A 49,446-nucleotide genomic window follows, 5' to 3' on the forward strand; every position below is an offset into this window, starting at 1 on the left:
GGCGTTGATTTTTGGCACGCTGTTGAGTTCTCAAGGAACGGACGCTTCCTTTGTACTCACCTCAGCACATCGGCTGCGGCTTTCCTCCGGGCTTCTGTTCTTCATTCTTGCTGTTCTGCGTTTCCGACTCTATCAGACTCTTTCGCGTCCGATTCCCGGTCGAAGCGGGTTTCGCTTTCCAGGTTCCCGCTTTCGCGTTTCCCTTTCCGGCGATTGCGACTCTATCAGTGATTTCCACTCCCCTTGACCACTTCCGTTTAGCCGGAAGGCGGCACGGAAATAAAGTCAGCACGGAAAAACCGCACGGAGAGCAGAGTTCAAGAAGAGGAGGCGCCCCGTCCATCAGCCGTTCGCGAGGTGTTCACACGAGGCGTCCTGGCGGGAGTGACGACAGTACAGGCCCCGGGGTGCCCAGGCAAATCGTTTCCGGCGTATGGTCTAGTCCACCGGTCTAGTCCACTAGTCTCCGTGCCGAAGGGCCAGCCCGGATCGGGACCAACATCGGGCGAACCCGAACATCTCGTGACATATCCTTCTCAAGAGTGCGCCGTTCGCGACACGTAGTGACGGCGACCCCCAAAGCCCCACCCCTGGGAGGCCCCCATGACCAGCGTGACGTCCCCACTTGCCGGGCGCGCCATCGGACTCGCGGCAGTGCCCGATCCGGTGTTCTCCGGCGCCATGGTGGGACCGGGCACCGCCATTGATCCCGTACGTGAGCCCTCGGAGGCGGTGGCCCCCGTCGACGGCGTCGTCGTCTCCCTCCACCCGCACGCGTACGTCGTCGTGGACGGCGACGGGCACGGTGTGCTCACGCACCTCGGGATCGACACGGTTCAGCTCAACGGCGAGGGCTTCGAGCTGCTCGTCAACAAGGGCGACACCGTGACCCGCGGCCAGGCCGTCATCCGCTGGAACCCCGCCTCCGTCGAGGCTGCCGGCAAGTCAGCCATCTGCCCGGTCGTGGCGCTGGAGGCTGCTGCCGAGTCCCTCTCCGATCTCGCCGAGAGTGGCGACATGAAGGCCGGGGACCTTCTCTTCAACTGGCAGTGACGCTGTCCGCCCGCACGGGCGGGTCGGACATCCACCGCGGCGGCTGGGCCCGCCGCTCAATCGGAGACGGGTGAAATGCAGACAACGCTGCGAGGCGTCGGCGTGAGCCACGGTGTGGCGATCGGCGAGGTTCGGCACATGGGCACGGCGGTTCTGGAACCGCCGGCCAGGCAGATCACCGCGGATGAGGCGGAGCGCGAACAGGGGCGCGCCCGTCAGGCCGTGGACGCCGTGTCGGCCGACCTGATCGCGCGGGGCCAGTTGGCCGGTGGCGAGGCTCAGCACGTGCTGGAGGCCCAGGCGATGATCGCCACGGACCCCGAGCTGATGGCGGACGTCGACCGGCGGATCGCCGTCGGCAGCACGGCCGAGCGCGGTGTGTACGACGCCTTCGCCGCCTACCGCGTCCTGCTGGCGGGGGCCGGCGAGTACATGGCCGGGCGGGTGGCCGACCTGGACGACGTCCGCAACCGCATCGTGGCGCGCCTGCTGGGCGTGCCGATGCCGGGTGTCCCGGACAGCGACGAGCCGTACGTGCTGATCGCGCGGGACCTGGCACCCGCCGACACCGCTCTGCTCGACCCGGCGCTCGTTCTGGGCTTCGTCACCGAGGAGGGCGGCCCGACCAGTCACAGCGCGATTCTGGCGCGGGCGCTGGGCGTGCCGGCGATCGTGGCGCTGCCCGGTGCCTGTGAGATCGCCGAAGGCACCCTCATCGCCGTGGACGGCAGCACGGGTGACCTGTTCGTCGACCCGACGCCGGAGAAGCGGGCCGAGCTGGAGGCCGCCGCCGCGGAGCGGCGTGCCGCGCTGGCCGCCTCTTCCGGTCCGGGTGCCACCTCCGACGGCCACAAGGTGCCGCTGCTGGCCAACATCGGCGGTCCGGCGGATGTGCCGGCGGCCGTCGAGGCCGGTGCCGAGGGCGTGGGCCTGTTCCGCACCGAGTTCCTCTTCTTGGACGACAGCAAGAAGGCGCCGTCCGAGGAGAAGCAGGTCCAGGCGTACCGCAAGGTGCTGGAAGCCTTCCCCGAGGGTCGTGTCGTGGTGCGCGTGCTGGACGCGGGCGCCGACAAGCCCCTGGACTTCCTGACGCCGGGCGACGAGCCGAACCCGGCTCTGGGCGTCCGCGGGCTGCGCTCGCTGCTGGACCACCCGGAGGTGCTGCGTACCCAGCTCACCGCGCTGGCCAAGGCCGCCGAGGGACTGCCGGTCTACCTGGAGGTCATGGCTCCGATGGTGGCGGACCGGACCGACGCCAAGGCCTTCGCGGACGCGTGCCGCGAGGCCGGTCTGCGGGCGAAGTTCGGCGCGATGGTGGAGATTCCCTCCGCCGCGCTGCGGGCGCGTTCGATCCTGCAGGAGGTCGAATTCCTGTCGCTGGGCACCAATGACCTGGCTCAGTACGCTTTCGCCGCCGACCGTCAGGTCGGGGCGGTGTCGCGGCTGCAGGACCCCTGGCAGCCGGCGCTGCTGGACCTGATCGCGATGTCCGCGGAATCGGCCAGGGCGGAGGGCAAGAGCTGCGGTGTCTGCGGCGAGGCCGCTTCCGACCCGCTGCTGGCCTGTGTGCTGACGGGCCTGGGTGTCACCTCCCTGTCGATGGGTGCCGCTTCGATTCCGTACGTGCGGGCGACGCTCGCCAAGTACACGCTGGCCCAGTGCGAGCGCGCCGCGGCGGCGGCGCGTGCCACGGACAGCGCCGAGGAAGCACGCCTGGCCGCGCAGGCGGTGCTGTCCGGCGAGTAACCGGACCCGCCGCGTGCGGTGTCGATCGAGGGGCCTTCGCCGGTTGCGAGGGCCCCTCGGTCGTCCCTGCCTCCTCGACTGCCGCTCTGCTCAGTGGTGCGGGCCGGGCTCGTCCACCTCGTACCCCGGGCAGTACTCGACGCCCGGTTCGGGGGCGACGGGCTCTCCGGTGTCGGCGTCCGTGCAGTACGCGTTGAACACGGCGGCCGCCGAGAGTGCGGTCAGCCGGCCTCGGTCCAGGCGCCAGCCGTGGACCCGGTCGCGGTCGCCGTCGGTGGTGCTGCGCAGGACCAAGCCGCCGGGTCCGCCGAGGGCGAGTCCGGCGGCCAGGACGGTCACGAAGTCGAGCCCGTCACGGCCGTCGGTCCGCGGTGGCCCGCCGGGCTCGTCGGCCGCTTCGGCGGCGGGCACCGTGGCGTGGAGGACGGCCAGGAGCTGCTGCCCCTCGGTGGGGACGCTGCAGACCAGGTGGTGGTGGCCGGGGCCCGCGCCGGCCAGGAGGCGTTTGAGCGCGTCCGCGGCCCGTTCGAAGGAGGCGTGGCCGATGTCCTCGCCGCAGTCGGCGCAGCGGCCGATTCCGGCGAGGAGGGTGGTGGCGTACTCCCAGGTGGCGAGCCGGACGGCCGCGTCGACGAGGAGCGGGGCCAGCTCCTCGATGGGCTGGCCGGCATAGGGCAGGAGCGGCCCGGCTCCGGCCAGTTCCGCGGTGAAACGGGTGCGGGTTTCGGCGGTGTCCGGATCCAGGCCCTCCTCCGCGCAGTAGTCGGCGTACTCATCCGCGTCGAAGAGGGCGACCGCGGTGTGGATGCCCTGGGCCGTGAGGGACCGGAGCAGGCCGTCGACCTGGCGGAGGTATTCGCCGTGGTCTTCGAAGGCGAAGCTGTCGTAGCGCCGCATGGCCGCGAAGTCCCCGGGGTCGGCGAGGAGGCCGAAGATGCTGGGGGCTTCGCGGCGCAGCCTGCGGCGGCGGTCGGTGGCACTGGTCGCGCCGGTCCCGTTGGTCCCGCTCGTCCCGCTGGACCTACGGGGCTCACTGGACCCGCTGTTGTTGGTGTCGGTGGTCCCGGTGTCGTTCGTCGGTGGCATGGCTCCCCCTGAGTGGCGCGATCACTTGCTCACTCAGCGTAATCATCGCCACTGACAGTGCCCCTCAGCCGTGGGTGCTGGTACGGGTGCGGGCCAGCTCCTCGTAGAAGTGGAGGAGTTCGACCTTGTCCACGGAGCCCGGGTTGACCGCCTTGGCCAGGGGCGCGCCCTGGAGGAGGCGCTTGACCGGGACCTCGATGCGCTTGCCGGTGAGGGTGTGCGGGATGCCGGGGACCTCGATGATCTCGTCGGGGACGTGGCGCGGGGACAGTTCCGCGCGGATCGTCCCCTTGATGCGGTCGCGCAGGTCGTCGTCCAGGGTGGCGCCGGGGGCGAGGTGGACGAAGAGGGGCATCCAGTAGCCGCCGTTCGGCTCTTCCAGGCCGATGACCAGCGACTCCTTGATCTCGGGAAGCCGTTCGACGGCCTCGTAGATGTCGGCGGAGCCCATCCGGACGCCCTGGCGGTTGAGGGTGGAGTCCGAGCGGCCGTGGATGGTCACGGAGCCGTGCTCGCTGATCGTGATCCAGTCTCCGTGGCGCCAGACGCCCGGGAACATCTCGAAGTAGCTGTCGCGGTAGCGGCTGCCGTCGGGGTCGTTCCAGAAGCGGATCGGCATGGAGGGCATGGGGTTGGTGACGACGAGCTCGCCCACCTCTCCGATGACCGGCTTGCCGCAGGGGTCCCAGGCCTGGAGGTCCGTGCCGAGGCAGGCGGCCTGGAGTTCGCCGATGTGGACGGGGAGCGTGGGGACGGCGCCGGCGAAGCAGCTGCACACGTCGGTGCCGCCGCTGACGGAGGCGATCCACAGGTCTTCGGCCACCTCGTCGTGGAGCCAGCGGAAGCCGTCCGGCGGAAGCGGGGAGCCCGTCGTGGCCACACACTTCACGTGGGAGAGGTCGAAGTCCCGGGCCGGGTGGACGCCTGCCTTGCGGCAGGCCATGACGTAGGCGGCGGAGGTGCCGTAGAGGGTGGCCTTCGTGCGCTCGGCGATGCGCCACTGGGCGCCGGTGTCGGGGTAGCCGGGGCTGCCGTCGTACAGGACGACCGTGGTACCGGTGAGCAGGCCGGAGACCAGGAAGTTCCACATCATCCAGCCGGTGGAGGTGTACCAGAAGAACCGGTCCTCCGGGCCGAGGTCGCAGTGCAGGCCGAGCTGCTTGAGGTGTTCCAGGAGGATGCCGCCCTGGGACTGGACGATGGCCTTGGGGAGGCCCGTCGTACCGGAGGAGTAGAGGACCCACAGGGGGTGGTCGAAGGGGACCGCCTCGAAGACCGGCTCGGCGTCGCCCGCGGTGACGGCCGACCAGTCGAGGGCGCCCGCGGGGGCCGGCGTACCGAGCAGGGGGATGTGGACGACGGCGCGCAGCGAGGGCAGCTCCGCGCGGAGCTCGGCGACGGTGTCGCGGCGGTCGTGCTCCTTGCCGCCGTAGCGGTAGCCGTCGACGGCGAAGAGGAGGACCGGCTCGACCTGCTGGAAGCGGTCCAGGACGCTGCGGGCGCCGAAGTCGGGCGCGCAGGAGGTCCACACGCCCCCGACGGCGGCGGTGGCCAGGAGGGCGACGGCGGCCTCGGGGATGTTGGGGAGGTAGCCGCTGACGCGGTCGCCGGGGCGTACGCCGAGGGCGCGCAGCTCGGCGGCGAGCGAGCCGACCTGGCGGCGGAGCTCGGCCCAGGTGACGGGGGTGGCCTCGTGGCTCTCGTCCACGTACAGCAGGGCGGGGTCCTCGGCGCGGGCCGGGTCCTCGGCGGCGCGCAGGGCGTGCTCGGCGTAGTTGAGGGTGGCTCCGGTGAACCAGCGGGCGCCGGGCATGGACCGGTCGGCGAGGACTGACTCGTACGGGGTGGTGAAGCGGACCTCGAACCACTCGGCCACGGCCTGCCAGAAGGTGTCGAGCTCGTCGACGGACCAGCTGTGCAGGGCCGAGTAGCCGCCGTCGGCGGGAGCGCCGTGGTGTTCCGCGGCCCAGGCCTGGAAGGCGGTGATCTTGGCCGCTGCGATCCGGTCGGGGCCGGGGGTCCAGAGGGGTTCCGGCTGGATGGCTGAGGTCATGGGTCGGCTCCCGGTCAAGTCTGCGGCTCACGCTGGTGTGCGTACGGTGCCATCGCGCGGAGGGTGTGCGTGCGGCGGCTCACTGGGACGATGCCATGTGATCGACATACGCACCAGAGCTGTCCCGGGCGCGCGGATGATCCACCTCCGGAGTCGTGCCGGGCCAGGTATCTCGTGTGGGTGCGGAAGGAGCGGTCGGGGCCTCGCGCAGGCGCGGCCGGGTCGCTCACGGGTGAACGGCAGTTGAACCCCGCGCCTTCGCCCGTGGCCCGGTGGCAGGGTGAGCGGTATGGACGGTCGGGATCTGGTGCGTGCGGTGAAGGACATCGGTACGGAAAGCGGACGGCGCGCTTGGCGCTCGGCCTGGCGGAACTGGCGCGCGGACGCGGACGCGGTGGAGCTCGCGCGCCGGGGTGGCGAGCGGGCGCGTGTCCCCGGGCTGCTGAGCGGCACCGAACCGCTGCCGGGCGGGGGCGTGCTGCGGTTCGAGCGTTCGGAGCTGCTGGTACGGGTCACCGCGGGCGGTGCGGTGTTCTGGGGCTGGGACGGGGCGGGGCCGACGCCCTCCTACGCGGTGGTGGGCAGCGGGCCGGAGCCGGATCCGCGGGCCGTGCTGGAGCCGGATACCGGGGGCGGCTGGCGGGTGGTGTCGGAGCGGGTGACGGTGGCGGTGTCCCGGCACGGGGCGGTGGAGGTGCGGACGCCGGGCGGCACGGTGCTGCGGCGGGAGCTGCCGCCGCGGTGGTGGGAGCCGGCGGACGCGGGGCGGGCCGGAAGCGGAAGGGGCCGCACAGCCGAGGCCGCGGCAGCAGAGGACAGGGCAGCAGAGGGCAGGGCAGCAACGGGCGCGGGAGCAGAAGGCGGGGCTGCCGGGGGGCGGGGGCCCGGGGACGGGGCAGCCCAGGAGGGCGGAGGGGAGGACGGGGCTGCCGGGGGGCGGGGGCCCGGGCGCGGGGTGGGTGAGGCGCGGTGGTCGCAGCGGAGCGAGGTGGCGCCCGACGCGCGGTTCTTCGGGCTGGGCGGGCGCGCGGCGGGGCCCCGGCTGCGGGACGGGGTCTACCGGCTGTGGAACACGGACCCGAAGGGAGGCTTCAAGCCGGGCGATGATCCGCTGTACCTCACCATGCCGGTGCAGCTGGTGGTCGCCGACGCGGGGACGCACCTGCTGTTCCACGACAACTCCTGGGACGGGCGCGTGGTCCTGCGCGAGGGTGAGGAGGGCGCGGGCTCGGGGGCGGACCTGCCCGGGTCGAGCGAGCTGCGCATGGAGGGCGGTCCGTTGCGCTGCTGGGTGCTGGTGGGGACGCCCGCGCGGGTGCTCCAGGGCTGGTCGGCGCTGACGGGCGCCGCCGCTGTGCCGCCGGAGTGGGCGCTGGGGTACCAGCACGCGCGGTGGGGTTTCGGCAGCGCGGCGGAGGTGCGGCGCGTGGTGGCGGGGTACGCGGAGCGGGGGCTGGCGCTGTCGGCCGTCCATCTGGACATCGATCACTACGACGGGCACCGCGTCTTCACGGTGGACCAGGAGCGGTTCCCGGATCTGCCGGGGCTGGCGCGGGAGTTGCGGGAGCAGGGCGTACGGCTGGTGTCGATCGTCGATCCGGCGGTGAAGACGGGCGACGCGGTGCACGTGTCGGGGCGCGCGGTGGGACCGGGCGGGGCCTTCGTAAGGGACGCGCGGGGCCGGGAGGTCCGCGGGGAGGTGTGGCCGGGTGAGTGCGCGTACCCGGACTTCACCGATCCGGCGGTGCGGGAGTGGTGGGGCGGCCTGTACGAGGAGCGGCTCGCGCAGGGCTTCGCCGGCTTCTGGCACGACATGAACGAGCCGGTGTCCTTCGCCCCGTTCGGGGACCGCACGCTGCCGCGGTCGGCCCGGCACGCGATGGACGGCGCGGGCGGGGACCACCGGGCCGGGCACAACGTCTACGGGCTCGGGATGGCGCGGGCGGGCTGGGAGGGGCTGGTCCGGCTGCGGCCCGGTGAACGGCCGTTCCTGTTCTCCCGGTCGGGATGGGCGGGGATGCAGAGGTACGGGGGCACGTGGTCCGGTGACGTGGAGACGAGCTGGGAGGGGCTGCGGGCGTCCCTCGCGCTGGTCCTGGGGCTGGGCCTGTGCGGGGTGCCGTACTCGGGGCCGGACGTCGGCGGCTTCGGCGGGTTCCCTTCGCCCGAGCTGTACCTGCGGTGGCTGCAGCTGGGGGCGTACCTGCCGCTGTTCCGGACGCACTCGGCGATGTGGGCCGGGCCGCGGGAGCCGTGGGAGTTCGGGGCGGAGGTGGCGGAGCACGCCCGGGCGGTGATGGCTGAGCGGGATCGGCTGCGGCCGTACTTGGTGACGCTGGCCCATCTGGCCCGGCGGACGGGCGCTCCCTACGTGCGGCCGGTGTGGTGGGGGGCGCCGCAGGAGCGGGCGCTGCGGGACTGCGAGGACGCCTTCCTGCTGGGGGACGCGTTGCTGGTCGCCCCGGTGCTGGAGTGCGGTGCGGACCGGCGGGCGGTGCGGCTGCCGCGGGGGCGGTGGTACGACACCGCCTCGGGCACGGCGCACGAAGGTCCCGGGCAGGTCCTGCTGGACGCGCCCCGGGGCCGGATTCCGGTGCTGGCGCGGGCGGGCTCGGTGCTGCCGGTGCGCTCCGGTGACGGCGGGGTGACCCTGGAGGCCTGGGCTCCGGCGCGGGGGCGCACGGGCGGCGGGATCGTGATCCGGGACCCGGGGCCGGGCTTCGAACCGGGGGTGGTCGAGCGGTACACGGTGCGGTGGGCCGGGGACGCGGTGGTGGTGGAGGATGAGGCGGGGGATGCGGTGGAGGGCGTCGCCCTGCGGGGTCTGTAGTCACGGGAGGGCGCGCCCGCCGCGACCCCGCCCCCGTACGGACCCGGCCCGGACCCGGACCCGGAGCGCGGCCCGTCGGGGCTCCCTCAGGCGTAGCGGCCCGCGAACCACGAGGCAGCCACCTGGGTGTGGAGCGGGAAGGCGAGTTCCGCCGGGCCGCGCAGGATGTGATAGCCCGTCGTCTCCTCCGTCGGCGCCGAAGCGGGGAGGGTTGCGGCCGGGCGCAGGGGGAGGAGCCCGAAGAGGAGGAGGTGGCCCGCCGGGGAGCTGAGGGCGTCGGCCAGGGTGACCTCCGAGGCGGGGGCCTTGATGCCGGTCTCCTCGTGGAGCTCGCGGACGACCGACCGGCGCCAGTCCTCGCCGAAGTCGATGAAGCCGCCGGGCAGGGCGACGCCGCCGAGGGCCGGTTCGATGGTGCGGGTGATGACGACCAGGCCCGTGCCGCGCTCGTCCTCGACGGGGAGGAGGGCGACGGCCACGGGGAGCGGGTTGCGGTAGGCGGTGGCGCCGCAGCCGGCGCAGGTGCGGGGCCAGGTGGCCGACCCGTACCGCGTTCCGCAGGTGGAGCAGTGCGAGTCCTTCAGCTGTGCGGGCATCCCGCGATGGTATGCCAAGGGCTATGCCGATGAGGGTGGTTGCGGTCGCGGTGGCGGTGCTGGCCGGTGTGGCGGCGGGGTGCGGGGCTCCGGTGGGGAGCGCGGCCGGCGACAGCCGGCCCCAGCGGGCGGACGGTGCGGCTCCGCCCGGCTTCGTGGCGCTGCGCGAGGTGGATCCGAGCATCGGCCAGGACATCCGCTACGCCGGGGAGCGGAATTTCACCAGCGGTGTCGTGGAAGGGTACGAGGAGCCGGTCTGCCTGCTCGCCCGCCCCGCCGCCGAGGCGTTGCGCCGGGCGCAGCGGGGGCTGTTGCGGCGCGGCTACTCGCTCACGGTCTACGACTGCTACCGGCCCCAGCGGGCGGTCGACCGGTTCGTGCGGTGGGCCCGGCAGGCGGACGGCCCGGGTGACGCGGCGGTGAAGGCCGAGTTCTATCCGTCCGTGGATCGTGGCCGGCTGATTCCGGAGGGGTACATCGCCGAGAAGTCCGGGCACAGCCGCGGGAGCACCGTCGATGTGTCGCTGGAACGGCTTCCGGGCCGCGCCGTGGACATGGGCACGCCCTTCGACTTCTTCGATCCCCTGTCCCACACGGATGACCCACGGATCACCGGTACGGCCCGCGCCCACCGGCAGTTGCTCAAGCGGGTGCTGGCGGAGCAGGGTTTCGTCAATCTTCCCGAGGAGTGGTGGCACTTCACCCACGAGCCGGAGGCGTTCCCCGGCGTCTTCTTCGACTTCCCCGTGTCCGCCGCGGCGGTGCGGCCGCGGCTCACGGAGAACCGGTGACCCGGTGACCCGGTCCGCCCAGCCGTGACAGACTTCTGACGAAGCGTCAGTTCTCTGGTACGGAGGGGTCGTCTTGGCACGCACACGCACACCCGTCGTCCGCGGGTGGTTCACCGAGACCGGACCGGACGGCGGCTTCCGGCTGCTCGGCACCCGGTGTTCCGCCTGCGCCGCGGTGTTCTTCCCCCGCGAGGACGCGTACTGCCGCAATCCGCACTGCCCCGGCGGCGGGGAGCTCGCCGAGGTGCCGTTGTCCGCGCGCGGGCGGGTCTGGTCCTACACCGACGGGCGCTACCGGCCCCCCGCGCCGTACGTGTCCGACCCGGACGCGCCCTGGGAGCCGTACACCCTGGTGGCGGTGGAGCTGGCGGCCGAGGGGATGGTCGTGCTGGGGCAGGCGGAGCCCGGGGTGACCGTGGCCGATCTGGCGGTCGGGATGGAGGTCGAGGTGGTGGGCGGCGTGCTGGATGAGGACGCGGGGACGGCCTGGACCACCTGGCGGTTCAGGCCCGTCGCCGGGGCGGGGGAACCGGCGTGAGCGGGCAGGTCGCCGTGCTGGGGGCCGGCATGCACCCCTGGGGCAAGTGGGGCCGCAGCTTCGTGGAGTACGGGCGGACCGCCGCGCGCGCGGCGCTCGCCGACGCCGGACTGGACTGGAGGGACGTGGGGTCCGTCGTCGGCGCCGACACCGTGCGCTCCGGATACCCGGGCTACGTGGCCGGCGCGACCTTCGCCCGGGCCCTCGGCTGGCAGGGCGCGCGGGTGACCAGCGTGTACGCGGCCTGCGCCTCCGGCGCGCAGGCGATCGGGGCGGCCCGGGCCCAGATCCTGGCCGGACTGGCCGATGTGGTGCTGGTGGTGGGCGCGGACGCGGCGCCGAAGGGTTTCTTCGCACCGGCGGGAGGCGACCGGCCGGACGATCCGGACTGGCTGCGGTTCCGCGTGCTGGGGGCCACCAACCCGGCGTACTTCGCGTTGTACGCCAGGCGCCGGATGGCCGTGTACGGGGACACCCCCGAGGACTTCGCCCAGGTCAAGGTGAAGAACGCGGTGGCCGGCGCGCTCAATCCGCGCGCCCGCTACCGCAGGACGGTGACCGCCGAAGAGGTCGCGGCCTCGGCCGTCGTCGCCGATCCACTGCGGCTGCTCGACATCTGCGCCACCTCCGACGGGGGCGCGGCCCTGGTGCTCACCAGCATGGATTTCGCGCGCTCGCGCGGGGTCGTCGACCCGGTGCGGATCCGGGCCGTGTCGACGGTGACGCCCACCTATCCCCGTACCGTCCTGGACCTCCCCGACATCGCCACCGATGCGACGACGGCCGTACGCCCCGCGCCGGGCAGCTTCCGGTCCTCGATCGCCCGCGCCGCCTACGAGGAGGCGGGGCTCGGACCCGAGGACCTCTCGCTCGCCGAGGTGTACGACCTGTCCACCGCCCTTGAGCTGGAGTGGTACGAGGACATCGGCCTCTGCGGGGAGGGCGAGGGGGCGAAGCTCGTACGGGAGGGGGCGACGGCCCTCGGCGGGCGGATTCCCGTCAACACCAGCGGGGGGCTCGCCTCCTTCGGGGAGGCGGTGCCGGCGCAGGCCATCGCCCAGGTGTGCGAGCTGACGTGGCAGTTGCGCGGCACGGCCGGGGACCGGCAGGTGCCCGGTGCTCGGGTGGGGATCACCGCCAACCAGGGGCTGTTCGGGCACGGGTCGGCCGTGGTCGCCGTGCGCTGAACCGCCGGTGGTGTCCGGATACTTGACGGTCCCCGGTGGCGGGTTCACACTCGCTGCACAGTCCCGTACGGCTGACGGGGCACCCCCGAATCCCCCCATGAGAGCTGCGGTCCGTACCCCAGTCGGCGGGGGTACGGGCCGCCTCCGTGTCCGGCGTGGTCATCGGGCCGGCCGGCGCCACCGCGCCCACGTCGCCGGACACCGCGTCTTCGCGCCCCGCGTCTTCGGGCGCCTCGCGTCAGGTGCCCGTCGGCAGGCTCTGGCGGCGGGCCCGGGCCAGCGACATGGCGTGCTCCACGACCCCCACCAGGACGTCCTTCACGGACTCCCGGTCCCGTGCGTCGCACAGCAGCACCGGCACCCCGGGATCGAGGTCGAGCGCTTCGCGTACGGTCACCACGGGGTGCCGGTCGGCGCCGTCGAAGCAGTTGACCGCGACCAGGAACGGGATCTCGCGCCGCTCGAAGTAGTCGATCGCGGCGAAGCAGTCGGCGAGGCGGCGGGTGTCGGCGAGGACCACCGCGCCGAGCGAGCCCTGGGCCAGCTCGTCCCAGAGGAACCAGAACCGGTCCTGCCCCGGTGTGCCGAACAGGTACAGCACCAGGTCCTCGCGCAGGGTGATGCGCCCGAAGTCCATGGCCACGGTCGTCGTGGTCTTGCCCTCCACTCCCCCGGTGTCGTCGATACCGATGCCCGGCTCCGAGAGCTGTTCCTCGGTGCGCAGCGGCCTGATCTCACTTACCGCACTGACCAGGGTGGTCTTGCCCACCCCGAAGCCGCCCGCGACCAGGATCTTCAAGGTCAGCGGTTCGACCGGCGACACGGCATGCATGGCGCCGGTGCGGCTAGAGCGCCCGAAGGCCATCGATCACCTCACGCAGAATGGATTCGTCGGGCAGTTCGGCCGGAGGTACCGGCCTGGTCACGTGGACCAGTTGGTCGTCGGCCAGGTCACCGATCAGGACCCGGACGACGCCGATGGGGAGATCGAGCTCCGCCGCGAGTTCGGCGACCGACTGCGGGCGCTCGCGGCACAGCCCGAGGATGTGGGCGTGTTCCGGGGACAGGGTCAGGTCCCAGACCGGATCGTCGGCGGCCGTTTCGGCGACGACGAGCGCGATGAGGTCCAGCCGGTGCTGGCCCGCGTGGCTGGTCCGGCCGCGGGTCATCGCGTACGGACGCACCACGGGTCCCGCCTCGTCGTCGAACCAGTGCGCGTGGCCGGGGGCGGGCGCCTCCCCGGCGCCGTGGGCGGGGTGGTCGCCGGCGCTGCCCGCGCGGGTGCGGGCGGGGTGGTCCTCGGCGCTGCCCGCGCGGGTGCGGGCGGGGTGGTCGCCGGCGCTGCCCGCGGGGGTGCCGCCGGGGTGGTCCTGGCCTGGATCGCTCATGCCCTACGACTCACCCTCCGGCTGGCAGCCCGGTGCGCGGGGCGGTCGCCAGGTGGTCGCCCACTCGCTTGACCATCAGCGTCATCTCGTACGCGACCTGCCCCACGTCGGAGTCGGCGTCGGACAGCACCGCCAGGCAGCTGCCGTCGCCGGCCGCCATCACGAAGAGGAAGGCATCGTCCAGTTCCACCACGGTCTGGCGGACCTTGCCCGATTCGAAGTGGCGGCCCACTCCCTTGGCCAGGCTGTGGAATCCGGAGGCCACCGCCGCCAGGTGCTCGCTGTCCTCGCGCGTCAGGTCCTGGGAGCTGCCGGTGGGCAGGCCGTCGCCGGAGAGGACGACCGCCTTGCGGATGCTGCCGACCCGGTCGACGAGCTCGTCGAGCAGCCAGTTGAGCGGGCCGGAGCCACGGCCCCTGGTGTCGTTGCCGGTCTGCGGTGCGGTCATCGACCGTCCCCTTCGTTCTCGTTCGCGGGACCTGTGGCGGCGGAGGTGCCGGCCTCGGTCTCCGACTGCTGCTGTGCGTGCTGCTTGCGGCCCGCGGTCCAGCCGCGCTGGAGTGCGGACATGCGCGTACGCACCTCCTCCGCGTCCCGTTCTTCCACCGGCTCGGCGGCGGAGTCGGCCGGACCGGGGGCCGGGGCGTTCTTCAGCTGCGGCGCCAGGTTGGCCTGGCGGACCCGGCGGGGCAGCGCCGAGGTGTCCAGGCCGGGCTTGGCCCCGGTTTCGCCGGGGGCGCGGGCGGATGCGGGCTTGGGGACCGCGGAGACGGTTCGGGGCTCCACGCGGCGGCCGTGCTCGGCGACGAGGGTGGGGGTCGGGCGGCGGCGCGGCAGCGGTATGGAGCCCGAGGCGCGGGGACCGTCCGCGCGAACGGTGTCCCCGTGCGGGCTCTCCAGCCGGACGGGACCGGTGGGGGCGAACGGTCTGCGGTCGCGCTCGCGCTCGCCGTCCCGGCGCCGGTCGGAGACCCGCTCGGCGCGGCGGTCGCCGTCGCGGTCACGGAATCCGTCGCGGTCCCGCAGGCCGTCGCGGTCACGGTCACGGAAACCTTCGCGGGAACCGTCCCGGTCGCGCAGGCGGTCACGGTCCCGCAGACCCTCGTGGTCCCGGTCCCGGTCGCGTGAGCTGTCGCGGAAACCGTCGCGGAAGCCGTCCCGGTCGTTCCGGCGGGGGCCGCCCAGCTCCGCGTGCCGGTCGGTGTGCGGCCGGCCCGGCGGGCGCAGGCCGAGCAGGGCGCTGCGCGGGGTGCCGTTCGGCGGGGTCTCGTCGTCCAGCGTCGCCATGGCGGGGCCGGTGAGACCGGTGAGGCCCGGGCTGGCGGGGGCGACCTCGTCCAGGACCGCGGGGTCGTCGAGGCCGTCCAGCCCGGGCACCCCGAGGGGCGCCTCCAGCTCGACCGGGCCGCGCAGGTCGGCGGCGGGCAGCGGGCGGCCGGAGGGGGCACGTTCCACGGCGGCCCTGGGCGCGGGCCGGGCCGGCTGTATGCGGGCGTTCCCTGCCGCCCGCGCATTCCCGGCCGCCCTGACGGGCCTGGCCGGCCGGCCGCCCCTGGCCCCGTCCAGCCGGTGGCCCGTGCCGTTGGTGTCGGGAGCCTCCGTCAGCAGTGCGATCGGGAGGAACACCACCGCGGTGGTGCCTCCGTACGGACTGGGCTGGAGGACCACCTTGACGCTGTGCCGCTGCGCGAGGCGGCTGACGACGAAGAGGCCGAGGCGGTCGGTGTCGGAGAGCTCGAAGTCGGGCGTCTCGGCGAGCCGGAGGTTGGCGTCGAGGAGCGCCTCGGGGTGCATGCCGAGGCCGCGGTCGTGGATCTCCAGGGTGAAGCCGTTGGCCACGCGCTCGCCGTGTACGTGGACGGCGGTGTGCGGCGGCGAGAAGACGGTGGCGTTTTCGAGCAGTTCGGCGAGGAGGTGGGTGATGTCGGCGACGGCGGGGCCGGCGATGCCGAGGCGCGGCAGCCGGCGTACCTCGATGCGCTCGTAGTCCTCGACTTCGGCGACCGCGGCCCGTACGACGTCCATCAGCTGGACGGGGTTGCGCCACTGGCGGGAGGGGGCGGCGCCGGAGAGGATGACCAGGCCTTCGGCGTGGCGGCGCATGCGTGTGGTCATGTGGTCGAGGCGGAAGAGGTCGGCCAGCTCCTCGGTGTCCTCCGTACGGCGTTCCATGGTGTCGAGGAGGGTCAGCTGGCGGTGCAGCAGCACTTGGTTGCGGCGGGCCAGGTTGACGAATACCTCGGACACGCCGCGACGCAGCTCCGCCTGTTTGACGGCGGCCTCGACGGCGGCGCGCTGGAGGGTGTTGAGCGCCTGGCCGACCTGGCCGACCTCGTCCTTCTCGTACTCAAGGCGGGGCGACTCGGTCTCGATGTCCACGTGTTCACCGGCGGCGAGGCGGCGCATCACGCTCGGCAGCCGGACGCCGGAGGATTCGTGGGCCTCCTTGCGCAGGCGGGACAGATCCCGGATCAGGTCGCGGCCGATGCGTACGGACAGGACCAGGGACACGCTCAGGGCGATGAAGCCAAGGATGCCGGCGACGGCGGCCTGGACCATGACGTCCATGGCGACGGGCTCGACGCGCTGCTGGTAGCGGTCGCCGGCCTCGGTGCCCATCACGGCGAGCTCGTCGAGGACCTTGGTCGCGGCCTCGTCCCACTGGGCGGCCGTGACGCCGCGCGGGTTCTTGACCGCGCCGCCGGAGATGAACCGCTCCTCGGCTTCGCGCAGCGCCTTGGTGCCGGGGCTGTTCCAGTACTGCTGGAAGCGCTCGCGGTCGGCGGCGGGCAGGACCGCTAGGTTGAGCTCGTAGAGCAGTGTGCGCTGGGCGGCGAAGTCCGAGACGTGCCGGATGTCGGTGGCGCTGACGCTGCGGGCGGCCAGCGCGGAGGCGACGACGGCGTCCTCGCGCGAGAGCGTCTCGCGGGCGCGGGTGATCCCGACGAGGGCGCGGCCCTGCTTGTCCATCTCCACGTCTTCGAGGGCGTGGAGGTTCATGAGGAAGTCGTAGCAGGGGTCCACGAGGCGGCTGTACAGCTCCAGGGCCTGGCCGGGGTCGATGGCGTTCTGGTCGACGGAGCTGCGCAGTGCGCCGATGCCCTGGAAGGCGGCCAGGATGGAGCGCATCCGGTGGGCGTTCTGGGGGCTCAGCTCGTCGAGGACCTCGGGGTCGCGGCCGTTCCCGCTGAATTCCTCGACGGCTTCGTCGGTGGCCGTGCGGCGCTTGGTGAGTTCGGCCGTGGCGGTGGCGGCGCGGGGGTCGCCGAGGACGACGAGGGTCTGGCGGCGTTCCTTCTGGATGACGCGGACGACGTCCTCGATGGGGTAGCCGACCTTTTCGATCACGTAGGCGACGTCGAGGAGCTGGACGGCTTGACGGCCGGTGATGACGGTCGCGAAGCCCCAGAGGGCGGTCAGGGAGACGAGCGGCACAAGGAGCAACGCCACGATCTTCCGGCGGATGGACTTCCCGCGAAAGCGCATGGCCTCCCCAGCCTCCCCCAGCTCAACCCCCTTGCAGGGGATCGGTGTTCCGACATTTAAACGGCGTGAGCCTACTACTGCGCGGGAGCGGCATCGAAGACGTGTCCGGACGTTTTCGGCCGGACCCCCGGACGAAGATCATGAGTTGTCGGACAGTTCCGGTCAGGAGCGGACCGATATGCGCTACATGACACTTGATGGGCGGTCGGTTCCCGTAACTGGATGGATGGCTGGAATTTTTTGTTCCGTGAAGGTCCACTACCGGTGGAAGCGTCCACGATGCGGGAATCTTGTGCCACCGCCGGACGTCTGTCTGTTGGGGAGGGCACGTCGGGGTAGACGGGGTAGACGTGTGAGGGGCGAAGTCGGTGGAGCGGGACAGCGGTACGGACCGCGCGGTGGGGAGTGAGCGGTGGGAAGTGAGCGGGCCATGAACGGATATGCGGGCAGGGACAAGGAAGACGGCGGTGTTTCAGCGCCGGCCGTTGTGCCGGTGCGGCGGGCGCTGTGGGTGGAGGAGCCGGCTCGGCGGCGCCGGATGCCGGATCCGGTGCGGACGGCCGCGGTACGGGCGGTGCTGATCGTGGCCGTGACCCTGATCGGGGCGACGATCAGTTTCTTCCTCACGCTCACCGGTTCCTGGCTGGCCTTCCCGATGGCGCTCGGCGCGATCGCGGGGACGATCGTGGCCACGTGGGCCGTCCTGGACGTGTGGGTCACCCGGCAGGCGTGGAACCAGCGGTACGGGGTCCTCTCGGAGCCGAGCAGCACGGCGCGGGCCCGCCGCCGCGAAGCCCGGCGCGAAGCCCGCCACGTGGCGCGGCAGCCGCGGCCGGCCCGAATACCGCGCCACCACGGCCAGTTCGCGGCTCCCGGGCGGCGGTAGCCGCACATCCGGGGCCGCGACCGCCCGGCCGCCGCTCCGGGCCGCTGGGGAGCCGTGGCGACCGCGAGGGAGGGGAATCAGGTGGCGCTGCGGCGGAACATGCGGGTGGCCGTGATCTCGCCGTGGATGGTCTCCTCCTCCGGGGACTGCTGCGGCAGGCCCGGGCGCAGGTGTTCCTCGACGCTAATGTACTTCAGCCCCGCCCGCAGGTCCGCGTCATTGCGCAGCCTGATGACCAGCGGGAATTCGGCGAGCGCCGTCGTGTCGAAGAGCCCCGTCGTGTAGAGGAGCTGCACGCCGAGCGCGTCCGAGACGGCCCGCTGGAGTTCCAGCAGGTAGGTGGCGTTCGCGCGTCCGATCGGGTTGTCGAGGAAGAGCGTGCCCGCGTGGCGGTGCTTGTCGCGCCCGCGGTCGTTGCTGCGCAGCGCCGCCATCGTGCAGTACAGCGCGATCGCCGCGGTCAGCAGCTGCCCGCCCGAGAACACGTCGCCCATCTGCCCGACGGGGACCCGCTCGGCGCGCAGCACCGCGTCCGGCTTCAGGATCTCGACGGAGATGCCCTTGGGTTCCAGCGCCGCCTGGACCCCGCGCAGCAGCAGCGACATGCCGTCGCGCCGGCCCTCGCCGAAGGAGGCGGTGCTGTTCTTCTTCACCGCCGCGCGGGTGGCCTCGTCGATGACCTCGCCGAGCCGCTCGGTGAGCGTGGCCTGGTCGGGTTCCTCGAAGCGGATCCGCAGGAACTCCTGTCCAGACCATTCACCGAGCCCCTCCGGGAGCTGGGAGAGCCGCTGCGCGGAGCGCAGGGTGGCCAGGGCCGATTCGACGAGCCCGCGCAGGCGGTCGACGATGCTGTCGCGGTTGCGCTCCAGCTGCTCCAGTTCGTCGGTGAGGACGCGCAGCCGCGGGGCGAAGGCCGTGGCCCAGGCAGCGGCGTGCTCGGGGAGGGCGGAGGCGGGCAGTTCGCGGATCTGCTGGCGCGCGGGGGTGCGTACCTGCTCGTAGCGGGTGGCGTTGGCGTGCCGGACCAGGATGTCGCTCGCCTCGCGGACGGCGGACTCGGCGGCCGAGAGGTCGGCGGCGCAGGCGCGCAGCGAGCGGCGGGCCTCGGTGGCGGACTGCCGGGCCTCTTCGAGCGTGCCCGCGTGGGGCGCCGGCTCCTGCTCCTCCTCCTGCTGCGCTTGGCTCCGCTTCGCTCCGCCCCGGCCGCCGTCGGCGTCCTCGGAGGCCGAGCCGCGCAGCATGTCCCGCAGCAGCGCCGCGGTCTCCTCGAAGCCGCCGGCGCCGTCCTCGGCGGTGCGGTGGGCGTGCAGCAGGTCCGCGTGCGCGGCCCGGGCGCTCTCCACGGCGGCGCTGTGCGCGGCGAGCTGGGCCGTGGCCGTACGGAGCAGGGCCTGGGCCTGGTCGACGTCGCGGGGGACCAGTTCCTCGGGCAGCTCGGTGTGCGCCTCGCCCTCGGCGGGGGCGCGGCGTTCTGCCTCGCCGCGCAGTCGGCCGAGCTGCTCGCTGGCAGCGGAGGCGCGGGTCTCCAGCATCTGTACGAGGGACTCGGCGCGGGCGGCGGCCGCCTGGCGGGAGGGTCCGTCGGAGCCGTCGGTGCCTTCGAGGAGCTGGGCGGCGCGGGTGCGCACCTTGTTGGTGAGGCGGTCGAGTTCCGCGAGCGCGGCGCTCTCGTCGCTCTCGGCGCGGGCCTGTTCGGCGCGCAGGTCGGCGCCGACTCCGACCTTCTCGTACAGCTGGGAGGCGGCCCGGTAGGCCTCGCGGAGGTCGGGGAGCGGCGCCTTGGCGCTGCCGTCGTCCTCCGGCAGCGGGTCCGGGGCGCCGGCGATCTCGGCGCGCTCGGCCCGCAGGGCGCGGGCGGTGCGGCGGGCGTCGTCGGCGGCGCGCTGGGCGGCGCGGCGGTCCTCGTCGGCGGCGCGGGCCCGGTCCAGGCAGGCTTCGGCGCGGGCCTCGGACTCGGCGGCCTCGTCGGCGAGTTCGCGCAGCCTCGCCTGCCAGCCGGCGCGTTCGCGCAGGCGGAAGGCGAGACCGGCGAGGGCGTCGGCGGCGCGGCGGGCGCGCTGGGCCGTGTCCTGGCGTTCGTCGCGGACACGGACGGCGTCGGCCGCGGCCTCGTCCGCCTCGGCGCGTACGGTACGGGCCTCCGCGAGCTCGGCGTCGGCCTCCTCGGCGAACGCGCGGGCCGCCTCGGCCTGCCGCGCCAGTTCGGCGAGGCGGCCGGGCGGGCAGCCGGTGCGCCAGGAGGCGATGCGGGCGGCGAGCTCGCGGTCTCCGGCGAGGCGGGCGGCCAGGTCGCGGATCTCGGTGTCGCGGGCGGTGGCGCGGGCGCGCAGTGCCTGGCGCTCCTCGTCGGCGGCGTGCTCGTCGTGCATGGCCGGGTTCGGGGGCACGAGGAACACGCCGGCGGCGCTGCCGTCGCCGTCCGGGCCGGCCGGGGGCACGGGGGCGAGCAGGGCGGCGGCGGTGCCGACGGCCACGGTGGAGCGGGGCAGCAGGGCCGCGCCGGTGAGGACCTCGCGGGCGCGGGCGTGCGTGTCGGGGTCGGTGATGACGACGCCGTCGACGAGTTCCGGGCGGGCGGCGAGGACGGCGGCGTGGTCGGCGGGGTCCACGGACTGGGCGAGGTAGCGCCAGCCGGGCAGGGCCGGGATGCCGTGTTCGCCGAGGTACTCGACGGTGGCGAGGACGTCGGGACCGGGGGGCAGCAGACCGCCGTCGCCGAGCGCGCCGAGGATGCGGGCGTCGTCGGCGGCGGCGGTGCGCAGCTCGAACAGCTGGCGTTCGGCCGCCGTGACTCCGTCGGTCAGCAGGTGGTGGAGGTCCTCGGCGCTCCGGTCGAGGTCCTCGGCGGTGAGCCGGCCGGCGGTGGCGGGGTCCTCGTGGGCTGCGCCCCGCGCGGAGCCCAGGCGCGCGGCGACGGCCGGTCGGCCGCCGGAGCGCCCGCCCTCGGCGGAGCCGGGAGCGCCCGGAGTGCCGCCGGGTCCGCTGTGGGCCGTACCGGACCCGGGGGAACCCGTGTGGCCGGCGGAGCCGAGGTCCCCGGCTGCCGCGCGGCCCCCCGTACCTGACCCGGCGGAGCCGGACGCGCCCGCGCCTGTCCCCGTGCGCGGGGACGGGACCGAGGCGCCGGGGGCAGACGGGAGGCCCAGCAGGGCGGCCAGGCGGGGGGACCGGGCGAGGGAGGCGGCGGCGCGCTGTTCGGCGTCGTGGGCCGCTTCGGCGGCGTCGGCCGCGTCGGCGGCGCGCGCGGCGGTGAGTTCGGCGCGGGATTCCGCGGCGGCGGCTTCGCGGGCCGCTTCGGAGGCGGCTCGGGCGGCTTCGCGGGCTTCGTCCCAGGCGGCCACGGCCGTCTTCTCCGCGTCGGTGGCCGCGAGGGCGGCGCGGGCCGGGTCGGCGTCGGGTGCGGTGTCGTCGAGCCAGCCCGCGCGGACGGCCTCGGCGGTCTCCTGCTGGACTTCGCCGAGGCGCGAGCGGAGGTGTTCGGCCTCGCTGCGGGCCCGCTGGGCGGCGGTGGCGGCGGCGGTGGCGTCGCGGTGGGCGGTCTCGCCGGCGGCCTGGAGCTCCGCGGAGCGCTCCTCCTCCTCATTGGCGAGGCGTTCGCCGTGCTCGGCGGCGGTGTGCAGGGCGCGTACGAGGTCGGCGGCGGCGGTGGCCCGCGCGGCGAGGGCGGGGGCGGCGTCCCGCTCCGCTTCCCGGATCGCGGCAGCGACCCGGGCGGAGCGGTCGGCGGCCGCGCGGTGGCGCAGTACGTTCTCGGCGGCCTGCCAGGCGGCGTGCAGGGTGCGGGCTTCGAGGAGTTCTCGGCGCTGGGCGGCGGCGGCCTTGTCGGCGACGGTCAGGGCCAGCGAGGCGTGCCGGTAGGCGAGTTCGGCGGAGATCGCGGCGCTGCGGGCGCGGGCGGATTCGGCGGCGGTGACCTCGTGGGCGGCGCCGGTGACCCGCTGGGCGAGGTCGGCGGCCCGGCCGCGTTCCACGGTGGCGCGCGCGGACAGCCGCCGGGCGAGGGTGCGGGTACGGCGTTCCGCGCCCGCGTGGACGTCGCGCAGCCGGGAGCGCGTCGCGGCGGCCTCGACGATGCGGTTGAGCAGGTCCACCGAGCCGGCGGTGAACTCCCGTTCGGCCATCAGCTCGGCGCGGCGGCCGAGTTTGTTGCCGAAGCCGTGGACGAGGTCGGCGAGGCCGTCGGTGTCGCGGGTGTCGGTGACGGCGCGCAGCAGGAGGTCGGTGAAGTCGGAGTCCTTCTTGACCGCGAAGAGGCCGGCGGCCTCGCCCTCGTCGGCGTTCATCTCGCGCTGGTAGCGGAAGAGTTCGGGGTCGAGGCCGACTTCGGTGAGGTGCTCGTTCCAGCGGTCGTGGATCTCCTCCCAGTACACCTCCAGGTGCGGGTACGCCTTGCCCGCGTCGGTGAGGGCGTCGCGGAAGCCCTTCATGGTGCGGCGCCGGCCCTGGGCGCCGGAGACCCCCTCGACGGGCGGGCGTACGGAGGTGGCCTCGGCGACGGGGAGGCTGTCGAGGCTCAGCCCCGGGCCGGGGCGGAAGGAGTACCAGGCCTCGGCGAACTTGCGGGGGTCGTTGGACACCTGGCGGCCGCGCCATTCGCTGACCTTGCCGACGACGACGCACTCACCGGTCTGGGTGTGCTGCCACTCCAGGGCGACGTGCCCGCAGTCGTCGGCGAGGAGGAACTTGCGCAGGACGCCGGAGCTGGCGCCGCCGAGGGTGTTGCGGTGGCCGGGGAGCATCACGGAGAAGATCAGCTTGAGGAGGACGGACTTGCCGCCGCCGTTCTCCAGGAAGAGCACGCCGGCGGGCGCGGGGCGGCGCGGCGGGCCGGTGGGCTCGTCCTCGAAGAACTCCGCCTGTGCGGGCGCCGGGTGGGGCACCGGCTCGCCCACTCCGCGCAGGTCGAGCACGGTGTCGGCGTAGCGCGCACCGGCGGGCCCGATGGAGTAGAGGCGGATCCGGGACAGCTCGTACATGGCGGCGGACTCTCGTGGTGTCTCGTGGGTCGTACGGAGGGCGGGTGGCGGTGGCGGGTGGCTGGGGGCGGCGGCGCGGGGCTCAGGCGTGGAAGGGCAGCCCGGCGTCGGCGGCGAGCTCCAGGTCGTCGCCCTCGGGCGGCGGCAGGAGGGTCGCGGAGCCGTCGCTGACGGGGACCACGCCCAGTTCCAGCAGTTCGGCCATGGCCGAACTGCCCGCCATGTCGCGGACCTGGAGCTGGTAGCGGGGGGTGGTGCGGTAGGTGCCGCCGGCGTCGTCGCCGGTGCGCTGGAGGAAGCCGGATTCGGTGAGGAAGGCGGCGGCCTTGCCGACGATGCCGGTGGTCGAGCCGGCGAGGCGGCGGGCGTCCTTGGTGGCGCCGGTGGAGCTGCGGCGGGCGTAGACCCGCCAGGCGGCCTCCAGGCCGGGGGCGTCGGTGGCCGGGTCGGTGTTCTCGCCGAGCTCCTCGGCGCGTTCCTCCAGGCGGTGGCAGGCCTGACGGACGAAGGCGTCCACCCCGTTGACGGTGACGCGGCCGATGTAGCCGTCGTCGGCGAGGTCCTCGGGGCGGGGGAAGGCGAGGGCGGCGACGGCGAGGTGGGCCAGGCCGTGCAGGAAGCGGTCGGCGGAGTCGGCGGCGGTGCGGCGGGCGTAGTCGCCCATGCGGACGGCGAAGACGGAGGCCTCGTCGGCGGCCACGGCCATGCCGGCGCGCGGCGACACCTCCAGGACGACGAGGCCGAGGCCGGTGGCGACGGCGTCGGCGAGGCGGCCGAAGGCGGGCTCCTCGCGGTAGCGGCGCAGCAGTTCGGCGTACTCGGCGTCCCGGGCGGGGAGCAGCTTCGGCTGGAGCCCGAAGGCGACGAGCCGGGCCGCGTCGGCGGCGTCGGCGGGGGTCAGGGCCCCGGCGGGGGCCGGCCCGGGCGAAGCCGACGGCGCGTCGGGCTCGCTCCACGCGGGGTGCTCGGCGTGGTGGTCGCTCACGGGTGCGTCTCCTTGGCGGTGGCTGCGGTCTGCGGTGGGGTGGCTCCGGCTCCGGCGGGCGGTGGCAGGCCCCGCTCGCCGGAGCCGGTACGGCCCGCCGGGCCGGGCTGCGGCGACGTGGCCGGGTGCCGCCGCGCGAGGACGGCGGCATACCGGCCGCTCACCGCCACCCGCGCCCCGGCTGCATACCGCCGCCCAGCCGCCGGCGAAACCGCCGCCACCGGCCACCGGCCAGAGCCGCCCCCGGCAGGCGGCGCAGTCGCCACGGCCCCGGTCACCCGGGTACCCGCACGCCGGGCCGCGGGCACAACACGGAACCCCCGGCCGGAACAACCCTCGGCAAGCGGCGCCACAGGCACGCCCACCCGGACACCCGCACCCCATGCCGCGGGCATGGCGATGGGCCGGCGGGCTGGCGGCGGCGCGGCCGGCTGCGTGCGGGGGCCGGTGTCCCGACGTGCGGGCGGCAGGACGGGGGCGGGCAGGGCCCGGGGCGGGGTCATGCCGCCTCCGCGCGGTCCGCCGCCATGCCCGCGGCGTCCAGGAGGGCCGTGCCGACGATCAGGTCCGCGCCGCCGAATTCGGGGTCTTCGAGCTGCGTGCCGTCATCCACCGCGAAGAGCAGCCGCTCCTCGCCCTGGCGGTACGCCGTGCCCACGGCCGGGCTCGCCGCGTGGACGGCCAGCAGGGCCACCAGGTACGGCAGTTCCGGGTCGCTGCGCCGGGCCTCCGCGAGGAGCCCGGACAGGCGGCGCGGGGCGTCGTGCGGCAGGTCCAGGAGCCGCATCGCGCAGGCGAGCTGCTCCTCGCTGAAGCGGCTGTCGTCCGGGGTGGCGATGAGGTCCGGCTCCGGCATCTCCGCGCCGAGGTGCTCGCGCTCGACCGGCGGGGTGAGCAGGATCTCGACCAGGTCGGCGACCCGGACGGAGACGGGCGTGCGCAGTCCCGCCCCGGAGGCGAAGAAGGCGTCCGTCACCCGGCGTGCCTGCTCCACGGGGAGCGGCAGGAGCGGGGCGATCAGCTGGCCGTACAGGTCGATGCCGGACCGCGGCGCGGGCGCGGCGAAGGCCTGGCGGTCCTGCTCGGCGCGGAAGAGCGGGCCGGCGTCCAGGAGCCGGGACTGGAGCTGGGTGTGGCGGCGGATGCAGTCCTTGACGATGTCGACGAGTTCGGCGGCGCGCCGTTTGTTCTCGGGCTCCTCCGCCTCGTCGCGCGCCTTGCGGATGTTGGTCAGGATCGCGTTCTCGTGGCGGTAGCGGTCGGCGACGTGGTCGAGGGCTTCGGCGATCATGTCGGGGACGGCCTGGAGCCAGTCCACCGCCCGGACGTTGCGCCGCGTCGCGTCCAGCGTCCGACGCAGGGTCTCCGCGTACTGGACGGTGCGGTAGCGGGCCTGCTCGGCGGCGAGTTGGGCGTCCGCCAGCCGGCCGCGGCTGATCAGGACCTCCAGCTTCACCTCGGCGGCGATCTGGGCGCTGGTGACGTCCGTGTCCAGCGCGCCGACCAGGACGTTGACCGCCTCGTCCGTGGTGCGCAGGTAGACCGCGCCGCCGTGGCCGGGGACCTCTTCGATCAGCTTGAAATCGTAGTCCCGGCGGACGTAGACGCCGTCCGGGCCGAAGGTGCCGTAGATGGCGCGGAAGCCGCGGTCCACGCTGCCGACGTTGATCAGGTTCTCCAGCACCCAGCGGGCCACCCGCTCGTGCTCGGCGGCCGGGCGGGCCGGGGCCTGGGCAGCGACGCGGGGCAGCAGCCTGGCCACTATCTGCTCGTGGTCGGCGCCGGTGTCGAAGTCCATGTTGAGCGTGACCAGGTCGATCGCGGCCAGCGCGACCTCCGCCATCGCGTAGACCCCGTACTCGCCGGCCAGATTGGCCTTGCGTACGTCGAGGTCGTGCAGCGGGGCGGTGCAGGCGAGGGCGCGCAGCCGCCGGGCCAGGCCCTCGTCGGCGGCCGGGCCCGGCGCCGGGGAGGGAAGGGTCTTCGCCGGGGCGGGGAGAGTCACGGGCAAAGACTAGGCGCTCACCCTGACAACAACCCAAACGGCATGGTTCGGCCGGATCGTCCCCGGCTGCACCGAGGTCGGCGCTGAGGTCGGCACCGAGCTCGGCGTTGAGACCGGCACCAAGCTCGGCGCTGAGGCCGGCACCGAGCTCGGCGCCGAGTGCCACGCCGCGCCGCTGTTCCGCCCCCATCGCTGTTCTACGCTCACCGCATGGCTTCCATGATCACACCTCCGGCGGCGGCGATCGACCTCAACGCCGACCTCGGCGAGGGCTTCGGCCGCTGGACGCTCACCGACGACGAGGCCCTGCTCTCCGTCGTCACGAGCGCCAATGTGGCCTGCGGCTTCCACGCCGGTGACCCGTCCATCATGCGCCGGGTCTGCGAGCTGGCCGCGGAACGGGGCGTACGGATCGGCGCGCAGGTCTCCTACCGCGACCTGGCCGGCTTCGGGCGGCGCGCCATGGACGTGCCGCCCGACGAACTGGCGGACGAGGTGGCCTACCAGATCGGGGCGCTGGAGGTGTTCGCGCGGGCGGCCGGCTCCCGGGTGTCGTACGTGAAACCGCACGGCGCGCTCTACAACCGCACCGTGTACGACGCCGGCCAGGCCGCGGCCGTCGTCTCCGGGATCGTGACGGCGGGCGGCGCGCTGCCCGTGCTGGGCCTGCCCGGCTCGCTGCTCCTCGCGGCCGCCGGGGAAGCGGGCCTGGCCCCCGTTCCGGAGGCCTTCGCCGACCGGGCCTACACCCCGGCCGGGACCCTGGTGCCGCGCGCCGAGCCGGGGGCGGTGCTGCACGACCCGGATGCCGTGGTGGCACAGGCGGTCCGGGTCGCCGCCGAGGGCGCGGTGACGGCGTCGGATGGGTCGCGGGTGGCGGTGGCCGCGCGCTCCCTGTGCCTGCACGGGGACACGCCGGGGGCCGCGGGTCTCGCCCGGCGGGTCCGGGAGGCGCTGGGCGCGGCCGGGGTCCGCGTGGAGGCGTTCGCGTGAGGATGCGGGCCTTGCCGGCGGGGGCCGAGGGGCTGCTGATCGAGCTGGAGTCGGCGGCGGACGTGGCGGCCCTGCACGCGGAGCTGCTGCGGCGGCGCGATGCGGGCGAGCTGGGCGCCGTACGGGACATCGTGCCGGCGGCTCGGACCGTCCTGCTGGACGGCGTATGCGAGCCGCGCGCGCTGGCCGACCGGATCGCGGCGTGGGAGGTGCCGCCGCTCGCGCCGACGCGGGGGCCGCTGGTCACCGTCCCGGTGCGGTACGACGGACCGGACCTGGCGGAGGTGGCCCGGCTGTGGGGGGTGGCGCCGCGGGAGGTCCCCGCCATCGTGGGCGGCGCCGCCTTCCGGGTGGCCTTCTGCGGCTTCGCGCCCGGTTTCGGCTACCTGACCGGGCTTCCGGAACGCTTCCACCTCCCCCGGCGCGCCACTCCCCGTACGGCGGTCCCGGCGGGTTCGCTGGCGCTGGCGGGCGAGTACGCGGGCGTCTACCCGCGCTCCTCCCCCGGCGGCTGGCAGCTGATCGGCTCCACGGACGCGGTGCTCTGGGATCCCGGGCGCGAACCGGCGGCGCTGTTCGCGCCCGGGGTACGGGTGCGGTTCTCGGAGGTTTCCGGATGAGCGGGCTGCTGGTGGTACGGGCCGGGGCGCTGACCACGGTCCAGGACCTCGGGCGGCCGGGGTACGCGCACCTGGGGGTGCCCCGCTCGGGGGCGCTGGACACGGCGGCGTACGCGCTGGCCAACCGCCTGCTCGGCAACCAGCCGGGCTCGGCGGCGCTGGAGACGACCCTGGACGGGGTGGCGCTGCGGGCGCTGGCCGCGACGACCGTGGCGGTCACGGGCGCGCCCTGTGCGGTACGGGTGTCCGGGCGCCCGGTGGCCTGGGGAGCTCCGGTACGGCTGCTGGCCGGGGCGGAGCTGGAGGTGAGCCGGGCGGAGTCGGGGCTGCGCGGCTACGTCGCGGTCCGGGGAGGGCTGAGCGTCCCGCCGGTCCTGGGCAGTCGCTCGACGGACCTGCTGTCGGGGCTGGGGCCGCCCGTCCTGGCGGAGGGGATGGAGCTGCCGGTGGGCCCGCCCGGCCGAGAGCCGTCCCCGGGGGCGGATGTGTGGCGGCTGCCGGGGGCGCCTTCGGAACTGCTGCTCCCGCTGCTGCCGGGGCCGCGGGCGGACTGGTTCACGCCGGATTCGCTCGCGGGGCTGTGGCGTTCGGTCTTCCGGGTGTCCCCCAGATCCAACCGCATCGGCCTGCGCACGGAGGCGGGGACACCCCTGGTCCGCGGCCGGGCCGGTGAACTGCCCAGCGAGGGCATGGTCCTGGGCGCCGTCCAGGTCCCGCCGGACGGCCTGCCGGTGGTGTTCCTGGCCGATCACCCGGTGACGGGCGGCTACCCGGTGGTGGGCGTGGTCCCGCCGGGCCCGGCCCTGGACGCGGCGGCGCAGGCCCGCCCCGGCATCCCCGTCCGCTTCCTGCCCGCCCGGCCCGGCGTGGTAGAGCGGTAACCGCGCGTTCCTCGGCCCGGCCGCTCCGGCCGGGCCGAGGTGCGCCAGGGCCGAGGTGCGCCAGGGCCGAGGTGCGCCAGGGCCACCGGCCAGTCAGCGGCGGCACCGGCCCACGCACACCGGGGAGCTACATCGCCGACTCCGGGGTGATGCGGCTGCGGACCGCAGACTGGACGTCCTCTTCCTCCGCCGGGTCCGCCGCCAGACGGCGCAGGCGGGGCGCGACCCGGGCGTCGGCCGTCTCCGCGTGCCGGGCCGCGACCTCGCGGGTGGTCTCCTCGCAGTCCCAGAGGCATTCGACCGCGAAGCCCGCCGCGAAGGAGGGGTCGGTGGCGGCCAGGGCGCGGGCGGCGCGCCCCCGCAGGTGGGAGGAGGCCGTCTCGCGGTAGATGTGCCGCAGTACGGGGACCGCGCAGCTGATCGCGAGCCGGCCCGCCCCGTCCACCAGGGCGAAGAGCCGCCGGGCGTCGGGTCCCGAGCCGCGGACCGTGGAGCGCAGGGCGCCCAGCACGAGGTCGGCGTCCTCGGCTCCGCCGCGGCAGGCGAGGGTGGCCGCGGCGGCCGCGCCGAGGGCGTCGGGGCGGTGGATCCAGCGCCGGGCCCGTTCGACGGCGGCCGGGCCGCACATGCGCTCGTACGCGGCCACGGCGGGCTCGTCGGCGGCGGCTTCGATGAGGTCCAGTACGGCCGGGTTCTCCGGTTCGGCGAGGACCAGGTGGTGCAGCGCGGTGGCGCGGGCGGCCTCGCCGTGGCCGCCGGCGGCCGCCGCGAGGACGGCGGGGCGGTCCTCGGGTGCGGCCACGGCGGCGAGGCAGCGGGCGGCGGGCACGTGCAGCGGTGTGCCGCGGCGCAGCCCGTCGGCGGCCCAGTCGAAGACGGCCTGGACGCCCCAGCCGGGGCGGGGTCCGCTCGGGGTCAGCTGGCGCTGCCAGCGGTCGAAGGACCCCCGCTCACGGGCGGCGCGCAGGCGCTCCCCGTACCGCGGTGACTCCTCCCACAGGCACCAGGGCCTGGGCTCGTACGCGTCGCGGACCGCGGCGGCCAGCCGTGCGTCACCCTCCGCGGTGGCGGGGAAGCGGGCGAGGACGGGTGCGGCGATGCCGCGCAGTCCCTCGTCGTCGTCGCGCAGGGCGAGCTCGTCGAGGGCCCAGGCCCAGTTCGCGCCGGAGGCGGCGTACCGGCGCAGCAGCATGAGCGCGTCGTCGCGGCCGTAGGAGGCCAGGTGGCCCAGTACGGACAGGGCGAGGCCGGTGCGGTGGTCCTCCTCGCCGACGAGGTCGTCGGCGCAGAACAGGTGGGTCTCGATCTCGCCGAGGGGGCCGTCGAGATCCAGGTACAGCCGGGCGTAGTACAAGGAGCGGTTCTCGACCTGCCAGTCCTGGCGCGGGTCGCGGAGCACGCACTGGTCGAGCGCCGCGAGGGCCTCCGCCCGGGGCGCCGCGAGGGCGTGCAGCGTGCCGTCGCCGCGGCCGCGCTGGAGGAGCCCGAGCAGGGTGCCGCTGGGCGCTATGACTGGTTCGAACATGGGAAATGGCCTCAAATCAAGCTGGGGACGCAACCGGGAATCGCGGGATTCACAGGGCCGCGTAACAGCATGTGAGGACGTCCGCCGTCATGTTCCGCTCGATGTAGACCATTGCCTTCTCACTCTCGTCGGTGCTCCGGGACCAGGGCGGGCGGCCGGGGCCCGGACACCTGCTGTGTCCTGGCCGTTCCTGCCCGTCCGCCGTGTTCGCGAATCGAATCCGACGCCATGATGACCCAGCCGGTTTGTGCACCGCGACCACATTTACGGCCGCTGTGATCAATCTGTGAGGTCTGTACCGGCCAGGGCCCGGCAGAAACGGACTACTTGGCTCCGAAGCGTTCGAGCAACTCGGTCTTGGCGAACATGCGGGCCGTGTCGACGGCGGACGGGGTTCCCGCGTTCGGGTCGGCACCTCCGGCGAGCAGCGCGCCGATGACCGCTTCCTCGCCCTTGAAGACGGCGCCGGCGAGGGGGGTCTGGCCGCGGTCGTTGGCGCGGTCGGCTTCGGCGCCGCGGGCCAGCAGGGCCGTGACGGTGTCGGCGTGGCCGTGGTAGGCGGCGAGCATGATCAGGGTGTCGCCGCGGTCATTGGTGAGGTTCGCCGGGACTCCGGCGTCGACGTACGCGGCGAGCGTCGCGGTCTCGCCCTGGCGGGCGAGGTCGAAGATCTTGGTGGCCAGCTCGATGACGTCCTCGTCGGGGACGTCCTGGGAACCGGAGCCGGAGCCGCCGTCGGTGTGCTCGCTCATGGTTCGTACCGCCTTTCAGTCGCTGCTCGGGTGGACCCGCCGGGCGGCTCGTCCCCGGACCGGGCGGGCAGGGGGGCGCACGGCACTGCATCCGTACGGGTGAATCGCCAGAGTAGCGCCCGGACCTGCACATGCCGGGACGGGGCCGAGGCCTGGATCCCCTTGGGCGCGCTCGCGGAAGCTCCCGGCCCGCCGCGCGCCGGACGCGCCAGCCGGACTGAGCCGGTCAAGTGAAAAAAGCCCGCGTTCACCCGTATGCACCTTTTGTAGCATTGATACTTGCTGTGAGCCTGGAAGAACTGATGGTGACTGTCCCCACTACCAGGAGAGCTCCTCATGGTCCTGTCCATCTCAGGTGTCGTCCTGCTCGGCATCATCTGCTTCCTGTTCTTCAAGAAGGACGGGATGAAGCTGTCGCACGCGTTCGTGTGCTCGCTGTTCGGCTTCTTCCTCGCCGGATCCGCCATCGCCCCCAGCATCACCGCGAGCACCGCGAGCCTCGCGAGCCTCCTCGGCGGGATCAAGCTATAGGGCGTGTCTTTCGGCGACACCAGCCATCCCGACCGCACCCGAGACACCCGCCATGCCCACAACTCCAGGAGACGCCCGTGGCCCGGCGCCCACTTCCCCGCATCCTCAGCAGCGGCACCGTGTCGCTGGCCCGGGGCCGCGACTTCGCTCGCACGGCCGCCGACAGTGCCACGGACGTCCTCCATCCGCTCCTCGTCATCGGCCGCGGCCTGCGCGTCCTGGCCGCGGTCGGGCGGCGCAAATGGTCCGGGACTCCCAAGGACAAGCGCGGTCCCGCGCTCTTCCTGGGAGCGGCCTGCGTCCTCGTGGTCGCACTCGTGCCCTACGGTCCCGCCCTCGCCCTGATCACCCTCATGGCGGCGGCGGCCTGGCACGGACGCGACCGCACCCCGGCGAAGACCGGGCCCGGCGATGCCGAGACCGAACGGCTCGCCACCCTCTACGAAGCCCTCGTGCCGTACTTCTCCATTCCGGAGGATCCCAGTCCGCTCTTCGCCCACGGCGGCGCGTGGGACAAGGCCTTCAGCGGCTACGAGTTCGACGAGGCGGGCCGCGTCACCAAGCTGACCATCCGCTACCCGGCCTACTTCACCGATGGCGAGGCGGCCGCACGGGCCCGGATCGAGGCGTTGCTGCACGCCAAGGCCGGGCGCGGACGGGAGTACCTCTTCGACTGGGACGAGGAGGGCAACCAGCTCGACCTGAGCGTGCTGGCGGCGCTGCCGACGGGCATCGCCGCCCAGCCGTTCGTCACCTCCCCCGGCGAGACCGTCCTCGGCTTCACCGACGCCGGCGGCGTCCAGCGCACCCTGCCCGTCATGGAGGGCGATGAGCCCCGCGACGTGCCGCCGGTGATCTGGCGCACCGGTCCCCGAGCCACCGAACCGCATTTGCTGGCCGTCGGCCAGCCCGGCAGCGGAACGTCCACCCTGCTGCGCTCGATCGCCCTGCAGGCCCTGCGCCACGGGGGCGACGTACTGATCGTCGAGGGCGGCGGCAGCGGCGAGTACTCCTGCCTGGCCGGCCGCGGCGGAGTCCTGGCCGTGGAGAGCGGTCCCACCGGGGCGCTGGCCACGCTGGAGTGGGCCGCCCAGGAGACCGAGCGGCGGCTCGTCGCCACCCACCGGGCCCGCGAGTCCGGCCGGCCCGCCCCCGAGGACACCCGGCGCCCGCTGTGGATCCTGCTCGACCGGCCGAGCGTGCTGGCCCACCTCGCGGCCGCCGACGGCCGCCCCGATCCGCTCGCCCGGCTCCAGGTGCCGCTGCGGCACGGCCGGGCCGCGCACATCACCGTGGTGGTGGCCGAGCAGTTCGACCAGCTGGAGCTGCTCGACGACGCCGTCCGGCAGCACACCCGGGCCCGTGTCGTCCTCGGTTCGGCCCCGGTCCGGCAGATCGCCGAGGTGCTGGGGCTGCCGCCGCACACCACCCCGACCGCCCAGGTGCCGCCGGGGCGCGGATACGCCCGGCTAGGAGCGGGCCCGGTGCACCGGCTCCAGGTGCCCGCCACCCCGGACCCGTACGACGAGGCCGCCCACCCGGCGCACCGCCAGGCCGTGCTGGAGCTGCTGCCCGAGCGCGGGCGCGGCGGCGGCGCCCCGGTCGTCCCGGACCCGGCCACGCCGGACCGGCCCCTCCACACCCCGGCCGAGGCGCCGTAGCCGCGGGTGGGCACGGGCCCCGGGCGCGGGCCGTGGTTACGCGACGAAGGTGCGCGGCGGCTCGGCGCCGCTGCCGCCCGCGCCGGTGCCGACCAGGCGGGCCGCCGCCGCCAGCCGGGCGGCGGCCTCCTCCGCCACCGGCCCGCCCACGGTGAACGGCAGCCGGACATAGCCCTCGAAGGCCCCGTCCACGCCGAACCGCGGCCCCGAGGGGACCCGTACGCCGACCCGCTCCCCCACCTCGGCCAGCCGGGAGCCGGAGAGTCCGCCGGCCCGGGCCCACAGGGTCAGCCCGCCCCGCGGGACCTCGAACTCCCAGTCCGGCAGCTCCCGGCGCACCGCCGCGACCAGGGCGTCCCGGTTCTCCCGGGCCTGGGCGCGGCGGATGCCGACGGCCTCCTGCCAGCCGCCGGTGCGCATCAGCCAGTGCACCGCCAGCTGTTCGAGCACCGGGGTGCCCAGATCGGCGTAGGCCCGGGCGGCGACCAGGCTCCGGATGACGTCGGGGGCGGCGCGGACCCAGCCGATCCGCATGCCGGCCCAGAAGGCCTTGCTGGCGGAGCCGACGGTGATCACCGTGCTGCCGCCGGGGTCGAAGGAGCAGACCGGGCGCGGCATGACCAGATCCGGCTCCAGCTGCAGTTCGACCATGGTCTCGTCGACGACGAGTACGGTGCCGGCCGACCGCGCGGCCTGGACCATCGCCCGGCGCTGGTCCTCGGAGGCCAGGGCGCCGGTGGGGTTGTGGAAGTCGGCGACGACATAGGCCAGGCGGGGGGCGGCGTCGCGCAGCACCTGCCGCCAGACGGACATGTCCCAGCCGCCGAGCCCGTCGGCCATGGCCACGGGCACGAGCCGGACCCCGGCGGCGCGCATCAGCTGGAGGATGTTGGCGTAGGACGGGGATTCGACGGCGATGCGCTCCCCCTGCCCGGCGAAGAGGCTGCAGATGGCGTCGATGGCCCCCATCGCGCCGGTGGTGACCATGATCTGCTCGGGCATCGTGGGAATGCCCTGCTCGGTGTACCGGTCGGCGAGCATCCGGCGCAGCGCGGGCAGGCCCGCCGGGTAGTCCCCGTGGGTGTGGGCGTACGGAGGCAGTTCCTCCAGGGCTCCCTGGACGGCCTTGGTGAGCCACGGCTCGGGCGCGGGGAGGGCGGCGCAGCCGAGGTCGATCATCGAGCCGAGGGACTCGGGCGGCAGCGGTTCCAGGCCGCGGGCGGGCAGCGGATTCCCGGCGGGTGCGCAGGTCCAGCTGCCGGCGCCGCGGCGGGACTCCAGGAACCCCTCCCCGCGCAGGGCCTCGTAGGCGGCGGCGACGGTCGTGCGGCTGAGGGAGAGGGCGACGGCCAGCTCCCGCTCGGCGGGGAGCCGGGCGGCGACCGGTACCCGGCCTTCGAGGACGAGGAGCCGGATGCCGTCGGCGAGGGTGCGGTAGGCGGGCTGCTTGCGGGCGCCCGGCCCGGCGCTCTGCCCCTGCTGGGAGGTGATGAGGCGGGCGAGCTGCGCGGCACCGACCGCCGAGGTCCATTCGGCCATTGCGTCCGGTCCACCTTCGTCGAATTGGCCTCGCCGGAGGGCATCCGGGGCCGGGATTGGATTCATGCCGTCGGGACAGCCTGTCACGTGGCAGTCCACTTGCACCAGGGTCCCCCCGGCCGGGCGGCTGCCGCACGCCCCGGCCACCCGACGCGGCCGGGCCGTTCCGGGGAACGAGGGCGAGGAGGACGCAGGTTCTCCGGTGCGGCCCGCGGCGGGGGATACTGCCGCCGTGACGCACGTACGCCTTCGCCACCCGTATCTGGACCACCCGGCTCCGATCCCCTTCGCGCACCGGGGAGGCGCCTCGGACGGGCTGGAGAACACCGCCGCCGCCTTCCGCCGGGCCGCCGACGCGGGCTACCGGTACTTCGAGACCGATGTGCACGCCACCGCCGACGGGAAGCTGGTCGCCTTCCACGACTCCACCCTGGACCGGGTCACCGACCGCCGGGGGCGGATCGCCGAGCTGCCCTGGCGCCGGGTCCGCGAGGCCCGGGTGGCGGGCAGCGAGCCGCTGGCCCTCTTCGAGGACCTGCTGGAGCAGTTCCCGGGCGCCCGGTGGAACGTCGACGTCAAATCCGAGTCGGCGCTGCACCCGCTGGTCAATCTGATCGCGCGCACCCGCGCTTGGGACCGGGTCTGCGTGGGTTCCTTCTCGGAGAGCCGGGTGGCCCGGGCGCAGCGGATCGCGGGACCCCGGCTGGCCACCTCGTACGGCTTGCGCGGAGTGCTCGGGCTGCGGCTGCGTTCGTACGCCATCCCGGCGGCGCTGCGCGCCGGGGCGGTGGCCGCGCAGGTTCCGGGCTTCCAGTCGGGCATCCGCGTGGTCGACCGGCGCTTCGTCCGCACCGCGCACGAGCGGGGTCTGCAGGTGCACGTGTGGACGGTGAACGAACCGGAACGCATGGAGTCTCTGCTCGACCTGGGTGTCGATGGCATCATGACCGACCGGATCGACATCTTGCGCACGGTGCTGGACCGGCGCGGCGCCTGGGCCTGACGTGCCCCGGACGGCCGCGCCGCATGCGGTGGCCGCTGCGGTACGGGGACCAGCGAGGGGGGCACCATGGGTGCGCGGACGACGGACGAGGCGGAACCCGGGGCGGACGACGGCAGACCGGCCGGCACGATGACCGGCGACGGCGAGGGCGCCGTGGCGGCGGCGCGCAAGCGCGAACAGCACGGCTGGTACTTCTACGACTTCGCGTGCTCGGTCTATTCGACGAGCGTCCTCACGGTGTTCCTCGGCCCGTACCTCACCGCGGTGGCCAAGGCCGCCGCGGACGCCGAGGGGTACGTCCGTCCGCTGGGCATTCCGGTGCGGGCGGGCTCCTTCTTCGCGTACTCGGTGTCGGCCTCCGTGCTCCTGGCCATCCTGATCATGCCGCTGGCCGGCGCGGTCGCGGACCGCAGCGGACGCAAGAAGCCGCTCCTCGCGGTGGCCGCGTACACCGGCGCCGCGGCGACGACGGGGATGTTCTTCCTCGACGGCGACCGCTACCTGCTGGGCGGGCTGCTGCTGATCGTGGCGAATGCCGCCCTGGCCGTGTCGATGGTCCTCTACAACGCCTTCCTGCCGCAGATCGCCACCCCGGACGAGCGGGACACCGTCTCCTCCCGCGGCTGGGCCTTCGGCTACACCTCCGGCGCGCTGGTGCTCCTGCTGAACCTGGTCCTCTACCAGGGCCACGACTCCTTCGGCCTCTCGGAGAGCGCGGCGGTACGGATCTGCCTGGCCTCCGCGGGCGTGTGGTGGGGCGCCTTCGCGCTGATCCCGCTGCGCAGGCTCCGGGACCGGGCGGTGGTCCGGGAGGCCGGCGCGGGGGCGGGGGCGGCCATCAGCGGCTGGAGGCAGCTGGTCGCCACCCTGAAGGACATGCGGCGCTACCCGCTGACCCTGTCCTTCCTGCTCGCCTACCTCATCTACAACGACGGCGTGCAGACGGTGATCTCCCAGGCCTCGGTCTACGGCTCGGAGGAACTTCAGCTGGACCAGTCCACCCTGATCGTGGCGGTACTGCTGGTGCAGATCCTGGCGGTGGCCGGAGCGCTGGGCATGGGGCGGCTCGCCCGCCGCTACGGGGCCAAGCGGACCATCCTCGGCTCGCTGGCCGCTTGGGGCGTGACGCTGGCGGCCGGCTACTTCCTGCCCGCCCGGACTCCGGTGTGGTTCTTCGCCATGGCGGCGATGATCGGGCTGGTGCTGGGCGGCAGCCAGGCGCTGTCGAGGTCGCTGTTCTCGCACCTGGTGCCGGCGGGCAAGGAGGCCGAGTACTTCTCCGCATACGAGATGAGCGACCGCGGGCTGAGCTGGGTCGGGCCGCTGGTCTTCGGGCTGACGTACCAGGTCACGGGCAGCTACCGGACCGCGATCATCTCGTTGGTGGTCTTCTTCGCACTGGGTTTCGTGCTGCTCGCGCGAGTGCCGGTGCGGCGCGCGGTCGAGGCGGCGGGGAATCCTGTACCGGAGCGGCTCTGAGGCCGGTTCCGCGGGTGCGCCCGGCCCGGATTCACGAACGAATTCCGAACGAATTTAGACGTTGAAGCAAAGGGCCGGTAGTGTACGCCTTTGGCCTGCCAGGCGGACCGTTACTGCGCGCTTAAGAACTGAAGTCGCTGGGTGACATCTGCTGCCAGATGTGACAAAACGGGCATTGGTGGGTACAACAAGGGGCGGCACGACGGGCGACGCGTGACCCGGAGCGGGAATCTATACCGCCGACCGGACGTTGACCGGATGACGACGACAGCGACACCTGTCCTGTGGGCGACAAGCCCGGGAGGCACGATTCATGAGTGAGCGAGCTCTCCGCGGTACGCGCCTCGTGGTTACCAGCTACGAGACGGACCGCGGCATCGATCTGGCCCCGCGCCAGGCGGTGGAGTACGCATGCCAGAACGGACATCGATTTGAGATGCCGTTCTCGGTTGAGGCAGAAATTCCGCCGGAGTGGGAGTGCAAGGCGTGCGGCGCCATGGCACTCCTGGTGGACGGGGACGGGCCCGAAGAGAAGAAGGGCAAGCCTGCGCGAACGCACTGGGACATGCTCATGGAGCGACGCACCCGCGAGGAGCTGGAGGAAGTGCTTGCCGAGAGGCTCGCGGTCCTTCGTTCCGGCGCCATGAACATTGCCGTGCATCCGCGGGACAGCCGCAAGTCCGCCTGACAGCCGGACGCACCACCATCACAAGCCGAGGGGCCCCGCCACACCATGTGGCGGGGCCCCTCGGCTTTCGCGTTTCTCCCCACGGCCCGCTTCCCGGCCCGAGCCGTTCTGCGGGGCCACCGGGCTAAGGGGTTACAGGGTTACGGGGTGAGCGGTGGACGGTACGCCGTGTCCGGGCCCCGCTCCTCGCCGGGCCGGCCCGGCCGGTCCTCGCGGATCACCTCGCCCTGGACGACCTTGCCGTCGGGGTGGTGGATGCGAACCTGCTGGAAGGCGTCGCCGAAGCCGCCCGCCGGGGCCGAGGCCATCCTGCGCTCCAGCGAGCGGGCGGCCCTGCGGCCGATCCAGGCGCGGACGGGCGGGAGCAGGCAGAGCAGGCCGGCCACATCGGAGACCAGGCCGGGCATCATCAGCAGCAGGCCCGCCAGCATGGTCAGACCGTTGCTGTGCCCGGGCCGTTGCGGGGTGGGCCGCTGCCCCTGCTGAGCCTGCTGGAAGGTGTCCGTCAGATTCTTGAAGGCCCGCCGCCCGGCCCGCTTGATGACCACCGCGCCGAGCACGATCCCGCCCAGCAGGAGCGCGGCGACGGCCAGTGCGCCGGCCTCGCCGGCGACCAGGCTGAGCAGCCAGACCTCCACGATCAGCCAGGCGGCGACCGCCAGGGGCAGGAGGGTACGGGCGGGCGAGCGCCGCCGGGGGGCCGTCGAACTGGGAACGCCGGTCGTCATACCACCAGTGTGCCCGGACCGGCGTAAGAGCCGCCTCAGCCGTAGGTGCCGGACGTCCCCTAGGGGCCGGGATCGGCGCGGGGGTCAGGCCTTCCCGCCGGCCTCGCCGGTGCCCTTGTCCGTGCCCTTGTCCGCGCCCTTGGCCGCGCCCGTGCTTTCGTCCGTCGCCTCGGCCTTGTGGTGTCCCTTGCCGATCAGCTTGGCCGCCTGGGCCTTGATGCCCCACTGGGTGACCCGCCACAGGGCCTCCACCACGATGTCCTTGCTCATCTTGCTGTCGCCGAACTCCCGCTCGACGAAGGTGATGGGCACCTCCACCACCCGGAAGCCCTTCTCGACCGCCCTGCGGGCCAGGTCGACCTGGAAGCAGTACCCCGCGGAGGCCACCTGGTCCAGGCCCAGCCCCTCCAGGGTCTCGCGGCGAAAGGCCCGGTAGCCGCCGGTCACGTCGCGGATGGGCACGTTCAGCATCAGCCGGGAGTACGTCGAACCACCGCGCGAGAGCATTTCGCGGCTCTTGGGCCAGTTGACGACCCGGCCGCCCGGCACCCAGCGCGAGCCCAGGACCAGATCGGCCCCGCTCAGCGCCGTGAGCAGGCGGGGCAGTTCCTCCGGCTGGTGGGAGCCGTCGGCGTCCATCTCCACGATGACGCCGTAGCCGGCCTCCAGCGCCCAGACGAAGCCCGCCAGGTAGGCGGCGCCGAGCCCCTCCTTGCCCTTGCGGTGCAGGACGTGCACGTGGTCGTCGCCGACCGCCAGCTCGTCGGCGAGCTTTCCGGTGCCGTCGGGGCTGTTGTCGTCCGCGACGAGGATGTGGGCCTCGGGCACCGCCGCGCGGACGCGTCCGACGATCAGCCCGATGTTCTCCGCCTCGTTGTAGGTCGGAATGATCACCAGGGCCGTACCGAGCGGTCCGTAGGTCCGCTGTCCGCCGTCGCTCACTGAGTCCCCTTTTGTGCTCTTGCACGTCCTGTACGTCTTGTCGCAGAGGATGACTTTAGAACAGTGGTCGGGGCCCGCGGTCCTTCGGGCCGGTCGGACTCCCGCTGGATGCGGGTCGTCGTGACCGTTGTCTACTGGACCGCCGGGCCCCGACCCGGGGCCACCCGCCGCCCGGCGAAACCTTCCCTCGCCCCCGAGGCGCGGGCGCGCTGAGCGGACGGATCCATCCGGCACGGACGTCCTGTGGTGGACCCGGCCGAACCTATCCGGGTCGGCCCGCCCGCACCGAACCGAGGCCGACCGGATCACCCCTGTGGCCGTACGAATACCTCCCGCCCGCCGACGACGGTCGCCAGGCACACCGGCAGGCCGGCGCCGGGGCTGAGGTCGGGCAGGCCCGGGGTCCCGGAGCGCGGGTCGGTGGACCAGCGGGCGACCCGGTCGTCGGGGGCATGGACGACCAGTTCCGAGGTCTCCCAGACGGCGTAGTCGGCCGGGGCACCGGGGACGAGCACGCCCGCGTCGTCGCGGCCCAGCGCCCGCCAGCCGCCCCGGGTATGGGCGGTGAAGGCGGCCCGCACCGAGATGCGGTGGGCGGGGGTGCGGTGGAAGGCGGCCGCGCGGACGGCGCCCCAGGGGTCGAGCGGGGTGACCGGCGCGTCGGAGCCGAAGGCCAGCGGGACTCCGGCCTTGAGCATGGCCGCGTACGGGTTGAGCGTACGGGCGCGCTCGGCGCCGAGCCGGTCGGCGTACATGCCGTCCTCACCGCCCCAGGCGGCGTCGAAGGCGGGCTGCACGGAAGCGGTCAGGCCGAACTCCGCGAAGGCGGCGATGGTCTCGGGGGTCATCATCTCGGCGTGCTCGACGCGGTGCCGGGCGGCGCGGACCCGGGCCGCGCCGACCTTCTCGGCGGCCGCGCGGACGCCCTCCACGACCGCGGTGATCGCGGCGTCCCCGATGGCGTGGAAACCGGCCTGGAGGCCCGCCTCGGTGCAGGCGGCCACGTGCTCGGCGACGGCGTACGCGTCGAGATAGCCGCTGCCGGTGTGGGAGGCGTCGGCGTACGGGTCGTGCAGGCAGGCGGTGTGGGAGCCGAGGGCGCCGTCGACGAAGAGGTCTCCGGCCGCGCCGACGGCCCCGAGCGCTCTGGCCTGGTCGAGGTCGCGGTCGGCCCAGTACCCGAAGACGCGCGGCCCGGGGCGCTCGGCGGCCAGCGTGAGCAGGGCGGTGAAGTCCTCGGCGGAGGAGATGCCCGGGCCGCCGCACTCGTGCACGGAGCCGATACCGAGGGAGGCGGCCCGGTCGAGGGCGGCCCGCTGGGCTTCGGTCCGCTGGGCGGGGGTGACGGCGGCGAGGGCCGCGGCGCGGACGGCGTGGTGGGCGTCGCGGGTGAGCGGCTCGTCACCCCGGACGGCCACCCCGGGTACGAGGTCGAGCAGGGCGGTGGTGACCACGGCCGAGTGCACGTCGATGCGGCTGAGGTAGAGGGGGCGGCCGCCGGCGGCCCGGTCGAGCTCCTCGCGCCGCGGGGCGCGCCGCTCGGGCCAGCGGGCGGCGTCCCAGCCGTGCCCGAGGAGCACCCGGTCGGCGGGGCGGCTCGCGGCGTACGCCCGTACGAGCTCCAGCGCGGCGGGCAGGGAGCGGGCGCCGGAGAGGTCCAGGCCGGTGAGGGCGAGGCCGGCGGAGGTGGTGTGGACGTGGGCGTCGGTGAAGGCGGGGGTGACGAGCGCCCCGCCGAGGTCGACGGTCTCGTCCACGCCCTGGGCGAAGGCGTCGGCCGCGCCTTCGGAGCCGACCCATGCGATGTGGCCGCGCTCGACCACCATGGCGGTGGCGAAGGGGTCGGCGGGGCTGTGGACCTCGCCCCCGCGCAGGAGGACCGTCCGGTGGGGCGGCGGGGGCGTGGCGGCGTCGGCGGTGCGGTCAGTCATGGCAACCAGTCTCGCGGGTGCGCGGGCCCGGCTTCGACCGGGGGCGGGCCCCTCAGGAAGGTGCCGGAGGGTTCACACGCGGGGCGGGCGGGCCTCGTACGGGGTGGAGAGGACCACCGTCGTGCGGGTCGAGACGTGCGCGAGGGCGCGCAGGCGGCCGAGGAGGTCTTCCAGTTCCAGCGGGGTCCCGACGCGGACCTTGAGGATGTAGTTCTCGTCGCCCGCGACGCTGTGGCAGGCCTCGATCTCGGGTACGCCCGCCAGCCGGTCGGCGATGTCGTCCGGAGCGCTCGGGTCGAAGGGTTTGACCGAGATGAAGGCCGTCAGCGGCAGCCCGACGGCCTCGGGATCGACGACGGCCGCATAGCCGCGGATCACCCCGCGCTGCTCCAGCCGGCGTACTCGCTGATGGACCGCCGACGTGGACAGTCCGGTGGCCTTGCCCAGGTCCGTGTAGCTCATCCGCCCGTCCCGCACGAGCAGATCCACGATCTGGCGGTCCAGCTCCTCCATTGCGCTCATAGCCGCTCAACCTAAGGCCCAAGGGCGCTCCAGGCCCAGTGCTGTCCGCCCACTGGAGGCATCTGCACCAGGCATGTGACCAAGGCCACAGCCCTGCGCGCGCGTGCGCGCGTCGGTTGTGGTTACGCGCGCCGCGCGACGGGAAGTGCTTGATGTGGCCGAGGCTGTGGAAACTGCCCGCCCGGCCCACCCAAGGGGGAGTACATCCATGCTGAACACCAAGCGCGCCGGTCGCACCGAACCGGAGCCCCTGGAACCACTCGATTCCGAGGACGGCGAATACCTCGATTACCCCGAGGACGCCGAGGGTTTCGAGATCCACCACGGGATCTGCCCCGACTGCGGGCAGGCGATCGCCCTGGTCGCCGGTGAGGAGTACCTGCCGCAGCACGCGCTCTGCCTGACCCCGTGGAACCCCTTCGGGCTGACGGTGTGCGCGGGCACCGGCCGGCCCGCCGCCGACGCGCTGCCCAGCGCCGGTGTCATCGAGCCGGCGGGGAGCCGGGAGCTGGAGCCCGTCGTCCACCTGACCCTGCCCCAGGGCCTGGACTGGCGGACGCAGCCCTTCTCGCACGTCGGCGGTCCGGGCTCGCGTCCCGTCCGCGTGGTGAGCCCGGCCCTGCCGCAGATGCGCCAGCACGCGCAGGCCGCCTGACGCCCTCGCCGTACGGGTCTACCAGTACGTGCCCCGCATCATGGCCGCCAGAGCCGCGTGGTGCAGGATCAGCCGGTCCGGATCGGCCGGGATCTCGACCTCTCCGAAGTACGCCTGCCGGTAGGCGATGCGCAGCATCACGATCCCGTGCCGAAGGGCGGCGTAGAGGGTGTGGAACTCCATGTCCGGCGGGGTGTGCCCGGTGAGTTCGGCGTACCGGCGCTCCAGGTCCTCGCGGCGCAGGAAGTCCGGCAGGCCGGGCTGGCCGAAGCCGACGGTGAGGTCCTGGAAGAAGCGGTGGAGGTAGACGGTCCAGCCGAGGTCGACCTCGCGCGGGGCGTACGCGGCCATCTCCCAGTCCAGGACGGCCGCCGGGGTGAAGCCGTCGTAGATCACATTGCCGATGCGGGCGTCGCCCCAGTTGAGGACCGCCTCGCCCTCCTCGGCGGGCCACAGCTCCTCCAGCCGGGCGAAGGCGTCCTCGATGAGCGGTGACGGAGCGAGCCCGGCCACCACCCATTCATAGTAGGCGCGTTGGCCTTCCACATGGCGGCGCAGCGGGCTGCCCTCGCCTTCGGGCAGGAGGAACTCGGCTTCCTGGGCGGGGAACTGGTCGTGCAGGCGCGCGAGGAGCGCGATGGTCTGCTCCTGGAGCGCCGCGCGCTCGGCGTCGGTCGCGGCGTGCAGCCAGTTGCCCTCGTAGGTGTAGGGCATGACATCGGGCGGAACCCGCCCCTCGGCGCGGGCCATCACGAAGAACGGCGCTCCGAGCGGGGCCGGGTCCTCCTCCAGCCACAGCACGCGCGGGACGGGCAGGTCGGTGTGCTCGGCGACCAGGCTCATCACACGGTGCTGGCGCGGCATGTCGTACGCCGGAAAGACGGTGTAGGCCTCCGGGTCGGCGGCGAGGCGCAACGCGCAGGAGCGCAGCGGGGTCTCGGGGTGCTCGATGTCGAAGAGCAGGGTCTCGCTGGACATCCCGTTCGATCCGGGGACGCGGACGCCGGTGACCCGCGCGCCGGGGAGCCGTGCGTCGAGCCAGGCGGCGAGGCGCCGGCCGAGCTCCTCGGGCTCGCGGGTGGAGGTGCGGGGACGTGGAGCGGCTGCCATGGCTGAGCCCCTTCTCTGGCTGTCTCTACGGGGACCGGTTCCTACTGGGCGACGGTCCCTACTGGGCCACGGAGGAGTAGTCGGCGAAGCCGCTCGGGTCGTGGCGGCCGAAGCTGCCGTGTTCGAAGATGCCGTGGCCGACCTGCCCGTCGAGGGTGAAGCGGGCGGAGTGATCGGTGACCCCGACGGCGGCCGCCGGGTGGGCGGCGGGGTCGGAGAGGTCGTAGACGCGGCGGTCGGTCCAGCCACGGCCCTGCCAGGTGCCGTGCTGCCAGTCGGCCGCGGGCGGGTACCCGGCTCCGACGGCGAGCGAGGAGGAGGCCAGGATCTCCACGCCCATGCCGAGGGGCTTGCGGGCCGGGTCGGTGAGGTGGACGACGGCGCTCTCCGGGTGGCGGCTGCCGGGGCGGTAGTGGATCTCGGTGTGCGGCCAGCCGAGTTGCACGTCGTGGCGGCCGCTGTCCTCGGCGAAGACCTGCACGGCTTCGCTGAGGGTGCGGTGGCCGTCGGCGTCCTCCTGGGCGATGACCATGACGAACCGGTCCTCGAAGCGGACGGGGATCCAGAGCCAGTGAAAGCCCTCGGGGCGGTGCTCCTCGCCGGCCCGCCCGCCGTCCTCGCCGGGGATCGGCCGCACCCCCCAGCTGCGGTCGCGCGTACCGGTCCACTCCCCCGGCGCGAGGGCGAACTCCTCGCCCCTGGCCCGGATGACGCCGGTGACCTGGCCCGCCTGGACGAAGCGGCGGCCTTCCAGCATCAGGCGGTCGCCGCGCCGCTGGACGTGGTGGGGCTCCCAGAGGGCGGGAAAGGCGGCGGTCCAGGTGATCTCGTACGAGAGCCCCCGCGGGTCCGCCGGGTCGGCGGCGCAGCGCAGGGTCATCCGCTTCAGCGGAACGTCGACGGTGAGCCGAAGAGGTCCCACGGAGAGGTCCATGCGGTCGTCGGTGAGGGCGTCGGAGGCCCGGACCGCGAGCAGCTCGTCGCCGATGCGGAGGGTGGCGTAGGCGTCGATGACCCCGGCATTGGGATAGACGCCGAGGCCGAGGACGAGGAGGGCCCGGCCGGCGTGGTCGAAGACGTGGAAGATGCAGCGGTCGTAGGCGTTGCGGTCGCCGCTGACGACGTGCTTCATCGACAACGGTGCCTGATGGATCGGGTATTCGTCGAGGGCGACGGGCCGGTCGGCGGGCATGGCGGACCTCCGGGGCGGGCGGGCGGCTCAGGTAGTTGACGGTACGTCAGATACCGTGTGGCCGACCAGACCCGGGACGCTCGGTTACCTCACGCAGTCGGCCGTCCGGGCGCGGAGGCGGCGCAGCATGCGCGGGTCCTCGAAACCGACGGAGCGGGCGGCGGCGTCGATCGTCGCGCCGTGGCTGATGAAGTGCTGGGCGCGTTCGAGGCGGAGGGTCTGCTGGTAGCGCAGTGGGGTCAGCCCGGTGGCTCGGCTGAAGAGGCGGGTGAGGGTCCGTTCGCTCACGCCGACGGCCGCCGCCAGGGTGGGCAGGGGAAGTGGCTGGTCGAAGCGGGCGTCGATGAGGTCCTGGGCGCGGTGCACGGTGTCGTCGAGGTGGGACCGGTGCCGGAGCATCGCGCTGGACTGCGGTTCATGGCCGTTGCGGCGGGCGTAGACGACCATCTCCCGGGCCACTTGGGCGGCGACGGCCGGGCCGTGCCGGGTTGCGACCAGGTGCAGGGCCAGGTCGATCCCGCTGGCGATACCGGCGGAGGTGATCACCCGGTCATCCGCGGTGAACAGGACGTCGCGAACGACCACCGCCCTGGGGTGGCGCAGGGCCAGCTCTTCCTGCGCGGCGTGGTGGGTGGTGCAGTGGCGGCCGTCGAGCAGGCCGGCCCGGCCGAGCGCCTCGGCTCCGGCGCAGACACTGGCCACCGTCCCGCCCCCGGCGTGGTGGTCCCGGAGGACCTGGAGGGAGGCGGTGCCGATGGCGGGGCCTCCCTCCACGGTGCCCGTCCGCCAGCCGGGCACGACGATCAGATCCTCCGGCCCGAGCTGGGGCCAGTCGAGCCCGGCCACCAGCGGCAGCCCCTGGGCGGTGGAGACCTGCGGCTGCTCGGCGATGTAGTCGAGCGTGTACGGGTGCCCGAAGTCGGCGGCCGTGGAGAAGACCTGCGCGGGGCCGGCCACGTCCAGCAAATGGACTCCGGGCACCAGGAAGAAGACGATGTGGCTCACGATTCGGTCATCATGCACGAAGTCCGGCCGCGGCCTCCAGCTGGTCGATCGTCGCGATGGTGGCGAAGCGTCCGGCGAGGGCGTACTCGGTGCGCCTGATGACCTCTTCGGCAGGCAGCGTACGGGGGTCGGCCAGTAGATCGGCGACGCTCTGGTCGGCGGGAGCGTCGCGGTGGGGGATGGGATTGGTCGCGGTCGCGTCGATGACGAGGGTGACCGGGTAGCCGAGGTCGCTGGCGACGCGGGTGGTCGTCTCCACGCACTGCTCGGTGCGGATGCCGCAGACGGTGAGCTCGCGGATACCGCGCGCGGTGAGGAGTTGGTGCAGGTTGGTGGTGGTGAAGGCGTTGTGCGAGGTCTTGTGGATCAGCGGCTCCCCATCCGCTCGCTCCAGCTCCTCCATCAGCCGGACATGGCCGAGGGCCGGGTCGAAGACGTCACCGGTGCCGGGCTCGGAGTGCAGTACCCACACCACCAGGTCCCCCGCCTCGCGGGAGAGCCGGACCAGGCGGTTCACCTGGTCGGCGATCTTCAGGTCGGAGGTGGTCTCCCACAGGGGACGGGCGCGGAAGGACTCCTGGACATCAATGACGATCAGTGCTCGGTTCATGTCCGCAATCCTGTCCCGCGCGGGTGGGTCGGCGACAGGCCGCATCGGGTCCGGCAGCGGACCGAACCGGTCATCAGCAGGTCAGGCGGTTGTGTGCGAGATCGCCGGGCGCACGGGGAAAGTGAGTGCACGAAGGGCAGCGACCCCGCTCGCCACCAACCGATTTCGCCCGAGCCCCCACCCCCGCCCCCCCGGGGAGGCGTCGAACGGATAGCCGGGACGGGGAGGCGGTTACCCGGGGCTCGCGTGCCGCGTTGCCCCTGCATGACCACGGTTGAGACTTCCACGCCGACGACGGGCCGTCGGCGGCGGCCGACGCCGGCCGGTTACGAAGAATCGGTTCAGCAGCCCCTCCGGCAGTCCCCTGGACAGCCCCTTCAGCACCGCCACCCCGACCCCCCGATCTACAGCGCACTGATCGCCCGCTGGACCGAGGAAGAACGCACCCTGCCGGGCCGGCGGGACCCGGAGTGGTCCCGGATCAGCTCGTCCCCGATCTGGCCGAACGGTCCGCTCTTCGGGAACTGACCCAGAGCGCGAGCCGCCCCGCCCCGCCCCCGGACGGAAGCCGCGCCGGGTACGAGACGGGACGCCCAGCCCTGCGACCCCGCACACCGGACGCCCCGGGGCAGGTCCTCCGGTGCCGGAGCCGCGGTGCGGACACGCGCCCCGGCCGCGTCACCAACCCTGCGGGTCAGTACACCTCGGTCCTGTCCTGGCGGTCTTCGTGGATCAGGCCCGCGTCGTCTGGTGCGGTGCATCGCAAGGCGGAGGGGCGCAGCTCGTACTCGGCCGTACTCGCGCGCTCCGACAACGCAGGGAGGCGCCGTGCCAGGCAGCGCGGGCCCGCGGAGATCGCCGGGACAGGGCCTAGCGGCTTTCGGGCCCCGCGAGGTGGCGGGCGATCACCATGCGCTGGATCTGGTTCGTGCCCTCCACGATCTGGAGGACCTTCGCCTCGCGCATCAGCCGCTCGACCGGGAAGTCCGCGGTGTAGCCGTAGCCGCCGAGGACCTGGACCGCGTCCGTGGTGACGGCCATCGCCGCGTCCGTGCAGAACAGCTTGGCCATCGCCGCCTGCCGGGAGAAGGGCTTGCCGGCGTCCCGCAGCCGCGCCGCCGCCAGGTACAGCGCCCGACCTGCCTCGATCTTGGTGGCCATGTCGGCCAGCATGAAGCGCAGCCCCTGGAAGTCCGCGATCGGGTGCCCGAACTGCTTGCGGTCCAGTGCGTACGCCAGTGCCTCGTCCAGCGCCGCCTGGGCGACGCCGATGGCGCAGGCGGCGATGCCCAGGCGGCCGGCGTCCAGCGCGGCCAGGGCGATGGTGAAGCCCTGGCCTTCCTGGCCGATGCGCCGCTCGTCGGGCACCCGTACGCCGTCGAAGTGCAGCTGGGCGGTGGGCGAGCCCTTCATGCCCATTTTCTTCTCGGGCGCGGCCGCCGTCAGGCCGGGCGCGTCCCCGGGGACCAGGAAGGCCGTGATGCCCTTGGCTCCCTCGCCGCCGGTGCGCGCCAGGACGGTGTAGAAGTCGGCGACGCCGCCGTGGGTGATCCAGGCCTTGGTGCCGGTGATGATCCAGTCGTCGCCGTCGCGCACCGCCTTGGTGGTCAGGGAGGCGGCGTCGGACCCGGAGGCCGGCTCGGAGAGGCAGTAGGCGCCGAGGAGGCCGCCGCCGAGCATCGCGGGCAGGTGGGCGCTCTGCTGCTCCTTGGTGCCGTACCCGGCGAGGCCGTGGCAGGACAGGGAGTGCACGCTGACGCCGAGCCCGACGGTCAGGCGGGCCGCGGCCAGCTCCTCCAGGACCTGGAGGTAGACCTCGTACGGCTGCTCGCCGCCGCCGAAATCGCCGTCGTAGGGGAGGCCGAGCAGGCCGGCCTCCGAAAGAAGGGTGAAGACCTCGCGCGGGAAGCGCCCGGAGTCCTCCTCCTCGGCGGCCCGGGGGCGGATCTCCCGCTGGGCGATCTCTCGTACGAGTGCGAGGAGGTCCCGGGACTCCTCGGTGGGCAGCTGACGGTCCACCGGCTGCGGGGCGCGGTCGTTCATGGCGGCGCTCTCCTCCCTCGTCGGGCACGGCGGCGACGCGCGAGGTGTGGGGCGCGCCGCCGGGTCTCGGTGCTCTTACAGCCGATGCTGCCCCTCCCGGATCACGGAAGGGGCTGTTCAGCGGCTGCGGCGGGTTGAGTATGCCCGATCAGGCGCGTCCCGTCACCGGTGCAAGATCGTTCCGCTTGAGGGGGGCTTCATCGGCAGCGGGCGGAGCGGGACACTCCGGGGCGAACTCCTCGATGACCGTGAGGGTCGCGCGCAGCTGGCGCACCAGGAGGGCGCCGATTTCGGCCCGGTCGAGCCGCGCGCCCGCGCCCGCCACCGGGTCCGTGGCCGCCACCGCCGCCGGGTCCGTGGCCGCATCCGGGACTGCGTCCGGGGCGGCATCCGCTTTCCCGCCCCCGGCCGCGCTTCCGGTTCCGCTTCCACTTCCGCTTCCGGCCCTGTCCGCGCCGGCGAGGCCGCCGATCCACTCCAGGGTGATGCCCTCGACCGCAGAGAGCCAGCCCACGAGAGCGAGGCGGGCGATCGCCGGGACGGCGCGGCGCCCGTACGCGCCCTCGGCGATCGTCGCGACCAGTTCCTCGCGCACGGCGTCGCGGATGGCCAGCACCTCCGCGTCGAAGCCGACGCCACCGGTGACGATGGTCCGGTAGGCGGCGTGGTGGTGCTCGGCGTAGTGGAGGTAGCCGTCGACGGTGCGCCGGACGCGCTCGGCCGCCGGGAGGTCGGTCTCCCCGCCGGCGCGCGCGACCAGTTCGGCCACGGAGTTCTCGACGATGGCGAGGTAGTAACCGCGCTTGCTCTGGAAGTAGTAGTAGATCAGCCCTTTGGCGACGCCGGCGTGCTTGGCGATGTCATCCACGGAGAGGGCGTCGTACGAGGTATCGGCGAACAACTTGCGGCCGATGGCTATGAGTTCGGCTCGACGGACCTGTGAACGCCCGGTCGCTCCACGCGGTTGGCTATGATTCAAAACCAGCCCTAGCCTCGCACTGCCACGAAGATTTTCCGCAGTATGGCAGACCAGTGCGCCGTGCTGGCAGCGGCGCCGGGCGATCGACGGAGATCTTCCGGACCTCGGCCGACGGAGGGCCGGTCCGGGTGGGACGACAGGACCTAGAGCCAGCCGACCTGGGTGACGAACATGGCGACGACCACCACGAGCGTCCAGCCGAGCACGTGCTCCAGCCAGGAGGAGTCCTCGTCCGGGCCACCCGTGCGGACGAGGTCACGGGCGCGGGCGGTCAGGGTGGCATCGGTGGCGGCGGCGGCAGTCATGATGTCCAATGTGCCAGCGTTCGCGGCCTTCGCGGTAGAGACGAGCGGCAGTCGTGGCGGACGTCACGCCGCCGGGCCCCGACCGTGCTGCGCGCCGCGGTAGTAGAGGATGAAGGACTGGTGTGTCAGTGCGCCGGCACCGCACC

The 49,446-nt window shown here is 73.9% G+C and carries 41 protein-coding genes; 17 read left to right on the top strand and 24 right to left on the bottom strand.

Annotation, left to right across the window (positions count from 1 at the left end; genetic code table 11):
* The 3 genes from ACWDX7_RS26100 to ptsP all read left to right on the top strand — a co-directional run.
* On the top strand, positions 1 to 247 hold a 247-nt coding region (locus ACWDX7_RS26100), incomplete at its 5' end, for a hypothetical protein (RefSeq protein ID WP_451492747.1).
* A 356-nt stretch (positions 248 to 603) separates the two neighbouring features.
* Positions 604 to 1,053: a PTS sugar transporter subunit IIA gene (locus tag ACWDX7_RS26105; protein ID WP_451492746.1), complete on the top strand. Its 450-nt coding sequence runs from the start codon at positions 604 to 606 to the stop codon at positions 1,051 to 1,053.
* Between the two features lie 75 nt (positions 1,054 to 1,128).
* Positions 1,129 to 2,799 (top strand): phosphoenolpyruvate--protein phosphotransferase, encoded by a 1,671-nt coding sequence (gene ptsP / locus ACWDX7_RS26110; RefSeq protein WP_451492745.1) that lies wholly within the window; start codon positions 1,129 to 1,131, stop codon positions 2,797 to 2,799.
* A 90-nt stretch (positions 2,800 to 2,889) separates the two neighbouring features.
* Here the strand turns inward: ptsP and ACWDX7_RS26115 are convergent, their stop codons facing one another.
* Both ACWDX7_RS26115 and ACWDX7_RS26120 read right to left on the bottom strand, forming a co-directional pair.
* The gene (locus ACWDX7_RS26115) at positions 2,890 to 3,885 is read right to left on the bottom strand and encodes a hypothetical protein (RefSeq protein ID WP_451492744.1); all 996 of its coding nucleotides are present in this window, start codon (positions 3,883 to 3,885) and stop codon (positions 2,890 to 2,892) included.
* A gap of 64 nt (positions 3,886 to 3,949) precedes the next feature.
* The gene (locus tag ACWDX7_RS26120) at positions 3,950 to 5,938 is read right to left on the bottom strand and encodes an acetoacetate--CoA ligase (RefSeq protein WP_451492743.1); all 1,989 of its coding nucleotides are present in this window, start codon (positions 5,936 to 5,938) and stop codon (positions 3,950 to 3,952) included.
* Positions 5,939 to 6,227: 289 nt separating this feature from the next.
* Here ACWDX7_RS26120 and ACWDX7_RS26125 point away from each other — a divergent pair, with 289 nt between their 5' ends.
* Entirely contained in the window at positions 6,228 to 8,768 is a 2,541-nt protein-coding gene (locus ACWDX7_RS26125; RefSeq protein WP_451492742.1) for a glycoside hydrolase family 31 protein, read from the top strand.
* 86 nt (positions 8,769 to 8,854) lie between these two features.
* Here the strand turns inward: ACWDX7_RS26125 and ACWDX7_RS26130 are convergent, their stop codons facing one another.
* Positions 8,855 to 9,364, bottom strand: coding sequence for an NUDIX domain-containing protein (locus tag ACWDX7_RS26130; protein ID WP_451492741.1), 510 nt, complete (start codon positions 9,362 to 9,364; stop codon positions 8,855 to 8,857).
* Positions 9,365 to 9,393: 29 nt separating this feature from the next.
* On the opposite strand from ACWDX7_RS26130, the gene ACWDX7_RS26135 reads away from it, so the two are divergent.
* The 3 genes from ACWDX7_RS26135 to ACWDX7_RS26145 all read left to right on the top strand — a co-directional run bounded on the left by ACWDX7_RS26135 (position 9,394) and on the right by ACWDX7_RS26145 (position 11,880).
* Positions 9,394 to 10,155, top strand: coding sequence for a M15 family metallopeptidase (locus ACWDX7_RS26135; RefSeq protein WP_451492740.1), 762 nt, complete (start codon positions 9,394 to 9,396; stop codon positions 10,153 to 10,155).
* Positions 10,156 to 10,228: 73 nt separating this feature from the next.
* Positions 10,229 to 10,693 (top strand): Zn-ribbon domain-containing OB-fold protein, encoded by a 465-nt coding sequence (locus ACWDX7_RS26140; protein WP_451492739.1) that lies wholly within the window; start codon positions 10,229 to 10,231, stop codon positions 10,691 to 10,693.
* The gene (locus ACWDX7_RS26145) at positions 10,690 to 11,880 is read left to right on the top strand and encodes a lipid-transfer protein (protein WP_451492738.1); all 1,191 of its coding nucleotides are present in this window, start codon (positions 10,690 to 10,692) and stop codon (positions 11,878 to 11,880) included. The genes ACWDX7_RS26140 and ACWDX7_RS26145 overlap by 4 nt, the downstream gene beginning before the upstream one ends.
* Before the next feature lie 238 nt (positions 11,881 to 12,118).
* Here the strand turns inward: ACWDX7_RS26145 and ACWDX7_RS26150 are convergent, their stop codons facing one another.
* The 4 genes from ACWDX7_RS26150 to ACWDX7_RS26165 all read right to left on the bottom strand — a co-directional run bounded on the left by ACWDX7_RS26150 (position 12,119) and on the right by ACWDX7_RS26165 (position 16,754).
* Complete coding sequence (locus ACWDX7_RS26150) at positions 12,119 to 12,745, bottom strand: GTP-binding protein (RefSeq protein WP_451492737.1); 627 nt, start codon at positions 12,743 to 12,745, stop codon at positions 12,119 to 12,121.
* Entirely contained in the window at positions 12,726 to 13,067 is a 342-nt protein-coding gene (locus ACWDX7_RS26155) for a DUF742 domain-containing protein (protein WP_451492750.1), read from the bottom strand. Before ACWDX7_RS26155 ends, ACWDX7_RS26150 begins: the two co-directional genes overlap by 20 nt.
* 211 nt (positions 13,068 to 13,278) lie before the next feature.
* Positions 13,279 to 13,716: a roadblock/LC7 domain-containing protein gene (locus tag ACWDX7_RS26160; RefSeq protein WP_451492736.1), complete on the bottom strand. Its 438-nt coding sequence runs from the start codon at positions 13,714 to 13,716 to the stop codon at positions 13,279 to 13,281.
* Entirely contained in the window at positions 13,713 to 16,754 is a 3,042-nt protein-coding gene (locus ACWDX7_RS26165) for a sensor histidine kinase (RefSeq protein WP_451492735.1), read from the bottom strand. The genes ACWDX7_RS26160 and ACWDX7_RS26165 overlap by 4 nt, the downstream gene beginning before the upstream one ends.
* A gap of 430 nt (positions 16,755 to 17,184) precedes the next feature.
* Between ACWDX7_RS26165 and ACWDX7_RS26170 the strand changes: the two genes are divergently transcribed.
* A complete protein-coding gene (locus ACWDX7_RS26170; RefSeq protein WP_451492734.1) occupies positions 17,185 to 17,640 on the top strand; it encodes a hypothetical protein in 456 nt (151 codons plus the stop codon).
* A gap of 77 nt (positions 17,641 to 17,717) precedes the next feature.
* Here the strand turns inward: ACWDX7_RS26170 and ACWDX7_RS26175 are convergent, their stop codons facing one another.
* From ACWDX7_RS26175 to ACWDX7_RS26185, 3 genes are all read right to left on the bottom strand, one after another.
* Complete coding sequence (locus ACWDX7_RS26175) at positions 17,718 to 22,616, bottom strand: hypothetical protein (RefSeq protein ID WP_451492733.1); 4,899 nt, start codon at positions 22,614 to 22,616, stop codon at positions 17,718 to 17,720.
* Positions 22,617 to 22,698: 82 nt separating this feature from the next.
* Entirely contained in the window at positions 22,699 to 23,601 is a 903-nt protein-coding gene (locus ACWDX7_RS26180; RefSeq protein ID WP_451492732.1) for a hypothetical protein, read from the bottom strand.
* Between the two features lie 499 nt (positions 23,602 to 24,100).
* A complete protein-coding gene (locus tag ACWDX7_RS26185; RefSeq protein ID WP_451492731.1) occupies positions 24,101 to 25,606 on the bottom strand; it encodes a hypothetical protein in 1,506 nt (501 codons plus the stop codon).
* A 219-nt stretch (positions 25,607 to 25,825) separates the two neighbouring features.
* Between ACWDX7_RS26185 and ACWDX7_RS26190 the strand changes: the two genes are divergently transcribed.
* The 3 genes from ACWDX7_RS26190 to ACWDX7_RS26200 are packed head-to-tail and all read left to right on the top strand — an operon-like array spanning position 25,826 to position 28,100.
* Positions 25,826 to 26,599, top strand: coding sequence for a LamB/YcsF family protein (locus ACWDX7_RS26190; protein WP_451492749.1), 774 nt, complete (start codon positions 25,826 to 25,828; stop codon positions 26,597 to 26,599).
* A 2-nt stretch (positions 26,600 to 26,601) separates the two neighbouring features.
* Positions 26,602 to 27,219 (top strand): 5-oxoprolinase subunit B family protein, encoded by a 618-nt coding sequence (locus tag ACWDX7_RS26195; protein WP_451492748.1) that lies wholly within the window; start codon positions 26,602 to 26,604, stop codon positions 27,217 to 27,219.
* Positions 27,216 to 28,100: a 5-oxoprolinase subunit C family protein gene (locus ACWDX7_RS26200; RefSeq protein ID WP_451492730.1), complete on the top strand. Its 885-nt coding sequence runs from the start codon at positions 27,216 to 27,218 to the stop codon at positions 28,098 to 28,100. Before ACWDX7_RS26195 ends, ACWDX7_RS26200 begins: the two co-directional genes overlap by 4 nt.
* Positions 28,101 to 28,227: 127 nt before the next feature.
* Here ACWDX7_RS26200 and ACWDX7_RS26205 read toward each other — a convergent pair whose 3' ends face one another.
* Both ACWDX7_RS26205 and ACWDX7_RS26210 read right to left on the bottom strand, forming a co-directional pair.
* Entirely contained in the window at positions 28,228 to 29,625 is a 1,398-nt protein-coding gene (locus tag ACWDX7_RS26205; RefSeq protein WP_451492729.1) for a HEAT repeat domain-containing protein, read from the bottom strand.
* A gap of 323 nt (positions 29,626 to 29,948) precedes the next feature.
* Positions 29,949 to 30,377, bottom strand: a complete 429-nt coding sequence (locus ACWDX7_RS26210) for an ankyrin repeat domain-containing protein (RefSeq protein ID WP_451492728.1) — start codon at positions 30,375 to 30,377, stop codon at positions 29,949 to 29,951.
* Positions 30,378 to 30,713: 336 nt separating this feature from the next.
* On the opposite strand from ACWDX7_RS26210, the gene ACWDX7_RS26215 reads away from it, so the two are divergent.
* Both ACWDX7_RS26215 and ACWDX7_RS26220 read left to right on the top strand, forming a co-directional pair.
* Positions 30,714 to 30,908, top strand: a complete 195-nt coding sequence (locus ACWDX7_RS26215) for a hypothetical protein (RefSeq protein ID WP_030706611.1) — start codon at positions 30,714 to 30,716, stop codon at positions 30,906 to 30,908.
* Positions 30,909 to 30,985: 77 nt separating this feature from the next.
* Positions 30,986 to 32,569, top strand: a complete 1,584-nt coding sequence (locus ACWDX7_RS26220; protein ID WP_451492727.1) for a hypothetical protein — start codon at positions 30,986 to 30,988, stop codon at positions 32,567 to 32,569.
* 36 nt (positions 32,570 to 32,605) lie between these two features.
* Here ACWDX7_RS26220 and ACWDX7_RS26225 read toward each other — a convergent pair whose 3' ends face one another.
* Positions 32,606 to 34,108: an SCO1417 family MocR-like transcription factor gene (locus ACWDX7_RS26225; RefSeq protein ID WP_451492726.1), complete on the bottom strand. Its 1,503-nt coding sequence runs from the start codon at positions 34,106 to 34,108 to the stop codon at positions 32,606 to 32,608.
* A gap of 232 nt (positions 34,109 to 34,340) precedes the next feature.
* On the opposite strand from ACWDX7_RS26225, the gene ACWDX7_RS26230 reads away from it, so the two are divergent.
* The 3 genes from ACWDX7_RS26230 to ACWDX7_RS26240 all read left to right on the top strand — a co-directional run bounded on the left by ACWDX7_RS26230 (position 34,341) and on the right by ACWDX7_RS26240 (position 37,278).
* Entirely contained in the window at positions 34,341 to 35,111 is a 771-nt protein-coding gene (locus ACWDX7_RS26230) for a glycerophosphodiester phosphodiesterase (protein ID WP_451492725.1), read from the top strand.
* 66 nt (positions 35,112 to 35,177) lie between these two features.
* The gene (locus tag ACWDX7_RS26235) at positions 35,178 to 36,590 is read left to right on the top strand and encodes an MFS transporter (protein ID WP_451492724.1); all 1,413 of its coding nucleotides are present in this window, start codon (positions 35,178 to 35,180) and stop codon (positions 36,588 to 36,590) included.
* 313 nt (positions 36,591 to 36,903) lie between these two features.
* The gene (locus ACWDX7_RS26240; RefSeq protein WP_007262928.1) at positions 36,904 to 37,278 is read left to right on the top strand and encodes an RNA polymerase-binding protein RbpA; all 375 of its coding nucleotides are present in this window, start codon (positions 36,904 to 36,906) and stop codon (positions 37,276 to 37,278) included.
* 140 nt (positions 37,279 to 37,418) lie between these two features.
* Here the strand turns inward: ACWDX7_RS26240 and fxsA are convergent, their stop codons facing one another.
* The 4 genes from fxsA to ACWDX7_RS26260 form a co-directional block, all read right to left on the bottom strand.
* A complete protein-coding gene (gene fxsA, locus ACWDX7_RS26245; RefSeq protein ID WP_451492723.1) occupies positions 37,419 to 38,006 on the bottom strand; it encodes an FxsA family membrane protein in 588 nt (195 codons plus the stop codon).
* 84 nt (positions 38,007 to 38,090) lie between these two features.
* Positions 38,091 to 38,948, bottom strand: a complete 858-nt coding sequence (locus ACWDX7_RS26250; RefSeq protein ID WP_451492722.1) for a polyprenol monophosphomannose synthase — start codon at positions 38,946 to 38,948, stop codon at positions 38,091 to 38,093.
* 305 nt (positions 38,949 to 39,253) lie between these two features.
* Positions 39,254 to 40,879 (bottom strand): amidohydrolase, encoded by a 1,626-nt coding sequence (locus ACWDX7_RS26255; protein WP_451492721.1) that lies wholly within the window; start codon positions 40,877 to 40,879, stop codon positions 39,254 to 39,256.
* Positions 40,880 to 40,951: 72 nt separating this feature from the next.
* Positions 40,952 to 41,392: an Lrp/AsnC family transcriptional regulator gene (locus ACWDX7_RS26260; protein ID WP_355411813.1), complete on the bottom strand. Its 441-nt coding sequence runs from the start codon at positions 41,390 to 41,392 to the stop codon at positions 40,952 to 40,954.
* Positions 41,393 to 41,609: 217 nt separating this feature from the next.
* Between ACWDX7_RS26260 and ACWDX7_RS26265 the strand changes: the two genes are divergently transcribed.
* The gene (locus ACWDX7_RS26265) at positions 41,610 to 42,056 is read left to right on the top strand and encodes a hypothetical protein (RefSeq protein WP_451492720.1); all 447 of its coding nucleotides are present in this window, start codon (positions 41,610 to 41,612) and stop codon (positions 42,054 to 42,056) included.
* A gap of 18 nt (positions 42,057 to 42,074) precedes the next feature.
* Here the strand turns inward: ACWDX7_RS26265 and ACWDX7_RS26270 are convergent, their stop codons facing one another.
* From ACWDX7_RS26270 to ACWDX7_RS26300, 7 genes are all read right to left on the bottom strand, one after another.
* The gene (locus ACWDX7_RS26270) at positions 42,075 to 43,166 is read right to left on the bottom strand and encodes a phosphotransferase family protein (RefSeq protein WP_451492719.1); all 1,092 of its coding nucleotides are present in this window, start codon (positions 43,164 to 43,166) and stop codon (positions 42,075 to 42,077) included.
* Positions 43,167 to 43,224: 58 nt separating this feature from the next.
* Entirely contained in the window at positions 43,225 to 44,358 is a 1,134-nt protein-coding gene (locus tag ACWDX7_RS26275; RefSeq protein WP_451492718.1) for a hypothetical protein, read from the bottom strand.
* An 84-nt stretch (positions 44,359 to 44,442) separates the two neighbouring features.
* Positions 44,443 to 45,363, bottom strand: coding sequence for a GlxA family transcriptional regulator (locus ACWDX7_RS26280; protein WP_451492717.1), 921 nt, complete (start codon positions 45,361 to 45,363; stop codon positions 44,443 to 44,445).
* 10 nt (positions 45,364 to 45,373) lie between these two features.
* Positions 45,374 to 45,973, bottom strand: a complete 600-nt coding sequence (locus ACWDX7_RS26285) for an isochorismatase family protein (RefSeq protein WP_451492716.1) — start codon at positions 45,971 to 45,973, stop codon at positions 45,374 to 45,376.
* An 870-nt stretch (positions 45,974 to 46,843) separates the two neighbouring features.
* Positions 46,844 to 48,016, bottom strand: a complete 1,173-nt coding sequence (locus ACWDX7_RS26290; RefSeq protein ID WP_451492715.1) for an acyl-CoA dehydrogenase family protein — start codon at positions 48,014 to 48,016, stop codon at positions 46,844 to 46,846.
* 148 nt (positions 48,017 to 48,164) lie between these two features.
* Positions 48,165 to 48,995, bottom strand: a complete 831-nt coding sequence (locus ACWDX7_RS26295; protein WP_451492714.1) for a TetR/AcrR family transcriptional regulator — start codon at positions 48,993 to 48,995, stop codon at positions 48,165 to 48,167.
* A 143-nt stretch (positions 48,996 to 49,138) separates the two neighbouring features.
* Positions 49,139 to 49,300 carry an SCO1431 family membrane protein gene (locus tag ACWDX7_RS26300; RefSeq protein ID WP_451492713.1) on the bottom strand — a complete coding sequence of 54 codons (162 nt, stop codon included), beginning with the start codon at positions 49,298 to 49,300 and terminating at the stop codon, positions 49,139 to 49,141.
* Between the last annotated feature and the right edge of the window lie 146 nt (positions 49,301 to 49,446).

The organism is Streptomyces sp. NPDC003034, from assembly GCF_053591375.1.

Excerpts from the sequence above, each read along its gene's own strand:
- ACWDX7_RS26205 (WP_451492729.1), bottom strand. The coding sequence starts at position 29,625 with ATGTTCGAACCAGTCATAGCGCCCAGCGGCACCCTGCTCGGGCTCCTC.
- ACWDX7_RS26270 (WP_451492719.1), bottom strand. The coding sequence starts at position 43,166 with ATGGCAGCCGCTCCACGTCCCCGCACCTCCACCCGCGAGCCCGAGGAG.
- ptsP (WP_451492745.1), top strand. The coding sequence starts at position 1,129 with ATGCAGACAACGCTGCGAGGCGTCGGCGTGAGCCACGGTGTGGCGATC.
- ACWDX7_RS26275 (WP_451492718.1), bottom strand. The coding sequence starts at position 44,358 with ATGCCCGCCGACCGGCCCGTCGCCCTCGACGAATACCCGATCCATCAG.
- ACWDX7_RS26285 (WP_451492716.1), bottom strand. The coding sequence starts at position 45,973 with ATGAACCGAGCACTGATCGTCATTGATGTCCAGGAGTCCTTCCGCGCC.
- ACWDX7_RS26235 (WP_451492724.1), top strand. The coding sequence starts at position 35,178 with ATGGGTGCGCGGACGACGGACGAGGCGGAACCCGGGGCGGACGACGGC.
- fxsA (WP_451492723.1), bottom strand. The coding sequence starts at position 38,006 with ATGACGACCGGCGTTCCCAGTTCGACGGCCCCCCGGCGGCGCTCGCCC.
- ACWDX7_RS26260 (WP_355411813.1), bottom strand. The coding sequence starts at position 41,392 with ATGGAGGAGCTGGACCGCCAGATCGTGGATCTGCTCGTGCGGGACGGG.
- ACWDX7_RS26240 (WP_007262928.1), top strand. The coding sequence starts at position 36,904 with ATGAGTGAGCGAGCTCTCCGCGGTACGCGCCTCGTGGTTACCAGCTAC.
- ACWDX7_RS26195 (WP_451492748.1), top strand. The coding sequence starts at position 26,602 with ATGCGGGCCTTGCCGGCGGGGGCCGAGGGGCTGCTGATCGAGCTGGAG.
- ACWDX7_RS26225 (WP_451492726.1), bottom strand. The coding sequence starts at position 34,108 with ATGGCCGAATGGACCTCGGCGGTCGGTGCCGCGCAGCTCGCCCGCCTC.
- ACWDX7_RS26105 (WP_451492746.1), top strand. The coding sequence starts at position 604 with ATGACCAGCGTGACGTCCCCACTTGCCGGGCGCGCCATCGGACTCGCG.
- ACWDX7_RS26265 (WP_451492720.1), top strand. The coding sequence starts at position 41,610 with ATGCTGAACACCAAGCGCGCCGGTCGCACCGAACCGGAGCCCCTGGAA.
- ACWDX7_RS26190 (WP_451492749.1), top strand. The coding sequence starts at position 25,826 with ATGATCACACCTCCGGCGGCGGCGATCGACCTCAACGCCGACCTCGGC.
- ACWDX7_RS26210 (WP_451492728.1), bottom strand. The coding sequence starts at position 30,377 with ATGAGCGAGCACACCGACGGCGGCTCCGGCTCCGGTTCCCAGGACGTC.
- ACWDX7_RS26300 (WP_451492713.1), bottom strand. The coding sequence starts at position 49,300 with ATGACTGCCGCCGCCGCCACCGATGCCACCCTGACCGCCCGCGCCCGT.
- ACWDX7_RS26290 (WP_451492715.1), bottom strand. The coding sequence starts at position 48,016 with ATGAACGACCGCGCCCCGCAGCCGGTGGACCGTCAGCTGCCCACCGAG.
- ACWDX7_RS26135 (WP_451492740.1), top strand. The coding sequence starts at position 9,394 with ATGAGGGTGGTTGCGGTCGCGGTGGCGGTGCTGGCCGGTGTGGCGGCG.
- ACWDX7_RS26215 (WP_030706611.1), top strand. The coding sequence starts at position 30,714 with ATGGTCCTGTCCATCTCAGGTGTCGTCCTGCTCGGCATCATCTGCTTC.
- ACWDX7_RS26120 (WP_451492743.1), bottom strand. The coding sequence starts at position 5,938 with ATGACCTCAGCCATCCAGCCGGAACCCCTCTGGACCCCCGGCCCCGAC.
- ACWDX7_RS26175 (WP_451492733.1), bottom strand. The coding sequence starts at position 22,616 with ATGTACGAGCTGTCCCGGATCCGCCTCTACTCCATCGGGCCCGCCGGT.
- ACWDX7_RS26255 (WP_451492721.1), bottom strand. The coding sequence starts at position 40,879 with ATGACTGACCGCACCGCCGACGCCGCCACGCCCCCGCCGCCCCACCGG.
- ACWDX7_RS26160 (WP_451492736.1), bottom strand. The coding sequence starts at position 13,716 with ATGACCGCACCGCAGACCGGCAACGACACCAGGGGCCGTGGCTCCGGC.
- ACWDX7_RS26150 (WP_451492737.1), bottom strand. The coding sequence starts at position 12,745 with ATGGCCTTCGGGCGCTCTAGCCGCACCGGCGCCATGCATGCCGTGTCG.
- ACWDX7_RS26115 (WP_451492744.1), bottom strand. The coding sequence starts at position 3,885 with ATGCCACCGACGAACGACACCGGGACCACCGACACCAACAACAGCGGG.
- ACWDX7_RS26125 (WP_451492742.1), top strand. The coding sequence starts at position 6,228 with ATGGACGGTCGGGATCTGGTGCGTGCGGTGAAGGACATCGGTACGGAA.
- ACWDX7_RS26200 (WP_451492730.1), top strand. The coding sequence starts at position 27,216 with ATGAGCGGGCTGCTGGTGGTACGGGCCGGGGCGCTGACCACGGTCCAG.
- ACWDX7_RS26130 (WP_451492741.1), bottom strand. The coding sequence starts at position 9,364 with ATGCCCGCACAGCTGAAGGACTCGCACTGCTCCACCTGCGGAACGCGG.
- ACWDX7_RS26170 (WP_451492734.1), top strand. The coding sequence starts at position 17,185 with ATGAACGGATATGCGGGCAGGGACAAGGAAGACGGCGGTGTTTCAGCG.
- ACWDX7_RS26165 (WP_451492735.1), bottom strand. The coding sequence starts at position 16,754 with ATGCGCTTTCGCGGGAAGTCCATCCGCCGGAAGATCGTGGCGTTGCTC.